Origin of the sequence: Chitinophaga niastensis, assembly GCF_003014755.1 — a bacterium.
Classification (GTDB): domain Bacteria; phylum Bacteroidota; class Bacteroidia; order Chitinophagales; family Chitinophagaceae; genus Chitinophaga; species Chitinophaga niastensis.
On the sequence record NZ_PYAW01000006.1, the window covers coordinates 230685 to 288355 of the forward strand.

59 protein-coding genes (2 of these 59 cut by a window edge) are annotated in these 57671 nt (G+C 41.9%); 38 read left to right on the top strand and 21 right to left on the bottom strand.

The window, feature by feature from the left end:
* Positions 1 to 894: the 3' portion of an alpha/beta hydrolase-fold protein gene (locus tag CLV51_RS23685; RefSeq protein ID WP_106530577.1), read on the top strand. Its footprint begins 762 nt before the window's first position; only the last 894 of its 1656 coding nucleotides appear in the window; its start codon lies off the left edge, out of view; the stop codon is at positions 892 to 894.
* Between the two features lie 99 nt (positions 895 to 993).
* Here CLV51_RS23685 and CLV51_RS29820 read toward each other — a convergent pair whose 3' ends face one another.
* Complete coding sequence (locus CLV51_RS29820; protein WP_281261536.1) at positions 994 to 1119, bottom strand: hypothetical protein; 126 nt, start codon at positions 1117 to 1119, stop codon at positions 994 to 996.
* 293 nt (positions 1120 to 1412) lie between these two features.
* Between CLV51_RS29820 and CLV51_RS23690 the strand changes: the two genes are divergently transcribed.
* The 3 genes from CLV51_RS23690 to CLV51_RS23700 all read left to right on the top strand — a co-directional run bounded on the left by CLV51_RS23690 (position 1413) and on the right by CLV51_RS23700 (position 3883).
* Positions 1413 to 2150 (top strand): DUF4386 domain-containing protein, encoded by a 738-nt coding sequence (locus tag CLV51_RS23690; RefSeq protein WP_106530578.1) that lies wholly within the window; start codon positions 1413 to 1415, stop codon positions 2148 to 2150.
* A gap of 315 nt (positions 2151 to 2465) precedes the next feature.
* Positions 2466 to 3377, top strand: a complete 912-nt coding sequence (locus CLV51_RS23695) for a helix-turn-helix transcriptional regulator (RefSeq protein ID WP_106530579.1) — start codon at positions 2466 to 2468, stop codon at positions 3375 to 3377.
* Between the two features lie 98 nt (positions 3378 to 3475).
* The gene (locus tag CLV51_RS23700) at positions 3476 to 3883 is read left to right on the top strand and encodes a DoxX family protein (protein ID WP_106530580.1); all 408 of its coding nucleotides are present in this window, start codon (positions 3476 to 3478) and stop codon (positions 3881 to 3883) included.
* Between the two features lie 150 nt (positions 3884 to 4033).
* Here CLV51_RS23700 and ppsA read toward each other — a convergent pair whose 3' ends face one another.
* Positions 4034 to 6481 (bottom strand): phosphoenolpyruvate synthase, encoded by a 2448-nt coding sequence (ppsA, locus tag CLV51_RS23705; protein ID WP_106530581.1) that lies wholly within the window; start codon positions 6479 to 6481, stop codon positions 4034 to 4036.
* Between the two features lie 48 nt (positions 6482 to 6529).
* On the opposite strand from ppsA, the gene CLV51_RS23710 reads away from it, so the two are divergent.
* The 4 genes from CLV51_RS23710 to CLV51_RS23725 all read left to right on the top strand — a co-directional run bounded on the left by CLV51_RS23710 (position 6530) and on the right by CLV51_RS23725 (position 8407).
* Positions 6530 to 6715 (top strand): hypothetical protein, encoded by a 186-nt coding sequence (locus CLV51_RS23710; RefSeq protein WP_106530582.1) that lies wholly within the window; start codon positions 6530 to 6532, stop codon positions 6713 to 6715.
* 39 nt (positions 6716 to 6754) lie between these two features.
* On the top strand, positions 6755 to 7258 hold the full coding sequence (locus CLV51_RS23715; RefSeq protein WP_106530583.1) for an Lrp/AsnC family transcriptional regulator: 504 nt from the start codon (positions 6755 to 6757) through the stop codon (positions 7256 to 7258).
* Positions 7259 to 7470: 212 nt separating this feature from the next.
* Complete coding sequence (locus CLV51_RS23720) at positions 7471 to 7989, top strand: DUF2911 domain-containing protein (RefSeq protein ID WP_106530584.1); 519 nt, start codon at positions 7471 to 7473, stop codon at positions 7987 to 7989.
* A 58-nt stretch (positions 7990 to 8047) separates the two neighbouring features.
* Positions 8048 to 8407: a hypothetical protein gene (locus CLV51_RS23725; protein WP_106530585.1), complete on the top strand. Its 360-nt coding sequence runs from the start codon at positions 8048 to 8050 to the stop codon at positions 8405 to 8407.
* Positions 8408 to 8533: 126 nt separating this feature from the next.
* Here CLV51_RS23725 and CLV51_RS23730 read toward each other — a convergent pair whose 3' ends face one another.
* Positions 8534 to 9166, bottom strand: a complete 633-nt coding sequence (locus CLV51_RS23730; RefSeq protein ID WP_106530586.1) for a hypothetical protein — start codon at positions 9164 to 9166, stop codon at positions 8534 to 8536.
* Positions 9167 to 9454: 288 nt separating this feature from the next.
* Here CLV51_RS23730 and CLV51_RS23735 point away from each other — a divergent pair, with 288 nt between their 5' ends.
* Entirely contained in the window at positions 9455 to 10930 is a 1476-nt protein-coding gene (locus CLV51_RS23735) for an RICIN domain-containing protein (protein ID WP_106530587.1), read from the top strand.
* 210 nt (positions 10931 to 11140) lie between these two features.
* On the opposite strand, the gene CLV51_RS23740 is transcribed toward CLV51_RS23735, so the two are convergent.
* Complete coding sequence (locus CLV51_RS23740) at positions 11141 to 11770, bottom strand: hypothetical protein (RefSeq protein ID WP_106530588.1); 630 nt, start codon at positions 11768 to 11770, stop codon at positions 11141 to 11143.
* A gap of 334 nt (positions 11771 to 12104) precedes the next feature.
* On the opposite strand from CLV51_RS23740, the gene CLV51_RS23745 reads away from it, so the two are divergent.
* Positions 12105 to 12713, top strand: coding sequence for a tetratricopeptide repeat protein (locus CLV51_RS23745; RefSeq protein WP_106530589.1), 609 nt, complete (start codon positions 12105 to 12107; stop codon positions 12711 to 12713).
* A gap of 57 nt (positions 12714 to 12770) precedes the next feature.
* Here CLV51_RS23745 and CLV51_RS23750 read toward each other — a convergent pair whose 3' ends face one another.
* The 3 genes from CLV51_RS23750 to CLV51_RS23760 form a co-directional block, all read right to left on the bottom strand.
* Complete coding sequence (locus CLV51_RS23750; RefSeq protein WP_106530590.1) at positions 12771 to 13100, bottom strand: hypothetical protein; 330 nt, start codon at positions 13098 to 13100, stop codon at positions 12771 to 12773.
* Between the two features lie 124 nt (positions 13101 to 13224).
* Positions 13225 to 13632, bottom strand: coding sequence for a hypothetical protein (locus CLV51_RS23755; RefSeq protein ID WP_106530591.1), 408 nt, complete (start codon positions 13630 to 13632; stop codon positions 13225 to 13227).
* A complete protein-coding gene (locus CLV51_RS23760; RefSeq protein ID WP_106530592.1) occupies positions 13629 to 14186 on the bottom strand; it encodes an RNA polymerase sigma factor in 558 nt (185 codons plus the stop codon). The genes CLV51_RS23755 and CLV51_RS23760 overlap by 4 nt, the downstream gene beginning before the upstream one ends.
* 120 nt (positions 14187 to 14306) lie before the next feature.
* On the opposite strand from CLV51_RS23760, the gene CLV51_RS23765 reads away from it, so the two are divergent.
* The 3 genes from CLV51_RS23765 to CLV51_RS23775 all read left to right on the top strand — a co-directional run bounded on the left by CLV51_RS23765 (position 14307) and on the right by CLV51_RS23775 (position 16734).
* Positions 14307 to 14636, top strand: coding sequence for a DUF6249 domain-containing protein (locus tag CLV51_RS23765; protein WP_106530593.1), 330 nt, complete (start codon positions 14307 to 14309; stop codon positions 14634 to 14636).
* Positions 14637 to 14700: 64 nt separating this feature from the next.
* Positions 14701 to 15627 carry a nuclear transport factor 2 family protein gene (locus CLV51_RS23770; RefSeq protein WP_106530594.1) on the top strand — a complete coding sequence of 309 codons (927 nt, stop codon included), beginning with the start codon at positions 14701 to 14703 and terminating at the stop codon, positions 15625 to 15627.
* Positions 15628 to 15678: 51 nt separating this feature from the next.
* Positions 15679 to 16734, top strand: coding sequence for a serine hydrolase domain-containing protein (locus tag CLV51_RS23775; protein WP_106530595.1), 1056 nt, complete (start codon positions 15679 to 15681; stop codon positions 16732 to 16734).
* Between the two features lie 93 nt (positions 16735 to 16827).
* Here CLV51_RS23775 and CLV51_RS23780 read toward each other — a convergent pair whose 3' ends face one another.
* Entirely contained in the window at positions 16828 to 17568 is a 741-nt protein-coding gene (locus tag CLV51_RS23780; RefSeq protein WP_106530596.1) for an AAA family ATPase, read from the bottom strand.
* A gap of 204 nt (positions 17569 to 17772) precedes the next feature.
* Between CLV51_RS23780 and CLV51_RS23785 the strand changes: the two genes are divergently transcribed.
* Both CLV51_RS23785 and CLV51_RS23790 read left to right on the top strand, forming a co-directional pair.
* A complete protein-coding gene (locus tag CLV51_RS23785) occupies positions 17773 to 19227 on the top strand; it encodes an aminoacyl-histidine dipeptidase (RefSeq protein WP_106530597.1) in 1455 nt (484 codons plus the stop codon).
* A gap of 267 nt (positions 19228 to 19494) precedes the next feature.
* The gene (locus tag CLV51_RS23790; RefSeq protein WP_106530598.1) at positions 19495 to 20313 is read left to right on the top strand and encodes an HAD-IIA family hydrolase; all 819 of its coding nucleotides are present in this window, start codon (positions 19495 to 19497) and stop codon (positions 20311 to 20313) included.
* 52 nt (positions 20314 to 20365) lie between these two features.
* Here CLV51_RS23790 and CLV51_RS23795 read toward each other — a convergent pair whose 3' ends face one another.
* A complete protein-coding gene (locus CLV51_RS23795; protein WP_106530679.1) occupies positions 20366 to 20908 on the bottom strand; it encodes a MepB family protein in 543 nt (180 codons plus the stop codon).
* Positions 20909 to 21032: 124 nt separating this feature from the next.
* Here CLV51_RS23795 and CLV51_RS23800 point away from each other — a divergent pair, with 124 nt between their 5' ends.
* From CLV51_RS23800 to CLV51_RS23820, 5 genes are all read left to right on the top strand, one after another.
* Positions 21033 to 21431, top strand: coding sequence for a hypothetical protein (locus tag CLV51_RS23800; protein ID WP_106530599.1), 399 nt, complete (start codon positions 21033 to 21035; stop codon positions 21429 to 21431).
* 109 nt (positions 21432 to 21540) lie between these two features.
* Positions 21541 to 23715: a TonB-dependent receptor gene (locus CLV51_RS23805; protein ID WP_106530600.1), complete on the top strand. Its 2175-nt coding sequence runs from the start codon at positions 21541 to 21543 to the stop codon at positions 23713 to 23715.
* Positions 23716 to 23801: 86 nt separating this feature from the next.
* On the top strand, positions 23802 to 25022 hold the full coding sequence (locus CLV51_RS23810) for a metallophosphoesterase family protein (protein ID WP_158267133.1): 1221 nt from the start codon (positions 23802 to 23804) through the stop codon (positions 25020 to 25022).
* 391 nt (positions 25023 to 25413) lie between these two features.
* Positions 25414 to 26640, top strand: a complete 1227-nt coding sequence (locus CLV51_RS23815) for an NAD(P)/FAD-dependent oxidoreductase (protein ID WP_106530602.1) — start codon at positions 25414 to 25416, stop codon at positions 26638 to 26640.
* 53 nt (positions 26641 to 26693) lie between these two features.
* Entirely contained in the window at positions 26694 to 27824 is a 1131-nt protein-coding gene (locus CLV51_RS23820; RefSeq protein ID WP_106530603.1) for an alkaline phosphatase family protein, read from the top strand.
* A gap of 102 nt (positions 27825 to 27926) precedes the next feature.
* Here the strand turns inward: CLV51_RS23820 and CLV51_RS23825 are convergent, their stop codons facing one another.
* Positions 27927 to 28196 carry a DUF1905 domain-containing protein gene (locus CLV51_RS23825; protein ID WP_106530604.1) on the bottom strand — a complete coding sequence of 90 codons (270 nt, stop codon included), beginning with the start codon at positions 28194 to 28196 and terminating at the stop codon, positions 27927 to 27929.
* Between the two features lie 247 nt (positions 28197 to 28443).
* Between CLV51_RS23825 and CLV51_RS23830 the strand changes: the two genes are divergently transcribed.
* Positions 28444 to 30150, top strand: a complete 1707-nt coding sequence (locus CLV51_RS23830; RefSeq protein WP_106530605.1) for an eCIS core domain-containing protein — start codon at positions 28444 to 28446, stop codon at positions 30148 to 30150.
* A gap of 24 nt (positions 30151 to 30174) precedes the next feature.
* Here the strand turns inward: CLV51_RS23830 and CLV51_RS23835 are convergent, their stop codons facing one another.
* Positions 30175 to 30651: a RidA family protein gene (locus tag CLV51_RS23835; protein ID WP_106530606.1), complete on the bottom strand. Its 477-nt coding sequence runs from the start codon at positions 30649 to 30651 to the stop codon at positions 30175 to 30177.
* A gap of 68 nt (positions 30652 to 30719) precedes the next feature.
* On the bottom strand, positions 30720 to 31133 hold the full coding sequence (locus tag CLV51_RS23840) for a winged helix-turn-helix transcriptional regulator (protein ID WP_106530607.1): 414 nt from the start codon (positions 31131 to 31133) through the stop codon (positions 30720 to 30722).
* 370 nt (positions 31134 to 31503) lie between these two features.
* On the opposite strand from CLV51_RS23840, the gene CLV51_RS23845 reads away from it, so the two are divergent.
* Entirely contained in the window at positions 31504 to 31812 is a 309-nt protein-coding gene (locus tag CLV51_RS23845) for a hypothetical protein (RefSeq protein ID WP_106530608.1), read from the top strand.
* Positions 31813 to 31891: 79 nt separating this feature from the next.
* On the opposite strand, the gene CLV51_RS23850 is transcribed toward CLV51_RS23845, so the two are convergent.
* Positions 31892 to 32467, bottom strand: a complete 576-nt coding sequence (locus CLV51_RS23850; RefSeq protein ID WP_106530609.1) for a Crp/Fnr family transcriptional regulator — start codon at positions 32465 to 32467, stop codon at positions 31892 to 31894.
* Between the two features lie 251 nt (positions 32468 to 32718).
* On the opposite strand from CLV51_RS23850, the gene CLV51_RS23855 reads away from it, so the two are divergent.
* The 6 genes from CLV51_RS23855 to CLV51_RS23880 all read left to right on the top strand — a co-directional run bounded on the left by CLV51_RS23855 (position 32719) and on the right by CLV51_RS23880 (position 36850).
* Positions 32719 to 33423, top strand: coding sequence for a type 1 glutamine amidotransferase domain-containing protein (locus CLV51_RS23855; RefSeq protein ID WP_211302098.1), 705 nt, complete (start codon positions 32719 to 32721; stop codon positions 33421 to 33423).
* Positions 33424 to 33628: 205 nt separating this feature from the next.
* The gene (locus tag CLV51_RS23860) at positions 33629 to 34111 is read left to right on the top strand and encodes a DinB family protein (RefSeq protein ID WP_106530611.1); all 483 of its coding nucleotides are present in this window, start codon (positions 33629 to 33631) and stop codon (positions 34109 to 34111) included.
* A 107-nt stretch (positions 34112 to 34218) separates the two neighbouring features.
* Entirely contained in the window at positions 34219 to 34617 is a 399-nt protein-coding gene (locus tag CLV51_RS23865; RefSeq protein WP_106530680.1) for a VOC family protein, read from the top strand.
* Between the two features lie 27 nt (positions 34618 to 34644).
* Positions 34645 to 34998: a YciI family protein gene (locus CLV51_RS23870; RefSeq protein ID WP_106530612.1), complete on the top strand. Its 354-nt coding sequence runs from the start codon at positions 34645 to 34647 to the stop codon at positions 34996 to 34998.
* A gap of 140 nt (positions 34999 to 35138) precedes the next feature.
* Positions 35139 to 35576: an SRPBCC family protein gene (locus tag CLV51_RS23875; RefSeq protein WP_106530613.1), complete on the top strand. Its 438-nt coding sequence runs from the start codon at positions 35139 to 35141 to the stop codon at positions 35574 to 35576.
* Positions 35573 to 36850, top strand: coding sequence for an RNA polymerase sigma factor (locus CLV51_RS23880; RefSeq protein WP_106530614.1), 1278 nt, complete (start codon positions 35573 to 35575; stop codon positions 36848 to 36850). Before CLV51_RS23875 ends, CLV51_RS23880 begins: the two co-directional genes overlap by 4 nt.
* Positions 36851 to 36902: 52 nt before the next feature.
* Here the strand turns inward: CLV51_RS23880 and CLV51_RS23885 are convergent, their stop codons facing one another.
* Positions 36903 to 38102: an aminotransferase class V-fold PLP-dependent enzyme gene (locus CLV51_RS23885; protein WP_106530615.1), complete on the bottom strand. Its 1200-nt coding sequence runs from the start codon at positions 38100 to 38102 to the stop codon at positions 36903 to 36905.
* Between the two features lie 372 nt (positions 38103 to 38474).
* Between CLV51_RS23885 and CLV51_RS23890 the strand changes: the two genes are divergently transcribed.
* The 8 genes from CLV51_RS23890 (at position 38475) to CLV51_RS23925 (ending at position 46399) form a co-directional block, all read left to right on the top strand.
* On the top strand, positions 38475 to 39806 hold the full coding sequence (locus CLV51_RS23890; RefSeq protein ID WP_158267134.1) for a TolC family protein: 1332 nt from the start codon (positions 38475 to 38477) through the stop codon (positions 39804 to 39806).
* Positions 39803 to 40897 carry an efflux RND transporter periplasmic adaptor subunit gene (locus tag CLV51_RS23895; RefSeq protein WP_106530617.1) on the top strand — a complete coding sequence of 365 codons (1095 nt, stop codon included), beginning with the start codon at positions 39803 to 39805 and terminating at the stop codon, positions 40895 to 40897. The genes CLV51_RS23890 and CLV51_RS23895 overlap by 4 nt, the downstream gene beginning before the upstream one ends.
* Positions 40898 to 40903: 6 nt before the next feature.
* Complete coding sequence (locus CLV51_RS23900) at positions 40904 to 42160, top strand: ABC transporter permease (protein ID WP_106530618.1); 1257 nt, start codon at positions 40904 to 40906, stop codon at positions 42158 to 42160.
* An 11-nt stretch (positions 42161 to 42171) separates the two neighbouring features.
* Complete coding sequence (locus CLV51_RS23905; RefSeq protein WP_106530619.1) at positions 42172 to 42861, top strand: ABC transporter ATP-binding protein; 690 nt, start codon at positions 42172 to 42174, stop codon at positions 42859 to 42861.
* The gene (locus tag CLV51_RS23910; protein WP_106530620.1) at positions 42833 to 43906 is read left to right on the top strand and encodes a sensor histidine kinase; all 1074 of its coding nucleotides are present in this window, start codon (positions 42833 to 42835) and stop codon (positions 43904 to 43906) included. The genes CLV51_RS23905 and CLV51_RS23910 overlap by 29 nt, the downstream gene beginning before the upstream one ends.
* Positions 43903 to 44661 (top strand): LytR/AlgR family response regulator transcription factor, encoded by a 759-nt coding sequence (locus CLV51_RS23915; protein WP_106530621.1) that lies wholly within the window; start codon positions 43903 to 43905, stop codon positions 44659 to 44661. The genes CLV51_RS23910 and CLV51_RS23915 overlap by 4 nt, the downstream gene beginning before the upstream one ends.
* Before the next feature lie 56 nt (positions 44662 to 44717).
* Positions 44718 to 45623 carry an AraC family transcriptional regulator gene (locus tag CLV51_RS23920; RefSeq protein ID WP_106530622.1) on the top strand — a complete coding sequence of 302 codons (906 nt, stop codon included), beginning with the start codon at positions 44718 to 44720 and terminating at the stop codon, positions 45621 to 45623.
* A 152-nt stretch (positions 45624 to 45775) separates the two neighbouring features.
* Positions 45776 to 46399 carry an ExbD/TolR family protein gene (locus tag CLV51_RS23925; RefSeq protein ID WP_106530623.1) on the top strand — a complete coding sequence of 208 codons (624 nt, stop codon included), beginning with the start codon at positions 45776 to 45778 and terminating at the stop codon, positions 46397 to 46399.
* A gap of 82 nt (positions 46400 to 46481) precedes the next feature.
* Here the strand turns inward: CLV51_RS23925 and CLV51_RS23930 are convergent, their stop codons facing one another.
* From CLV51_RS23930 to leuC, 5 genes are all read right to left on the bottom strand, one after another.
* Positions 46482 to 46940, bottom strand: coding sequence for a DUF1569 domain-containing protein (locus CLV51_RS23930; protein WP_106530624.1), 459 nt, complete (start codon positions 46938 to 46940; stop codon positions 46482 to 46484).
* A 201-nt stretch (positions 46941 to 47141) separates the two neighbouring features.
* Positions 47142 to 48215, bottom strand: coding sequence for a 3-isopropylmalate dehydrogenase (gene leuB, locus CLV51_RS23935; protein WP_106530625.1), 1074 nt, complete (start codon positions 48213 to 48215; stop codon positions 47142 to 47144).
* A 40-nt stretch (positions 48216 to 48255) separates the two neighbouring features.
* On the bottom strand, positions 48256 to 49779 hold the full coding sequence (locus CLV51_RS23940) for an alpha-isopropylmalate synthase regulatory domain-containing protein (RefSeq protein WP_106530626.1): 1524 nt from the start codon (positions 49777 to 49779) through the stop codon (positions 48256 to 48258).
* 20 nt (positions 49780 to 49799) lie between these two features.
* Positions 49800 to 50396, bottom strand: coding sequence for a 3-isopropylmalate dehydratase small subunit (gene leuD / locus CLV51_RS23945; protein ID WP_106530627.1), 597 nt, complete (start codon positions 50394 to 50396; stop codon positions 49800 to 49802).
* Between the two features lie 54 nt (positions 50397 to 50450).
* The gene (gene leuC, locus CLV51_RS23950; RefSeq protein ID WP_211302099.1) at positions 50451 to 51857 is read right to left on the bottom strand and encodes a 3-isopropylmalate dehydratase large subunit; all 1407 of its coding nucleotides are present in this window, start codon (positions 51855 to 51857) and stop codon (positions 50451 to 50453) included.
* A gap of 381 nt (positions 51858 to 52238) precedes the next feature.
* Between leuC and CLV51_RS23955 the strand changes: the two genes are divergently transcribed.
* Positions 52239 to 52706, top strand: coding sequence for a RagB/SusD family nutrient uptake outer membrane protein (locus CLV51_RS23955; protein ID WP_158267135.1), 468 nt, complete (start codon positions 52239 to 52241; stop codon positions 52704 to 52706).
* A 96-nt stretch (positions 52707 to 52802) separates the two neighbouring features.
* The gene (locus CLV51_RS23960; protein WP_106530629.1) at positions 52803 to 55058 is read left to right on the top strand and encodes a GH92 family glycosyl hydrolase; all 2256 of its coding nucleotides are present in this window, start codon (positions 52803 to 52805) and stop codon (positions 55056 to 55058) included.
* A gap of 73 nt (positions 55059 to 55131) precedes the next feature.
* On the opposite strand, the gene CLV51_RS23965 is transcribed toward CLV51_RS23960, so the two are convergent.
* Both CLV51_RS23965 and CLV51_RS23970 read right to left on the bottom strand, forming a co-directional pair.
* A complete protein-coding gene (locus CLV51_RS23965) occupies positions 55132 to 55470 on the bottom strand; it encodes a hypothetical protein (protein WP_146151368.1) in 339 nt (112 codons plus the stop codon).
* 2 nt (positions 55471 to 55472) lie between these two features.
* Positions 55473 to 57671, bottom strand: partial view of an RHS repeat-associated core domain-containing protein gene (locus tag CLV51_RS23970; RefSeq protein ID WP_106530631.1) — the 3' portion only. 1944 nt of this gene lie beyond the right edge of the window; 2199 of the gene's 4143 nt are visible here — the last part of the coding sequence; its start codon lies off the right edge, out of view; the stop codon is at positions 55473 to 55475.

A 57671-nucleotide genomic window follows, 5' to 3' on the forward strand; every position in this document is an offset into this window, starting at 1 on the left:
CAAAGTCAGGGTGACTGGAGAATTCCACCACATCATTATCGCATGTTTGTGACAGCTTTGGCAACAGACAATGTTCAGAAATGGCACCGGGACAATGCTGAAGAAAAGGAAACGCTACCGGCAGCCCGCTTATTCTCAGCATCTGTGCAGGATACATTCTCTGTTTTTATAAAAGTTCCGCAGAATTATGTTAAAAACAAGTTCAAGCACTATCCTATAGTTTATCTTTTAGATGCCAATGCATATTTTGATCACGTAAGTGATTTTATTAGTGATAAGGATAAGAATAAATTCCCGGTAGAACCGATCCTGGTTGGTATTGGATATGCTGATTTTATTCAGAATGATTCTTTGAGAGATAGGGATTACACTTATCCGATAGCGTTGCCAGCAGATAGTTTCAAGGTGAGTGGGGGCGCGAATAAGTTTTTAAATTTTCTTGAAAAAGAACTCATTCCATTTATCGATAGCACTTATCGGGTGGACACCAGTAATCGTACCATTATGGGACATTCATTAGGAGGATATTTTACTTTATATGCTATGGAGCGGGAGATTATCGAAAAGCACAATTTATTCAGGAACTTTGTTGCTGCAAGTCCTTCTTTATCATATCATAATGAATACCTGCTTGGAATATTGGCGGACATGCCCGAAAATAAGCAGATCGCAATGCCCCGGACATTATATGTAACTGTTGGGGGACTTGAAAATGAGGACGAGGTAAACAGCATAGAAATGCCTGAAGAATTTAATTCTTTTATCCGGCGGTTGTCAACAAAGAGACAGGGGGAGGTCAATATCAAAAGTGAGGTTTATTCCGATTTTTCTCATATGGAAACTGCTGTCAGGACGTTTGATGAGGCGATACATTGGCTCATGATGGATAAATAATGTGAAGTTGTCTTAAACATGCACATAGCAGCGTAACAATACAAAAAAAAGGATGCCCTTTTGAGGCACCCTTTCATAATTTTAATTTACACTCGTTTTTTAGCACTCGATTTTTGTAAGCCAAAATATAGAGGTGGTCGGTTCCTTAGCACCTGCCGTAGTTTTACCCATATTGGCGACAACAATTTTTCCCAGTTTTAATTTGCGTGACAGTTTCTTTTTCATAAGATGAATATTTTATTTTACGGAAATTTACCAATAATCACTGCGAATATGCTGCATTGAGTGAATCCCGCGAAACGCTGCTGTTTATCCTGGTATATGCAATGGTTTCTGATGCAATGTCCATCATGGAAAACGAATAGCATGTCTTCAGTTATTCAACACGTATACACTAAATATTTATTTTCAGTAGCTTTTTTTAAGAAAAAATCTGTGTATCATACGCATAAACTAAGATATCAGGTGGGTTGCGTTGTTCGCTCTTTGCCTCATTTTACACATATAATGGAACCCCAATGACAGGTCACAATGTTAAAATTTCGCCACAAGTTTATGCAAGAACCGGCGGCTTGCTATACCTGATTATCATCGTCACCGGTATCTTTGGTGAGGCATTCGTCAGAAATAAGCTTATTGTATTAGGTGATGCTACGGCCACGGCCAATAATATTATGGCTTCTCAGTTGCTGTGGCGCATTGGCATTGCCGGCGACCTGATAGCGCACGTGTGTGATCTTCCTTTAATGTTGATCTTTTATGTACTGCTCAGACCAGTAAACAAAAACCTTGCTTTGCTTGCGGTATTTTTCTGTTTGATACAGACCGCCGTTTTGGTGGCCGCCAAGTTAAATCTTTTTACAGTATTGTTTCTACTGGAGAGCGGAGATTACCTGAAGGCATTCGAGCCACATCAGCTACACGCGCTAATGTATCTTTCTATCAAGGCAGATGGATACGGCTTTGGCCTTGGGCTCATATTTTTTGGCTTTGAGTGCCTTATCCTGGGGTACTTGATTTTTAGATCAGGCTATTTACCAAAAGCGCTGGGCATTCTGATGCCAATTGCTGGCTTGAGCTATCTGACGAATAGTTTTGCAATGATTCTTGCCCCAAAATTCGCAGATTTGATATTCCCCACGATAATGATACCTGCCTTTATTGCAGAATCGTCTTTTTGTTTATGGCTCATTGTGAAGGGCGTGAATGTTCCTGAGTGGGAAAAGCAAGCAGGTATTGGAGCGGGGAGGGGATAAAGCTAGTAATAAAAAAATCTTGTTCAATTACAAATTGAATTGAACAAGATTTTTTTATTATTGATGAATAATCATGAGCTATCAAAGTTGGTCAATTGTTCCCAATCCGTGTTTGAAAAATTCGATTTCCACAGCTTTTTATTTGCAGGCGATTTCCATTAAAATATAGGGGTATAGGCGAATCTTTGCCTATATTTGATTATAGGGACTATCAGATATCCGAACTCTTTGTTTTATAATGTTTGCGTGCTATATAGGTGAATTTGTTATGGCATGCACCCGGGGTTACCCGAAAACCTTCACAAATAAATCTGTATGTACTTTACAAGTTTGCCTGATCACACTAGTCCGGGGTTTGATGAAGCGTTGCATTTCAGCAAATTCAAACAGCACAATATCATTTTCAATGCGGTATCGAGTAAGAGTCATTGTGACCGTCATGTAGGTTGTCTCTCTATTAAAACGATATTAAGCGGGGAAGAATGGTATGGTGTAGATAATCAACAGCTGGTGGTAAGACCGGGAAAATTCCTGATCTTAAACGATGATCAGGACTATTCCTGCAGGATTGATGCTACTGAGAAAGTAAGGGTCCTGTCTGTTTTTTTCAGAAAAGACTTCGCCACAGCTGTATTCCGGGATGCTTTATACAGTGAAGAAGCATTACTTGATAACCCCTTTGAAACAAACGGGCAGGCGCTTGAATTTTTTCAGAAGCTGAATGATACTGATCCCGGCCTGGAGCAGAAACTGATGAGCCTTCAAACAATGCTGAATAGATATGGACATGATAACATGGTGGATGAGCACCTGGTTTTTTTGCTGCATCATTTGATCCGGTTACATAAAACGGAGACAGTGTATACAGACCGGGTAAGTGCAGTTAAAGTGAATACAAGAACAGAAATTTATAAGCGTTTATGCATTGTCAAAGACATCCTGCATTCCACCTTTATGGACAAGCCGGACCTGTCTTTAATCAGTAATACTGCCTGTTTGTCCGTTCCCCAGTTAATCCGGCAGTTCAAAGCTGTTTTCAGGACAACGCCCCATCAATACCTTACCCGGATAAGGCTTGCCCATGCCGCCAGATTATTGAAACATACCGCGACACCCGTACAGGAGATCACCTGGATGTCCGGTTTTGAAAATACCAGTGCCTTTTGCCGTGTATTCAAGGCGGTATATGGTGTATCTCCCCTTTATTTCAGAATGAAAGCTGATTAAATTGAGCATTTCTGCACATATCTCTTATTATCGAAAAAGTAGATTTATGATATGATCATCATCATAAATTTTTCTTACCAGATAAATAAAAATAGTTTATGCTAAAGAAATGGTATAAGACGTCTCCCAGCCAATCTAACCGTAGCGTGGATATTATCCGCATCGTGGTAGCCCTCATTCTGATCGTGCATCCTATAGAACGGATATACACAGGACATGTCGCGCTGTTCGGGAGAGATATGGATTCCTGGGGACTCCCTTTTGGTTTAGCCTTTGCCTGGTTTATCACGCTCATGCAAATTGCCTGTAGTCTTGCCTTGATTTTCCGCCGGCTGGTTGTACCTGGCTGCATTGGTCATATCTGTATTCTCACTGCAGGAATTGTGCTCATTCATGCCGCTGATGGTTGGTTTGTAGTGGGAGGCGGAACAGACGGAATGGAATTCAGCGTTACACTGATTGCTTGTTTCTTTGCTGTGCTATGGGCATATTGGCCGCGGTCATAATAGTATATCCGGACAAGACAATCCGTATAATTATTCCGGGCTACTTTACAATTGAGGTCATTTTCATAAAAATATTTTACACGGATTTAAAAGCTACAAAAGCCTTGCATAGCATGGCTTTTGTAGCTTTTAAATGAAGGGCACTTTAAATTATGCCTCTGCGGGTAATAAACGGCTGGTTAATATTTTTTGCTCAGCCTCGTGTATTGCTTTGACAGTTTTGATGACGGCATCCGGTGTTACCGAAATACTATCAATACCCTGCTCCACCAGGAACCTGGTGAACTCAGGAAAGTCTGATGGCCCCTGCCCGCAGATGCCCACTTTTACTTTTTGTTGTTTGGCAACTTTGATCAGGTGGGCTATCATACGGAGGACTGCAGGATTACGCTCATCGTAGATGTTTGCTACCAGCGCTGAATCCCTGTCCAGGCCAAGTGTAAGCTGAGTAAGGTCATTGGAGCCAATAGAGAATCCATCTATGAATGCGGAGAATTCTTCGGCCATCATAATATTAGAAGGCAGTTCGGCCATCAGGTATACTTCCAGTCCCTCTTCACCACGCTTTAAGCCATATTCATTCATCACGGCCAGTACCAGCTGTAGTTCTTCCACCGTCCTGCAAAAAGGGATCATTACTACCACATTTTTTAATCCCATTTCCTGTCTCACTTTTTTGATGGCCTTACACTCAAGCGCAAACGCTGGTTTATACTGTTCTGAATAATACCTGGAAGCACCCCTCCAGCCTAACATTGGATTCTCTTCAGAAGGTTCAAAATATTTTCCTCCCAGCAGATTAAAATATTCATTGCTTTTAAAATCAGAAAAGCGTACAATCACTTTTTCCGGGTAAAAGGAAGCCGCAATTTTACCAATACCATAGGCTAGTTTGCTCACGAAATAATCTTCTTCATTAGCATGTCCATGAATGAGGACGGCTATCTTTGCCGAGAGAGCAGGATCATTCAGTTCCCTGTGTTTTAGTAAGGCAAGCGGGTGTACTTTGATGTAATTATTGATAATAAACTCTTCCCTGGCAAGACCTACGCCCTTGTTGGGTAAATGGGTAAACTGGAATGCCATGGAAGGGGAGCCTACGTTCAGCATCAATGGCGTGTTGATGTCGGGTAATGTTGTCAGGTCCAATTGTTCCTCCTGAAAGGGTAGTATGCCTTCATAAATAATGCCTTCACTACCTTCTGCACAGTTGACTGTAATTTCCTGACCAACATTTAATTTTTCGGTGGCATCGCCACAACCTACGATAGCGGGGATCCCCATTTCCCGTGCAACAATGGCTGCATGGCAGGTGCGCCCACCCTTATTGGTAACTATCGCCGCAGCCATTTTCATGATAGGCTCCCAGTCGGGATCAGTCATATCTGTTACCAACACGTCACCCGGTTTAAATTCATTTCCTTCTGTAAGGCGGTTATCAAGAGAGAAAAGGATGTTTACCTTCCCGGCAGCAATTTTATCGCCCACTGCTATGCCTTTTAGCAATTGTTTGGTAGCTGTAGTGGTACTCATTGTATGCGTGGTGATCAATGTATGGTTTTTTCGTGAATGGATCGTTTCCGGGCGGGCCTGTACTATAAACAGCTCATTGGTTAATCCGTCCAGAGCCCACTCCACGTCCATAGGGCACCACCGGCTTTTTTGTGCAGTGTAATATTCTTCAATACAAATGACCCATTTTGTCAATTGCATGATTTGGGTATCGCTTAAGCAAAATTGTTGTTGGTGTATTTTTTCAACAGGTATTATCCTGGTTCTTTCATCACTGCTTTCACCGTATACCATCATCTTGTCCTTTATGCCCGGTTTCTTTTCTATGATGGGTGTATAGCCTGGTTGCATGCAGGGCTTGAAAACAATAAACTCATCAGGAGAAACAGCACCTTGTACCACCATTTCCCCTAGTCCGAATGATCCATTTATAACAACCACGTCTTTGAAGCCAGATTCGGTATCGAGTGAAAAGGCCACCCCGGCAGATCCCAGATCGGAGCGCACCATCTTTTGCACACATACGGATAAGCCTATACTAAAATGATCGAAGCCAAAATTCTCGCGGTAACTAATGGCACGATCTGTAAATAAGGACGCAAAGCAATTTCTTACTGCATCTATTAATGCAGCCGGACCTCTTACATTCAGGAATGTTTCCTGCTGCCCGGCAAATGATGCATCGGGAAGGTCTTCTGCTGTAGCGGATGACCTTACAGCTACATCTGTTTGTTCCTGGCCATATTTCAGCGATAATGCATTATAAGCAGCAATGATTTCTATACTCAGGTTTTGCGGAAACCGGGTGCTGCTGACGGCCTGTCTTATTTTCTGTCCTGCACGACGTAATGTAATAAGATCATTGAAATCGATAGTGGCTATCTGTTCACGTATAAACTGTTCCAACCCGCTATCCTTTATGAAGTCGTAGTAAGCCTTTGTAGTAATGGCAAAACCTGATGGTACAGCTACTCCTGCTTTGGATAAGTTGGTAATCATCTCTCCAAGTGACGCAGATTTGCCGCCCACAAGTGCAATGTGTTTCATGCCTGCCGCTTCCAATGGAAGTACAATGCTTTCTCTCATATAAAATGAGTTTAGTAAGTAAAGAATAAAAATGAAATACCTGGTGGAATGCTTTCGCTTTCCAAACGTGGTAAAGTAGGTAAACAGCCGGCCGGCACCATTTACGTGTTAGCTTCCCAGGAAGCTGCTTTTGTGAAAGCAAAGTATTATATGAAGGAAAGGAATGTTCATCGTAAGCACAAACAGCGAAAACAAAACGGAAAAAAGATGTTATTAGCGTCTTTTTTTCAATAAATCATTGACAGTATCCCTATTTTTGATAAAAAAACGGACATGAGTTACATACCTGACCAGATTGATATGTGTATAATGGACATATTACAGGAAGATGCACGCACAACAAACAAGGAGATTGCCTCCCGGTTGGGAAAGTCTGTTACTTTAGTATTTGAAAGAGTAAAACGCCTGGAAGCAGAACAATATATCATGCGCTATATTGCCGTACTTAATAAAAATAAACTTGGCAAAAACCTGGTAGCCTATACCAGTGTAACGCTCAAAGAGCATGGACACGACAGACTGCTTGCCTTTGAGCAGAAGATCAACACCTTTCCCGAGGTGATGGAGTGTTATAAAATGAATGGTCAGTTCGACTATTTGCTGAAAGTATTGGTAGCAGATATGGAAGAGTATGAGGTATTTAATGTTCGTAAACTTTCAACGCTGGATAACATTTATAAGATCCGTAGCCTGTTTGTTTTAGCAGAAACAAAACAAGAAGTCGAATTAAACCTCAAAGCTAATTTGCAGGCAAAGTTGCAGCATAAGAACAAATAATACGAGGAACACGACAGAAATTATTATGTCTTGCGCCTTTATGATACCGGTCAGATATCATGCATTCGATCCCGGAGGGATGGTGTAAGTACTCTTTTTTTATGCCCTGAAAATACAGATTTAGTGAAAAATTGTACAGCATCAGATCTCAACAGTCACCTACCTTTGTTCCGGTTCCAACATAAAAATTTTAATATTATCATCTAAAAAGTATGAAAAATTCCTTAACTATAACGCTGCTTTTTACAGTAATTATTGCGTCTGCAACAGCATTTGCCCGGCAAGCTAAGCCCAGGGTAAGTCCGGCTGAATCTATCAGCGGAAAAAGTAAGCATGCAAACATCACCATTAATTACAGTAGTCCATCTGTAAAGGATCGTAAGATATGGGGCGCTCTTGTTTCCTATGATAAAGTATGGCGTGCCGGCGCAAATGAAGCCACCACGTTTGAAACAGATAAAGACATTAAAGTGCAGGGTAAATTATTACCAGCCGGAAAGTATAGTTTTTTTCTTATTCCTAAAGAAGGTATGGCATGGACAGCCATCTTTAATAAGGAACCTAAACAATGGGGAGCTTTCAAATACAATGAATCCATGGATCAGTTACGTGTAGATGTACAGCCAAAGACATTGAAGGATATACAGGAAAAACTGGTTTATAATATCACATCAAAAGGTTTTTCTTTAGAATGGGAAAAAGTAGCTGTGCGACTTTCGTTTGGGCGCTGATAAAGTATAACTTGTAAAACAACCTACTGCATTTTAAGATTGGCCAAACTAATTTTTCATGTATAGATTTAAGGATTTAATTTATATAACACTGACTGCAGAGGAACGAAATGAATTGATAGTACTTTCTGAAAAACTAATTAAAAACCCATATACTTTAATCGATTTCGACACCAATCAGCTGCAGGCTACTTTTTCATATGATTCCTATTGGGTATTGCATGATGTAAGTTTTATTAAGGGGAAAAAAGTAATATTCACCGGGATGTCTGTTATGGCGAAGCAGAAAGATATTATCACCTACCTGCAAAAGTGCAGAGATGAAAATGATTTTCGTACGCTAAGGATTTTACCTTTTGAGAATAAAGAGAAGTTATATTATATAGATGAGGATGGGAACGTATTGCTGTATGCGTAAGCAATATATAAACGAAGTTTTGTTATTCGAAGAAGCAGAGCAATGTTGCACCAATCTGAAGATCGGTGCAACATTGAATTATCAGATCTTAATATAACGGTGGATGCTGGTATTTATGGGGACCTTTTAATTTGTTCCCTTCTTCAGATAAGTTTTATTGCCGTTTTTGTTAATGTAATATTGCCCGCCCCGTGGACCCTGATAAATGGTTCTCCCTTTAGCATCTGTACCCACCACGTTGTCACCAGTGGTAGCCGGTTGTGTGTTGACGGTAGCCGGTTTTTTAACGGTGGTAGCAGCTGGAGTTGTAGTAGGCTTGGGTGCTACAGTTGTTGGACTCGCAGTTGCTGCAGGGGTTGTGGCAGGCGTGTTGGTGATGTCCTTGGCTTTTTTTGTTCTCGTCTTTTTTGTGGCGTCTATAATTATGGGGGGGTAAGTTCGGGGGGTAGTAGTAGTTATGGCTTTAGATGCATTTGCTTTTGCCTTTTTTGGGGCTGCTGTTGTTACAGCAGGGGGGACATCGGGTGGGGTAGTAGCTGTGACTTTAGATGCTTTTGTTTTTGTCTTTTTTTTCACGTCTGCCGTGCTTTCATCTTTGGTACTGGTAACTTTATCTTCAGCCTGTTTCTTTTTCTTCTTTCCGGCTTTGGTAGCCTTTTCTGTAGTTTGCTGTGTTGTACTGCCAGGTGTTTGTGCATAACCTTTTATAGTTCCAAACAAAAGAGTGCACGCCAGTAACAGCATGGTTATTCTTTTCATAGCAAAATGATTTGGTATAATTGAATATAAGGAATTTTCCCGAAAAGATGATCAGTAGCGTACTGATGGGCAAATGTTATTTATGATATTTTTTAATATCTGTTCTGCCACATATTCTCCCGAAGGATGATTAAGTTTAGCTGACTCCCCTTAAAATATTATTATTTTACCCCCCTTTTTTAGCGATTTACTCCCCTGGTCACCAATGCTAATAGCCCTATTTTGCAAAAGATAATTCCACGGTATACCCGGTAATTCCACTGATATTAATTCCTAAAATTATTAACGATGAGAAGATTACTATTTTATCTCCTGCTGATTACATTTTTATCTGGCTGTTCAAAAGCATTACAGGAAAAGATTTCTTCAAACACATTGCCAGGTAAGCATATGTCTGCAACAGCATTGGCGGCAACAGGTACCTCCGGTTTTAAAGGTGTCAACTGGGCGGATCCGGCCGATAATTTTAAAGATGGCTGGGTGGTGCCAAGCGGATTGAGTTCTTCCGATAATTATGTTACCACTCAAATCAAGGCAGCAAACATTATCAATGGTTTTCAGCAAAGAGGTATCAATACCATACGTATACCCATTAACCCGCCTACTGTATTGGAAGCATGGTGGGGCAGCTATACAGGAGCTATTGACACCGCCGCCAATGCAGGGATGAAAGTGATCCTGGGTTGTTGGGAAGGCAGCAGTTCCAGGAATGGGTTAGTGGATGATTATACCCTGTTCTGGAATATGTGGCAGACCGTTGTTAATAAATACGGTAATAACAGCAACGTTTATTTTGAAGTATTTAATGAGCCGCATGGTTATAGTTTATCGGATCTGAATAATCTTTATGCCGACTGGCTCACCCATTACCCTACTGTACCCAAAAACAGGGTATTGCTGGATGGCGCAGGATATGCGACAGATGTGAATGGCGTAGGCGCCGACAGCCGGTTGAGCGCATGTTTATTATCTTATCACAACTATACCTGGTTTGATAATAACAAAACAACAGTAGCCGATTGGGAAGCAGCTATAACAGCTATCAACTATCCTGAACGAACTATTGTAACTGAATTCGGCATTCCCATGACTAACGGAAAAGACTATCTTGGAGCACCTGGTCAGGATAGGGAGATTGCCTATTTCCAGGGAATAACAAACCGGGTGCTTTCCCGCAGCATAGGCAGTGTTTACTGGCCCGGATTAAGGACCGGAGATAGTTATAGCTTATTAACATTAAACGGTACTACGCTTACTACAAACAATGCTTCCGGTCTTTCCAGGTTGCAATACGCATGGGGCAATGCGACCATTACCCAGCCCTACGGAACATTTGATGGCAATGCATGGTATAAAATTATTTGCCGCCAAAGTAATAAGTCGCTGGATGTTTATGGTTCCTCCACCATTAATGGCGGTAATATTATTCAATGGGACTACTGGGGTGGCAATAATCAGCAATGGAAATTAACCAGTTTAGGTAATGGCCTTTTCAGTATCATTAATCGTAATAGCGGTAAAGCATTAGATGTAAATAACAGCTCCACTACCGGCGGTACTGGTATTATCCAATGGGATTATTGGGGAGGCGTTAATCAGCAATGGAAAATTGTGGATATGGGCTTTGGTTATTTCCAGGTAATTAACGCAAACAGTAGCCAGTCGTTGGATGTAAACGGTGCATCCGGCACTAATGGTGCCGGCATTATACAATGGCCCTGGAGCGGAAATACTAACCAGCAATGGCAGATCATAAAACTATAAGTTTACGCTAATGCAATTATTTTCAGAGATATAGTTTCGGCAGTTTGTCTGTAGTTGGTTACTGAAAAATTCAATACCACAGGGATTGTAGTGCCCCCAAGAAGTGTCTAACTTTTTTGGGGCACTACATTAGAGCGGGTTTTTCTTATTAAGCAAGGAAGGATTGAACGATACTGATTTATATGCTTCCCTACATGGAAAGCATATAAATCAGTTGGTTTTACAAGGTTCTTCCTCAACAATATTGTAGTTTTTTTGTTCCGATTCAGGCAACCAGGTTTTGAGAGTATATATTCTGCACTGATGTGCTAATCTTAAAGCTGCCAGTCTAAGGGTTTCCTGGGTAACGGTATCATAAACGCAGATATTTGCAGAACACGAATCATTGAAGCTGATAGGTCTGAAATCTTGTTGTTCAAATTTGATCAGTAATCTCTGGAATTCCACCATCTTTGCTTCTACACATTTATCTTCGAATATGCTCATTCGGCCCCAGAATAATTGAAAAAATATCTTTCGTGCCTGCGCATATTCTGTAGAATCAGCATCAACATTAGAAAGGATCGAGACTTCATTTACAGCTTCTGCATAAACACTCATCTGCGCCTGATAAAACGATTTCTGGTACTCACGTGCAGCAGCAATTTGTGCATTGTCACTGTTCAGTTTATATTGCCAGACAGTCGCGAAGATTCCGAGGGCAATAGCAATGAACTGGAAAAATTTGATGGGGCCATCAAAACGGTCAAAAAATGATTTAGGTGCTGGAATACTTTTTCTTACTTCATTCCGGTATTGTTCTTCCAGCTGGATTTTCTCTTTTTCATTTTCTTTTAGCATTGTATTTAGAAATAAGGGTGAGGAAATGCATGAATGCCTTGTGTGTTCAGTAATATAGCTTTTAAAAGTTCATCCCGATGTAATGTAATAAGTCGATGGTGTGTATCATCTTTAAAAGTAATAGTATTACGTCGGACGTATGGGGTTTAATAAAGATAAGCAAATTGTATAGCTTAAATATTGAATTGGGAATACATCTGGATAATGCAGCTAATTTTTGCCAAAAATCGTAAATTTAAAACCTCCTGGTTCTTTATTTGTTCCATCAGGAGCACTAAAAATTATAATCCCTGAGCTAATTGTACTTTCATATTAAAATCATTAGTTTGAAAAGATGATAAATTTTCTAAGTAAGGCAGAACAGAATAGACGGTTCCGGTTAGGATATTGGTATGCTTTTCAAGCGTCATCAAAAAGGAAAAATTGGAAAAATATTTTTGCGCTGTGGTATTCAGCAGCTGGCAGTGGACATAAAAGATCTCAGTTTTATCTTGGCACTTGTTATGACAATGGTTTAGGTGTTGAGAAGGATATTGAAGGCGCCTTTAAATGGTATTTGCAGGCAGCGGCTCAAGGGCATATGGAATCCCAGTATAATATTGGCTTTTTTTATCGGAAGGGGGAGCTTGTGAAACAAGATCATAAAAAAGCAGTAAAATGGTTTACATTATCTGCGGAACAGGGCGACACAGAAGCCCAGAGAGATTTGGGGGTTTGCTATTTCTATGGTGAAGGTGTTAAAGAAGACTTTAGAAAAGCTGTTTATTGGTATAAAAAAGCAGCAAGAAAGAATGATCCCAAATCATTTTACAATTTGGGACTTTGTTATAAACATGGTCACGGAGTTGGACAATCTAACCGATGGGCAAAATATTATTTTGAGAAAGCAAACAAATTAGGACATAATGACGCTAAAAAGCAACTAAAACGCCTGATAATATAGCATACTGCTGTTCTGAGGTTAGCATATTTGATACACATTTTACTGCGGTCTTCACTACTACATTCTCTCCCCATGTTTTACAATTCCTATTTTGCCAAATACCATCATTTTTGTAAAATCTTTGTTACTGAGTGTGACCTCATTTTTTTTAAGTAATTCGCTGATAGATTCGGTAGCATTTTTAGTATCAGTGAGGAAAGAGTTATGCCTATCCATTACTAAATATATTTCAGCGCTACCAAATACCCGTTCAATGAGTTCCTTTACTTTGCTTTCATTGTAGTCGTCGCCAATACCAATGTAACTCCATTCATTGCCTTGTATCATCTCCCATTTAATGCGGCCTATATATCGCCCGCATACAATGAAAATATTTTTTGCATCCATTTAATGTAAAATATTTGAAGATAAAGATAAAGCAGGATTGCAAAGATATTTGCAAAATTAAGAAGGAAACCAACTTTTATATGCAGATATAGTGTGCATGGAGCAATCATGAGATGTTACTTTATTAATTTTGACTTCCGTCTCTTAACAGCTCATTATCCACCCATTGAACAGTTAATACGCATATCAAAGCTAAGACGCAAACCCATTTATAGCCCCAAACAGCCGCTAAAAGCTCATTCGCATATCGTTGGTTCACCACCAGCATACAACCATAGGAAAGCGTAAGACCAACTATAAATATTGCAACTGTCGATATATAAAACCGGAGATTACTTTTGCGGTAAACCTTTTCCTTCAGCCTTGCGGTTAGTTTCGAAGAAAAATTGTAGGGTAGCCCTTCGGAAGGGGACTCCTTCAGTTTTTCAAATAAAAACCGGTATGATTCAATATCCTGGGAAGATACATCCCCGAATACTCCTTGTCCTCCTTTATCCAGCCATTCCTGGAGCCTTTCATCGTTTTGATTCATAGCTGTTGGTTTTTAAAGTGGTGTTCAATTTTCTGTTTTAATAGTTTACGGCCGCGGAACAGGTACGTTTTTATAGTGGTTTCCGGTATCCCTGTAATGCTTTCGATTTCCGCACAGGAGAACTCATTCAGGTGATAGAGGGTTATGGTGATCCTGTACTTCTCAGGCATTTGTGATATCAGTTCTTCCAGGTATTGCCCCAGGTCTTTGCGGGTCAGCAAGCCCTCCGGGTTTTCGCTGGTGAAATGAAACTGATCCAGATCTGCCGGATAATCGGTGTTCCGGTGTTTATTGTTTTTTTTTATATGATTGATGGCCGTCAAATAAGCGATCCTTGCGATCCAGGTAGATAGCCTGGAGGCAAAGGCAAAGCGGGGCAAGCTATGATGTACTTTGATAAACACTTCCTGGCAGATATCCTCCTGGTCTTCTTTTTCCCTGACCAGCCGGTTGATGACAAAAAAAACCAGGTGCTCATATTGTTTTACCAGCGATTCAAAAGCCCGGAAATCCCCAATGAGTATCCTGGAAACCACTTGTTTTTCATCAAACATAACCTAGTAGTCAACGTTTGTTCTCTAAAGGTTGCAAATTTTTTTAAATAAACTGCAACCAGTACCCCATTTTAACTGACTACTGGGTAAATACCAGGTTCAAAGCCATAAAAATTAAACATGAAACAAATCGCACCCTTTATCTGCATGATTGCTGTTCTGATCGTCATCGCTGTTGTTATCATCAGCATGTTTCATTACCGGCTTAGGAAAAGGCTACTGGAATCAGGACCGGTGGATGAACACACCATACAATTTTTAAATCGTTTGCCCGGCGCAAGCGGGGAAGCACTGAAATGGGGCCTGATCCTGTTTTTCGGGGGACTGGGACTGGTTGTCCTTGAATTTATTCCCTATAACGCTGAAAAATCCTCCCTGCCTTTTGGCCTGGAGATCATGTTCCTTTCAGCGGGATTTCTGCTGTATTACTTTATCATGAAACGTAAGTAACCCTGAAATTTATTCATCAGGAGATTTTAATATTTATGATTCAAACAATCTAAAATAACTGAACATGAAATCCATACGGGTGCTGATTTCCATATTGTGCTTTAATGTATTAATTAATGTGACTGTTCAGGCGCAGTCCTCTACAAAAACAATTCCATCAATTTCATTGGAAGATCAATTAAATGCTAAAGACAGTCTTTTATTCGATGTAGTGTTTCATACCTGCAAGTTGCAGGATGTTGAATCCGTATTTACACCCGACTTTGAATATTACCAGGACAAAGGAGATCAGCAATCCGTATCTCTCACCTCCCGGTCAGAATTTATAGGAAATATCAAAAGAAAATGCGAAAGAGGGAATGGCGGCATGCAAATAAAAAGAGTGGCCAGCAATGTGCAGACTTTTCCTCTGAAGGATGATGGTGCCATGCAAACCGGTATACAACGTTTTTATCTTTTGGTGCCCGGTAAGGCTGATCAACTGATGGAGGTATCCCGCTTTTCCCGGGTATGGGTATCCAAAAACGGGGATTGGAAAATACAGCGGGAGCTGGACAACGTGCTGGACATGCCACAGCATCAAAATGCAGCGATGAAGGAACAAACCGTTTATATAGAAATCGCACACATGGACAGTGTACTATTTAATGCATTCAATCAACATGATTTTAAAACACTCAAATCGGTGTTCTCAGAAGACATGGAATTTTACCAGGACAAGACAGGCTTCACCGGCTATGCCTGGAATATGGACAATTTCAAAAAACACCTGGAAGATCCTTCCCTGTACACGCGCAGAGAATTGGTGGAAGGCAGCCTGGAAGTTTATCCGATGAATGGTTACGGCGCAGTGGAAATGGGTGTACATCGCTTTTATGGGAAACAGAACGGCCAGGAAAGGCTGGAAGCTACCGCCAGATTTGTAACACTTTGGCAAAAAAAAGATGGACACTGGAAGATCACCCGCGAGATCAGCTTTGATCACCAGTAAGCTGTATCTCTTTCAAATAAAATTGTATAGCTGTACAAAAATAAAAACGATATGAAAGGGATTGTTTTACTGACCGGGTTATTTATTTTGTCGGGGAGCCTGTATGCCCAGGTAAATAAAAAACTGGACAGCCTGCTGAATATACTGAGTGCAAATAATCAATTTATGGGTAGCCTCACTATCACCCGGAACGGGCATGTAATTTACAGTAAGATCAGTGGGTACGAACAATTAAATGACCACGGGCAAACCCCCGCTACTGAACACTCTAAATATAGAATCGGTTCCATCTCCAAATTATTTACGGCCACCATCATTTTTCAACTGATTGATGAAAACAAGCTGACACTGAACACTAAGCTGGATCAATTTTTCCCCTCGGTTCCAAATGCTAAACTGATCACAATCGGGAATTTACTCAATCACCATGGCGGACTAAGTGACCTCAAATCTATTCCTGATTTTACCTCCTGGACCCAGTCTCCAAAGTCGGAAGAAGATATATTGAAAGTGATTTCCCAAAGCACCGTTGAATTTTCACCTGGCACTAAAGCAGCATATAGCAACTCGGGGTTTATTTTGCTAAGCTATATTATAGAAAGAGTATGCCATCAGCCGTATGCACAAGTATTACAGGTACGCATCTGTAAAAAAATAGGATTAAGCGAAACCTATTATTCGGAAAAAAGAAATACCCGTCCGCATGAAAGTTATAGCTATGAATTTCAGGAAGGCTGGAAGCCGGTAGCAGAAACTGATTGGAGTATCCCTACAGGTGCAGGCGGCATATTATCCACCACTGCTGATATGGCAAAATTTATTACTTGTTTGTTTTCCGGAAAACTGATCAGTCCAAAAAGTTTAGATCAGATGAAAACCATTACAGACAACTATGGTATGGACCTGGTAGAAATGCGCTTCGATGATCACCTGGCATTAGGCCATACGGGGAGGATGGATGGCTATTGGTCAACCCTGGCCTATTTCCCGGAGAATGGTGTAGCCATTGCTTACAGTGCTAACGGTCAGCGGTATGCTATGGATGATGTTTTAAACGGGGTATTAAACATTTACTTTAATAAGATCTATGCTTTGCCCTCGTTTTAAAAATGATGGCGTTAACATTAATTTATTTTTTCAGTGTACCAAACGTTCTTCCAATAACATTTGATAAGGATTTTATGTGATGTAGATCAATGATTATGCTAATAAGATCTTCACCATGTTTTGATAATTATTAATAAACTGATGAGATACTTTATAGTTCTCTGTTTCTGCATATTTGGTTTTTTGCAAACCATTTTCTGTCAGTTCGTAAATAACAGCATCGGGATAAGCCATCACAATAGGTGAATGTGTAGCTATGATAAACTGAGAATCCTGTTGGATCAGTTCATGCATTCTCGCGAGCATGGCCATTTGGCGGGTGGGAGAGAGAGCTGCCTCCGGTTCATCCAGTATGTATAAGCCATTACCTGAAAAACGATGCATAAACAAAGACCAAAATGCTTCTCCATGTGATTGTTCATGTAAAGACACACCACCATAATTACGGATCAATTTTCCGCCGGGTCCTTCATCCAATTGTTCAATATTTGTAGCCACATTAAAAAAGCTCTCACCTCTGAGAAAGAAGCCATCCTTTGGCCGGATAGGGGCTTTAGCTATTCTGATATACTCATGCAACACAGAATGGGAAGTCCGGGTGGCAAAGTTGAAATTGATGGAACCACCTTCCGGGTTAAATCCACAGGCAACGGCAATGGCTTCGATCAAGGTCGATTTGCCCATTCCATTTTCACCTGACAGATAAGTTACTTTTGGATGAAATTTCAGGGAGGAAAAATTTTTCAACGCAGGAATATTAAAAGGGTACTGCTGCGGAGCGGTTACCTTATCCTTGTTAAAAATGAGTTCCAGTAAACCTCTTTTCGTAACCATTGCTGTTCTTTTTTGTATGAAAGTAGTAAATCCATAATAAAACGATTCGGGTTTAGGGAAAACCCGCAATAGCTTTTTTGCCGGTTTGAAATGATTTGTATACTTTGGTGAAGTTAATTAGCATCTTACTGATGATAGATTTGACAGATCCTGTAAAACTATCTGTACCAGGAAGATTACTATCAGCTTTTAATAAATAATTGAATGGAACTAAAAGATTTATCTCCGCAACACCTATGGAAAAATTTTGCCGGCTTAAATGCAGTCCCCAGGGCTTCTAAAAAAGAAGAACGGGTAATAGCATTCATTTTAGATTTTGGTAAAAGTTTAGGACTTGAAACAAAAAAGGATGCTATAGGAAATGTGCGCATTAAGAAACCCGCCACACCAGGAATGGAAGACCGTCAAACAGTTATCCTGCAAGCTCACCTGGATATGGTACACCAAAAAAACGGAGATGCTGTATTTGATTTTGACACCCAGGGCATTGAAATGTATGTTGACGGCGACTGGGTAAAAGCAAAAGGCACTACACTGGGAGCTGATAACGGGATTGGCGTAGCGGCTATCATGTCGGTATTATCTGCTGAAGATGTACCGCATCCTGCCATCGAAGCGATGTTTACCATTGATGAGGAAACGGGTATGACGGGAGCTAAACAATTAGATCCCGCCAATTTTACCGGTACTATTCTTCTCAACATGGATACAGAGGAAGAAACGGAATTAACGATCGGGTGTGCCGGTGGAATTGATACCAATACAAAAGGGTCTTATAAAGAAGTTCCTGTAGGAGATGGTTTTGTTTCATTCGAAATCAAAATAAAAGGATTGCTGGGCGGGCATTCCGGTATGGATATACATCGGGGAAGGGCAAATGCAAATAAACTGATGAACCGGTTGTTGTATAAAGCACAACAATCCTTTGCCATTCAGTTGGCAAATCTGAATGGGGGAAGTCTCCGGAACGCCATTCCGCGGGAATCTCAGGCACAGGTTATCATACCGGCAACAGATAAAGAAAGGTTCTTAGCTTTTGTGAGTGAGTTTACAGCTACTATCAAGGAAGAATATAAAACCATTGAAACCAATCTCATACTGGAGATAAACCCGGTAGCAATTCCTTCCCTGGTGATGGATACTGATTATTTCACTAAGATGGTACGTGCTATTTATGCAGTTCCCAACGGCGTATTCCGGATGAGTCCTGATATTGACCGTTTGGTAGAAGCTTCCAGTAACCTGGCCAGGGTAGTGGTTAAAGACGGGAGTTTTATTACACAATCTCTTCAGCGAAGCAGTGTGGAAAGCACGAAAGAAGATGTTGCGTTTGCTGTCGGCGCAGCATTTGATAATATTGGTTGCGAAGTAATACGGGGCGGGGCTTACCCGGGATGGAAGCCAGATGCTGATTCCGCTGTACTAAGATTGCTGTTGAATTTGTATAAAGATCATTTTGAACATGATCCCCAGGTAGGCGCTTGTCATGCAGGATTGGAATGTGGTATTTTAGGCGGTCACTTTGCCGGTTTGGATATGATATCTTTTGGTCCAACCATCCATGGCGCCCATTCTCCGGATGAATGCGTGCAGATTTCTTCCGTTGGCAGGTTTTATAATTATCTACTGCATATACTCAGGGAAATCCCGGTTAAATAAACAGTGTATCCGATAAATTTTTGCAGCCTTCAAATCCAACGATTTGAAGGCTTTTTGTTTTAATGACAGGTTCAGGTGTTCATCTTAAAAAAAATAAAAATCCCGGAATTTATTATTATCTTTAGCTGAGATACCCAGTCTTCGGGATATCAATATAACATTCATAGCTGCATCTACGCAGTTTCCTGCCTTTATACATTCCGTTATTTTTCTTATTAGCGTTTTTTTATTGACCAACAAATAATGTGTAACCAACATCGAATTGCTATGAAAAAAAAGGGATTTCTTATTGACATGGATGGAGTAATCTACAAGGGCAGTGAACCTATTCCGGGAGCTGTGGAGTTTATTAATGGCCTCAGAGATAGAGGGCTACCTTTTCTGTTCCTGACAAACAATAGCCAAAGAACCAGCAGGGATGTTTGCTACAAGCTGAATAAAATGGGATTCCGGGTAAATGATACGGACATCTTTACCTGTGCGATGGCCACTGCCAGGTACCTGGCTTCTAAAAAAGAAAATGGTACTGCCTATGTTATTGGTGAAGGCGGCCTGCTTACCGAGCTTTATAATGCAGGTTATTCTATTGTGGATGATCAGCCCGATTATGTTATTATAGGTGAAGGAAGAACTATTATGCTGGAATCTGTTGATAAGGCAATCAACATGGTGATGAAAGGCGCCAAATTAATTGCCACCAACCTGGATGCTAACTGTCCGATGGGAGAAGGGAAATACAGAGTAGGATGTGGCGCGCTGGTAGCGATGCTTGAATTTGCCAGCGGCATAAAAGCGTTTAGCGTTGGTAAGCCCAGTCCTGTTATGATGCGCATGGCCAGGAAAGCATTGCAGCTTACAACAGATGAAACAGTGATGATAGGAGATACCATGGGTACAGACATACTGGGCGCCGGATCAATGGGCTTTACCACTGTACTGACGCTTTCAGGGGTAACAAAAGAAGATGATCTGGCACATTTTGGTTATTCTCCTGATTTCATCATTAAATCTATTAAGGATCTGCTGAATGAAGAATTGTTTATGAGGGTAATGGGGGAGCCATTATTAGTTGATGCTACTTATTAGTGAACGTATATAAGCGATCAAACCCTTGTAGAAGCTTATTCTACAAGGGTTTCTAGCCTTCCTGGCAATAAAGTTTTTTCAAACGGACAAGATCTGTTGGCTTATCATCAGGTATTTCTAAGAAAAAATCCAATTGCCATTGTTGCGTTTTTTGTGCCTGCCTGTTCATAGTTTTATCCCATGGCGGGTATACCCGTATTGCCCGCTTACCGCCTTTGTTATTATTGGCTACTATATCATGTTCGCATAGCACAGCTATTGGAAATATAAACTGTCCAAAATGATTGCCATTCCGTGTGCTGATAATAAATAAATCTACCGGATCAGACATGTCATATGGCTCAATGGGGCCGTTTTGATGCCGTTTCCAGATAGTAACAAATTGCCCTGTTTTTGTTGGAGTGATTTTAGCCACACGAAACAGAACAGACAAACCATTCAGCTCAAATGTACAGGCGCCATATTCAGCGCTTTCCGCTTCCATTAACGGAGGAGTGTATTCGTAGCCACATTTATCATAAACAAGCTCCCTGGCTGCAAGGAGATCGCTGTGGATGTTATTGGTATGGTCATCTGAAGCTTTTTTACTTTTCATATAGTATCCTATAACTTTTGTTTTTGACAGTGCGATAATAATAAATTTATTTAACCAGGCCTCCGGGAACAACGCAATATTTAAGGGTGTACTGCATAGTACATTTCATATCTTTGCCTTTAGCATGGTTAAAAAAATCGTTAGTTTATTTTTTGCCTGTCTGTTTTTAACAGGAAGTACATTGCTGCCGTTAAGTGATTTTTCATTAATGGAGGATATTCCCGGTATGTTCCGTAACTATTCCTATATAACCACTACAGAAGAATTTGGGGTAATTGACTTTATAGGAGATTACCTGCTTCACGGAAAGGAAATGTTTGATCATAACAAACATGATAAACCTCAAAATAACGATAACAGTGTACAGTTCCAGCACCAGGCCAATCCTTTGAATGTTGTTTTTTTATACCGTTCTTTAACTTTAACATCGATTCCGGAATATCCCAAAAAATACCCGCTTTCAAAAGAATCGTTCCATACTTCCGGTTACCGGGACAAGCTTTTCAGGCCGCCTCTTGCCTGAACCTTTTATCTCCTTTCATTATAGCCATCAACTATTACATTATTCAAAAGCGCCTGTCTTGCTATGCCTGTTAGCATAGCAGAATAACAGCGGGCTTAAAATTAAGTACGTGAAAACTATTTTCATCATTATATCGTGTGTTTTATTATCTCATGTTGTAGTGGCTCAAAATTCGTTTAAAGCCATTATCCGAAACGATAAAACCAAAGAAATATTAAAAGGTGCCACAGCCACTATCCCGGATTTAAAAATTGTTGTTGCCGCAGACACCAGCGGGTTGATTATCATCCATAATATTCCGGATGGCAAATTTGAAATTGAAATTACTTATGTCGGCTATAGCCGGCAGGAAAAAGTATATGGTTTCCCGTTAAAGAACCCTGATCAGCTGGTAGAGATAGGCCTGGAGCCTGCTGTAGGGGAATTGGCAGAAGTGACCATACAAACCACCCGAACCAATCAAAACCTTCGTGATATACCAACAAGGATAGAAGTGCTGCCCCTGGAAGAACTGGATGAAAAAAGCACCATGAGGCCTGGCGACATCAAAATGTTGCTGGGGGAAGCTACAGGTATCCATGTGCAACAAGTCTCTGCTGTGAGCGGCACAACAAACTTCCGCATTCAGGGATTAGATAGTCGCTATACACAGCTGTTGCAGGATGGTATGCCTTTGTACCAGGGCTTTTCAGGTGGCCTGAGCTTATTGCAGATTAGTCCGCTTGACTTAAAACAAGTAGAATTTATTAAAGGTGCGGCATCTACTTTGTATGGTGGCGGAGCAATTGCCGGTTTGGTAAACCTGATCAGCAAAACTCCTGCCAAGGCACCGGAGCTCACCTTTTTATTAAATGGTACCAGCACTAAGGGAGCTGATGCCAGCGGTTTTTATTCGCAAAAATGGAAGCATATCGGCACCACTATATTTGGTGCATACAATTACAATGGCGCCTACGATCCTTCCTCAACCGGCTTTACAGCTATACCGCAAACGAAACGTTTTACCGTTAAGCCGAAAGTATTTTTATATATAGATGACCGGAACGCCGGATGGTTTGGGGTAAATACCACTTATGAAGATCGTTACGGTGGCGACATGCAGGTGATTGATGGGAAGGGCGATAATACACACCAATACTTTGAGCGCAACAAAACGTTCAGGTTATCCACCCAGCTGTCCTTTACCCATAAAATCAATGAAGAAAGCCGGATCAACTTTAAAAATTCCATTGGTTACTTTGATCGTCAACTAACGGAACCCGGTTTTAATTTTAGCGGGAAACAGCTATCCTCATTCAGTGAAATAAATTATGTTAACAATGGAGAACGCGCCAATTGGGTAGCAGGGGGTAATGCCATAACTGATCATTTCACCGCCGAACCGCCATTAAACAACCTGAATTATAGCCTGACAACCCTGGGGGCTTTTGTACAAAATACCTTTAAGGCGACGGATTGGTTTTCGCTGGAAAGTGGTGTAAGATTGGACTACAACACACCCGCACCCGGCAATCATTCAAATGGACTTTTTATTTTACCCCGTATAAATGCCCTGTTCAAATTAGATGAACATTTTACCAGTCGTATAGGTGGAGGTGCAGGCTACAAAATGCCAACACTTTTTAATAATCAGGGTGAGCAGGAAGGATATCAAAACATTCAACCCCTTAGTACAGGCAGTACCAAAGCAGAACAATCCTATGGTTTTAATGGTGATCTTAACTACCGTAGTGTTATCGGTGATGCTGCTATCAGTATTAACCAATTGTTCTTTTATACTTATGTAGATAAGCCCCTTATTTTACAAAACAATACCTTCATCAATGCGCCGGGGCATATCAGTACACAAGGAACAGAAACCAATATTAAACTGACCATGGATGAACTGGTGTTTTACCTGGGATATACTTATACTGATACCAAACAGCATTTTAATGGTCAAACAACCCGGCAGCCGCTTACACCACAAAACAGGATCAGCTTTGATGCTACCTATGAAATTGAAAATAGCTTCAGGTTTGGTGTAGAGAGCTTTTACACCAGCCCGCAATTATTAAGTGATGGAACAATGGGTAAAGGGTACATCACATTTGGTTTGCTGGTGCAAAAAATGTGGAAGCACCTGGATGTATTTATTAATGCCGAAAACTTAACAGACCGCAGGCAAACCCGTTGGGAAAATATTTATACGGGTAGCATCACGCATCCCAACTTCAGGGATATTTATGCGCCGCTGGACGGAGTGGTTGTTAATGGTGGTGTGAGGATTAAGCTGCTGCATTAAATAGCAGCAGCAGTAGATTTTAAAACAAGGGCTTCCATAGAAAATTAAAGCGATCGTCGTAAATTTGAATGAATAACCTCCAACTTATGCCCCGCAAAACCATCACTCCTCCGAAAAAGAAAAAAGCTGTGCACAAAACGCTTCGTTTTGCCCACCCTTTCTTTACTGCTGTTCCTCCTGCTTCCAGGCCTGTAGTACCTGGTGTAGGCAAACAAATGACTGACTATATACAAAATAAGCTATTACCTTTTCCTGCGCCACAGCGGAATACCGCACTAACCCTGGATGAAATCATCGGTTCAGCGGGTGCTGCAGAAATTGCAGCTGCCGGCCGTATTCGTTTTCATTCGATTGGTGATACCGGCCATGAAAATGGTTTGATGCAGGAATTGGTAGCAGCAGCAATGATCACAGATTATGATATTGCGCATCCTGTTACTTCCCCTGCATTTTTACTGCACCTGGGGGATGTTATTTATTATGATAACACCGATAAGGGTTACCAGTCGCAATTTTATATTCCCTATAAAAAATACCCCGGAAAGATAATCGCCATCCCTGGCAATCATGATGGTGAACTATTCAAATTCGACGGCACGCCTACTGGTCAAAAGGTAACGCTGGCGGCTTTTCAGCGTAATTTTTGTCAGCCCAAACCCGGTGTACCACCCGATGCGGGCACCATTTACCGCGAAATGGTGAGTCAGCCGGGCGTGTACTGGTACCTGGATGCACCCCTGGTAGATATAGTAGGTCTTTATTCCAATATAGGTGAAGGCCCCGGCTTTATATCAGGTAGTGTTATCGGGCAGTCACAGAAGGACTGGTTAATTAAAACACTCACCACTATTGCGAAGAGCAGGAATACAGGCGCCCGGAAAGCCTTGGTGCTGGCAGTGCATCACCCGCTTTACAGTGAAGGAGGACATAGCGCCAGTGACATTATGCTGGCCGATATTGATGATGCCTGCAAAAAAGCGAACATCCTGCCGGATGCTGTGCTGACAGCACACGCGCATAACTATCAGCGTTTTACCCGCTATGTTAAATCGGGTACTGAAAACTGGCAGATCCCTTATTTTGTGGTGGGTACCGGTGGTCGTGGCAGCAGCCCAGTAAAAGCAGCCAATGGCAAAAAAACAGGTGATGTAAGTTATGATGCTTCGTATATGGGTTATGGTTATCTCACCATTGATGTGACCGCGAAAAACATTGTATTCAATTTTACCCAGGTAGATGCTGCCGGTAAAAAAAGTGCCTTTGATAAAACGATTACGGTGGACCTGAAAACACACCACCTGGTATAAATGTATGGCAGTTGCAGCTGCTATATTTGTTATCTGCACCTCCTTCCGGTTTCTTCTCATTATTCATCCATTCAGCTATCAGCTGTTTCGGGTTAAATTTTGCGTTTATCTGCTATAGATATTATCTCCTTTGAAAAAAAAGTTTAGTATAAATAAACAATGTCTCGATATTTTGTATAATATTACTAAACAAAAGTTTACATGAAAAAATCATCCATCGATTATTAGCCACGTTTTTTTAAAGAATTATTCGCGTTCAAAACAAGTTTTTTTTATGCAATCAACGCTATTACTTGCCCTGCCTATAGGCAGCGTAGCCCGATGCCGCTGTTTTTCTTTTCTTAAAACATGCGCATTACCCCGGTAATAATAAACCTAAAAAAATAGTAACATGAACAATGAAAAAGCCGATGTAGTAATAATAGGCGGAGGTATATTTGGCTGCGCTATAGCTTATTATTATACCCGTGACAACCCGGGGGAAAAGATCATTGTGCTGGAACGTAATGAACTTTGTAATGCCGCTACCAGTCGCGCTGCTGCCTTAATGACAAGGATCCGTTCTAAAAAAGCATTTATACCCCTCTCCCTGGAAACCTACAACGCAGTAACAGCTATGGAACAGCAGCTGGGAGAAAGTATGGATGTAAAGACAGTGGGAGTAATGCATGTGGCGGCAGAAGAAAGTAGTGTAAAAGACCTGGAAGTATTAATGTCAATCGCCACGGAGTTTGGTGAACCTGCCACTTATATTACCGCTGGTGAGGCGCATAACAAAGCACCATGGTTGAAAACAGACGAAGCTATTCGTATTGGTTATATGCCGGGAGAAGCTTATTGCGATCCTTATCTTTTAGGAACTTTTTATGCACGCTGCGCAAAGATGCAGGGGGCTGATATCCGCCAGGGAGTTGAAGTTACCTCATTGTTGATGGAAGGAAACGTTGCAGCAGGTGTACACACAAAGGATGGCGTGATAAGGGCCAACAAAGTAATTGTGGCAGCAGGCGCCTGGGCGCCGCTGTTTGCTGCCCAGGCAGGTATCGGTTTACCAATGGCTCCTGTAAGAAGCCAATACTGGATCACAGAAAAAGCACCGGAGTTCCGGGTAGATGCCCCTATTGTGTTGTTGCCCGATGCGCAGGCCTATGCAAGGCCTGAAGGAGGAAGCCTGTTATTTGGTATAAGAGAAAAAAATTCATTTAGTGCTTCTCCGAAAGAGATCCCTGCTGAGATCAACAGCTTTTCCTTCAGCCCTGACAAAGGAATGCAGGATCTGTCGGAAGTAATAGACAGGCTGACGCGTTTTTTTCCTGCTGTGTATGAAACGGGGCTAAAATATTACGTGGCTGGTTTTTCCGGATATACGCCGGATAATAATCTCACGATGGGAGCAGCGCATGGTATAGCAAATTTGTTGCTGGCTACAGGATGCGTAGGCGCCGGTATCGCGGTTTCCGGTGGAGTAGGACATGCCTTTGCAGAAATGGCTGCAGGAAGACCCAATCCTTACGACTTTAGCAGCTTTGATATTAACAGGTTTGGAGAGATAGATCCTTTTAGCCAGGAATGGCTGGATAAGTGCGCCAGGGCAAGGTCTGCAAAGAAAAGCGGTTGAGTCGCAGTCAGAAAAATTCATCTCAGATCTATCTACTTAAATTTTATTGAACAATGAAAATGAAATCATTATTACTCTTAGCTTCTTTGCTGATGTGTACAGCAACGGATGCTCAACAAAAGTACCATACACAAAACATCATTTATATCTCTATAGATGGTTACCGTTGGAAAGAACTTTTCAGGGGAGCAGAACATGCACTGCTGGTTAGTAAAAAATATAATTCAACAGACACTACTGATAACCTGAAGCATTATTGGTCGGATGATATAAAGGAAAGAAGAAAGTTGCTGATGCCTTTTACATGGGATGTTATAGAGAAACACGGACAATTATATGGCAACCGCGATCTTGATAATAACGTGAATGTGCGTAACAAAGCATGGATTTCTTACCCGGGCCGCGCTGAAAGCCTTACAGGATATGCCGATCCGGCTATTACTACCAACAGTTATCCGGATAACCCCAATGACAATGTGCTGGAATTCCTCAACAATCAGAAAGGATTCAAGGGAAAGGTGGTCACCTTTGCTTCCTGGGATGTAGTAGGAAGGATTGTAAACAGGAACCGTAATGGGATGCTGGTAAATATTCCCTTTGAGAACCTGCAGGGAAATAACCTGTCTGAAGCCGAAAAACTAGCCAATGAAACACAGCATTATGCGCCCAAAATATGGGGCGATGATGAGCGGCTCGATGCCAATACATATGCGATAGCACGGTCTTATATTTTCGCGCATCACCCCAGGGTCGTGTACCTGGACCTCGCAGATACCGATGATTATGGACATGACGGGAAATATGATGCCTACTTGCAGGCTATTCATAATATAGATAAGATGATCGGTCATCTCTGGCAGGGATTGCAGCAGGACGACTTCTATAAAAATAAAACTACTTTCATTATTGTGCCCGACCACGGCCGTGGAGATGATCATCAATGGACCAGTCATGGATCATCCATTCCTCATGCTAACGATACCTGGCTGCTTGTTTTTGGGCCGGATACACCACCACTTGGTGAAATGAAAGGACCACAGCAGCTTTACCAGGATCAATTTGCCAAAACGCTGGCGGCTTTTTTAGGATTCAATTTTACAAGCAAACAACATCCTGTTGGGCAGGAAGTAACGACCGTTTTTATGAATCCGCAGCAAGCGCAATCAACTGCTACATCAAAGTAACCGGTGATGAAAAAATATGGCAGCCTTCAAGTCGTTTGATTTGAAGGCTTTTTTGTGTTTGATATTTTTTCAAAGGGATCAGTGTATTTTTTCATTTGGTGGTTAATGCACCCGTTCTTCCAGCTTAACGGTAACAATGTCCCCAACATCTTTTTTAATTACTTTCCGTAACTCCGCCTTTACGGGCAGTTTGTGTGTACCATCGCCCAAAGCCATAAATGAACTCCGGAATGGATGCCCGTCAATCGTTCCCTGTACTTTTACAAGCCCCCTGGTGCCAAAAAACGCAACAGAATCAGGCCAGATCAAATAGGTCCAGCCGCCTTTGCTGGGGCTTTTTTGCAGTGTTGCTTTAAATTGTTTGTTCAACATACCCTATGTATTTAACCTGTTTATAAAGTAATGTACGGTATACCAAAGTTATTTTGAATAACGCAATGAGACGATGTGTTGAAGCGACTTTTATGAGGGCTGATTGCGACAAATCCGGAGGATAATCAGGATAAAGAGTGTATTTTTGCTGTTATAAAGCATTTGCCATATTTGCAGTTGCAATTCCCCGATTGGTGAATAGACGCGTAGCCATACAACAGGTTTTTATCATTCCAAATCATCCGACATGTATTATCCCCGGAAAATAACAAATCCTCTTACCCAATCCGCTGCTGTCAGGGAACCTGTGTGTACGCATACCGCTCCTGTGCAGGCCAAACTGACCGTCAATACGCCGGGCGATACTTACGAACAGGAGGCCGACAGCGTGGCCGATAAAGTGATGCGGATGCCGGAAATCGCTGCGCCAGCCATTCAGCGCAAATGTGCCACCTGTGAAGAGGAGGAAAAGGATAAACATCTACAACTTAAACCACTTGCAGCGGATATAACGTCAATGGTACAACGAAAAGAAGGAGGAGAGGGCCAGGCTGCCGGCGAATCGGTTGCCGCTGCTTTACAGCACAGCAAAGGTAGCAGCGAGGCTTTGCCGGATCGTACCCGCAGCTGGATGGAAAACCGTTTTGGTACTACTTTCGGGCATGTCAGGATACATACAGATGCCAATGCGGTGCAGCTGAGCCGCGATGTCAGCGCACAGGCGTTTACCCATGGGCACGACATCTATTTTAACGAAGGTAAATTTGCTCCGGACACTACAGAAGGGAAACACCTGCTGGCACATGAGCTGACGCATGTGGTGCAGCAGCGTGGCACAGAGCAGATACAGCGCGCGCCGGCCCAACCAGCCGCGCCGGTACAAATTTCTCCGGAAGAGAAAGAGAAAAACAGGAAGGAGATGCAGGCGGAGTTCCAGTTCTGGAAAGACCTGAAAAACTGGTTTCCGGACGACGGCCGTAAAATTGCCGGTAGCGGTTATGATGATAGCATAGATTATCTCTTCACTAACCTGGATAATAAACCAGATCCGGATGGTACAGAAAACAGTGTTCCCATGGTATATGTCGGGAAAAAATACCTGGCAGAACAGAATGCTGATAAACGAAAAGCACTCATCAAAACAGAGCTGGAGAAAATAGATAAATACCGGTATGATAATGCGCTGATCGATGACCAGGATCTAAACAACCCTGCAGTAATGAGCAAGATCAAAGCATTAACGATATCAGAAAAAACGGATTACGCTAACAAGATGGCAAAACAGCAGTTTGTAGCGAACAAGGATATACTGGAGTTCATCAGGAAGATGATGCCTAGTACGGCGCTACCAGCAGGTGCCACAGCTACCAGGGATGGTGGCTATACCGTACAGTTCAAAAATATAAAGATCGTAGTGAAACCAGATGTATTGAATTCTAAGGAGGTGAAAGAAGATGCCGCGCACACCCAAATTTTGCGTACAGATAGTGATACTTACAACTCACGTCCCAAATATAATTATAAAGGAGAGAAAATAACAGAAGTGGGAGCTACTCATGTGCCACAGTTGGTTTATACAATACAATCTCATTACGGCACTAAAAGCGGTCCCGATAACACTTCGGGTTATGGGGTAGGTACCCGCCCGGGAGATACGGGCATCAACAAAACTTTACGCGGGCATGAAGGCTCACACGGCACCGCATTCATCAATTTTATCAGTAATAATATTGCTGCACATCCATTCCCTGTATTCACCGGTAAAGTAAATGACCCCAAAACGCCGTTTGAAACAGGCTTAGCTACCTATGAAAGTAGTGTACTGGCCTTTGACCAGATGCTGAAAGATGCGCTGGAAACCAGCATACAGTCGGTGGATTGTGTTGGCACCAAAACCATTGAGCAATTTTATACAGACAAGGGAGAAGTATCTGACGTGAAGTGTAATATGTAATAAATAATATGCTTTACAGATTGTCTATCCCTGTTTCTTAGGAATGATGGCAGTTGCTTCAATTTCTATCAACACATCATTCCTGAATAGTTTATTTACTTGCACCAATGTACTGGTAGGCGGTTTTTCGGTATTGATAAATTTATCCCTTACGCTCCGGATAGTTTGAATTTGCGCCACATCAGTTACAAAATAACCCAGCTTAACAATATTGTCCATTGTGCCACCGGCTTCTTCAATAATGTTTTTAATGTTCAGGAAAGACTGTTCTGTTTGTTTTCCTGCATCATCTTTTCCTATAAGAATACCTTGCTTATCTAACGCTACCTGTCCCGAAATAATGATCATCTTACAATTGCCCAGATCAATAACAGCTGCCTGGGAATATCCATGAGGAGTAGCTACAGCAGCCGGATTGGTCATTTGTACAATGGAGGGCTTTGTTTGAGCGAAAGCCATCATTGAAATAAATAAAGCGGGTATTAATACTGTTTTTTTCATGCTGATTTTTTTCCGGATTGAAAATAACCATTCTCCGCTAATCAACGACTATAATCTTGCACGTGGATTTATTTTATGTGTTGCTTGACTAAATCTTTTCTTATTTCTTTTTGCAATTCTTTGCCGCCTTTTACTAAATCTACTGCATGTTTATGCTTTTTCAGATCCACGGGTCTATGCTTAATGCTCCATGCACCAATTTCAACCATAATCGGCAATAGGTCAATACCCTTTTCGGTAAGACTGTAAATGTATTTTTGTTTATGCCCCGGATCATCTGCTTTACTGATTATTCCTTCCCGTTCCAGCATGACGAGCCTGTCTGTTAAGATATTAGACGCTATTTTTTCCTCGGATTGAAGCAATTCTCTGAAATATCGTTTCCCCTCAAACATAATATCCCTGATAATAATTAAGCTCCATTTATCTCCAAACACTTCAAGCGTAAGGTTTACCGGGCAAAACGACCTGTGCTTTTCCATATAATTACAACTTTTACTTTAAAACCAGTTGCATTTTGCAATTTGTTTTGTACTTTGCAACCAGTTGCTTTTTGAAAGCAGTACAAATTTAATGGAAACAATCCACACTTCTTTCGCCACCAATAAATAATAGAATATGAATCCAACAGCTGTCAGCCAATACCGACAGCCCCGAAAGCTTTGAGTACAGCGAAAAGTTTGTTTTGGTAGATAACCACCGCATCATACGGGGATACTATAATGGCACTGATAGCGCGGAAGTAAACAAATTGGAAAAAGACATCAAAGTTTTACTGGATGAAATGGCAAAAGAGAAAAGGAATCTATAGCATAAAAATCACAATTAATAAAACATAAAAATAGCATCAAAATGAAAAAAGTATTAGTTCGTTACAAAGTAAAAGCAGATAAAGTAACTGAAAATGAAACCCTCGTGAAAGAGGTGTACAAACAATTAAATGAAAATAAAATTGATGGCTTTCATTATTGCACTTTTAAACTGGGAGATGGCGTAAGCTTTGTTCACATTGCATTTGCTGATACCGAAGAAGCCAATACAGCATTTAGTAATTTGCCCGCCTTCAAAAATTTTCAGGCAAATATAAAAGATCGCTGTGAGGAGCTTCCTGTGGCAAGCCCGGTTACCATCATCGGTTCCAGCGATTTCCAGGTCATATAAATTTAACAGACTTCAGTAATATACGGGTCTATTGTAGATTAAATGGATAAATCAGGATTGGTTATCTGTGAAATGTTAATCAGTCCTGATTTTTACGGGAAAAACGACTTAATGTTTCCCTGGACACGCCGAGGAAAGAAGCGATCAAAGATTTGGGTACCCGCTGAAAAAGAGCAGGATATTGTTTCAGGAGCTGCTCATAACGGGACTGTGCATCATTGTTTAAAAGAGACAAGATCCGTTTTTGCAAAGCGATATATCCTAAACCGGTTTTTATCCTGAAAAAATGTTCTATTTTATGAAACTCATCGCAAAGTTTATTTTTATCTGCAAAAGAGATACATAACAGATCTACTTCTTCCATACAATCAATATTCAGATTTGCTTTTGATTGATTGGCCACAGCCTGGTAATCTGTAATCCACCAGTTCTCCATGGCAAACTGTATAATATGCTCCTTCCCGGCTTCATTCGTGTAAGCCGCCTTCAGCAAGCCGCTGACTACGAAATATTCATTTGTTACAGCGTCGCCTTCCTGCACTAAAAACTGGTGTTTCTTTAATTTTTTAGGAGTAAAGTAAGACAGGATATAATCAAATTCGGCGTCAGTTAAAGTAATGATTTCTTCAAAATGTTGTCTTAGTGCAATACTCATAATTGTTTAATAATAGGAAGATCTTCAAAAATCGGATTTGCTGGCACAAATTAATATTTAAAGATGACTTCCTGTATACCCTGTGATCTATGTCACTAAAAAATGGTGATATGTTTCCTTGTACAAGGAGTTCTTAAGCGCCAATTTTGCATAAAATAAATGACATGAAGATTAAAATAAGTTGCTTGCTGCTATTGCTAATGGCCTTTCAGGGATACAGTCAGAGTAAAACAAATTCAATTAAACAAGTCATGAACAAACTGGCATCAAAAAAGGTATTGATCGTAGTTACTTCCTTTGATGAAGTAAAAAGTACGGGCATAAAAACCGGCACCTGGATAGAAGAATTTGCTACGCCCTATTATTTGCTCACAGATAAGGGGATCGAAGTAACCATTGCTTCTCCCAACGGAGGAAAAGCCCCCATTGATCCTAAGAGCGCAAAACCTGAGTTCAGTACTGCTGCGGTGAAAAGGTTTTACAGCGATAAGGTAGCTCAGAAAAGGCTGGACCAAACGGTTAAGTTGAATGAAGTACACGCTAAAGATTATGACGCTGTTTTTTATCCCGGTGGCCATGGCCCTATGTGGGATCTTCCGGAAAATCCATTATCTATTCACCTCATTGCCTCTTTTTACGAGGCAGGAAAGCCGGTGGCACTGGTATGCCATGCTCCGGCAGCGCTTAAAAACGTGAAGGATAAAAGCGGGGAGCCATTGATTAAAGGTAAACAGGTTGCCGGTTATAGCAACAGTGAAGAAACAGCCGGACAAACCACTGCTGAAACTCCTTTTTTGCTGGAAGATATGTTGAAGGAAAAAGGAGCAAATTATGTGAAGGGAGAAGATTGGCATCCATTTGTGGTTGCATCCGGTAACTTAATCACAGGGCAGAACCCGGCTTCCGCTGAGGCAGTGGCTGAAAAAATTATAGCAGCCCTGGCAGACAAGCGTTAATGGATAAAATGAAGTAGTTGATTATTAGAAAGACTGAAAACCTGCGCCCGGCGCAGGTTTTTTGTTTTGGGGGTAATTGGTCCCCTTTTAAGTTACTTGTCGGGCCTTCACCTATGACCAGGGTCGTTAAAAATATTTTTCCCCGTAGTGTCCAAATGATAACAATTCGTTCGTCTTGTCTGTATTCAATCATAAAACCAAGAAAATGAAAAAATCAATTTATCAGTCACAGTTGATGTTCAACATGAACGAACGCTTATTCCTCAATGCGCTGGAAGGTCTTACTGATGATCAGACCCGGGAACGCCTCAGCGACCACAACAATCCCCTTATCTGGATTGCTACCCATACGGTATGGGCCAGATATAATGCGCTGACATTCCTGGGCCAGCCAGCTAAAAATCCGTTTGAAGGCATGTTCGAAAAATTTAAAGCCTATGATCCTGCCGATAAGTATCCTACATTGGACGTGGTAAAAGAAGAATGGAAAAAAGCCAGCACCCTGTTAAAAAGTGCCCTGGAAGCAGTAACAGAAGAACAGCTGGCAGCAGACTCGCCCCTGAAAAGCCCGATCGGCGACTTTACCAATGGCGGTACTATTGCCTTCCTGGCCCAGCACGAAAGTTATGACATCGGCCAGATAGGCTTCCTGAAAAAATATTATACCAGTAAAGCGATGGCTTATTAATCATTTTTTAAGAAAATGTGTTATCAAAGATAGCTTTCATTGTTGAACGGATGTTGACCAGTATTGATGGTGTTTTTTATTTTATAACAATCTTAAAAAATAATCAAATGGAAAAGATCAGCGCAAACACAAATGCATTAAACTGGTTTGAAATACCGGTTACAGACACTGCAAGGGCAAAGAAATTTTATGAAACTATCCTGGATGTGCAAATGGAATCCCAGGAAATGATGGGTATGGAAATGACTATGTTTCCATACGACATGCAATCTAATTCCGGTAAGGTTTCCGGCGCCCTGGTAAAAGGAGAAATGCACAAGCCGGGCGCAGACGGACCTGTTATTTACCTCAATGCTAATCCTGCTATTCAAACGGTAGTAGATAAAATTGAAGCTGCAGGAGGTAAGGTAATTATGCCAAGAACATTGATCAACGAACAGATCGGCTATATGGCCTTTTTTATTGATACGGAGGGTAACCGCCTGGCATTACATGCAGCTAATTAATTAACTTTAGGAATAATAAATAAAATAATGGCAGAATACCTTTTAATATTTCGTGGTGGAGATGCAGCCCGGGAGGAAGAGCAACAATCACCGGAGAGATGGCAGGCACACATGGAAAAATGGATGCAATGGATGGGTGCTTTAACCGAACAGGGAAAATTTGTAGGAGCGCAGCCGCTGAAAGTAGCCGGCAGAGTTGTAACAGGAACCGGAAAAGTGGTTACTGACGGACCTTTTGTAGAAGGAAAAGAAATGGTAGGCGGCTACCTGATATGCAAAGCAGAAAGCCTTGAAGAAGCGGTGGAGATATCCAAAGGATGTCCGGTACTGGAACATGATGGCATTGTGGAAGTAAGGGAAATTAATAGCCTGGCTCATTAAATGTAATCGATGTTACAGGCATTACCGATATTAAAATTGCATAGTACCCTACTATGCAATTTTAATATCAGGTACCTGCATTTAATATAACGATGATCCAAAGCAAGCACAAATAATGATGGCAAAAGATTAAAATACAAATGGTTGATATCTCAACAATAATAGTCATCAACAAGCCGTTGGCCATGGTAGCAGCTTATGCTGCCAATCCTGATAACGCCCCCGAATGGTATCAGAACATAAAATCTGTTGAATGGAAAACAGTAAAACCGATGAAAGTTGGTTCGCAAATGGCTTTTGTGGCACATTTCCTGGGTAAAAAACTGGAATATGTGTATGAAGTAGTGGCTTATCTGCCCAATGAAACACTGGTGATGCAGACTGCCCAGGGGCCTTTTCCTATGCAAACGAGGTATTCCTGGACCGCTGTTGACGACTACACCACCAAAATGGTTTTACGAAACACGGGAAGCCCTTCCGGGTTCTCAAAATTGTTTGCACCGTTTATGTCAATGGCGATGAGAGCTGCCAATAAAAAAGATTTGAAAAAGATTAAATCAATCCTGGAGAGCCATTGAACGCATCGTTTACCATCAGCAAACTGACAGATCAACTTTTCAGGCATGAAGCCGGAAAGATGGTTGCTTTATTGACAAAAATTTTCGGGACAGAGAATTTAGATATATCAGAAGATGTGGTACAGGACACCTTTATTAACGCCATGCAGGTATGGCCATTAAAAGGAGTGCCAGATAATCCTTCCGGCTGGTTATTCAGGGTCGCAAAAAACAAGGCCATTGATGTATTGCGCAGGAATAAGTTTTCGAGGCAGATCGATTTTAATGATCCTGAAAGGACCTTGCTGCAATCGGAATATACACTGACCGCAGCAGTAGAAAAACTATGGCGCGATGATGAAATACAAGATGATCTGTTAAGGATGATGTTTGCCTGTTGCCATCCTGATATTGCGGAAGAAAACCAGATCACATTAATATTAAAAACACTTTGCGGATTTTCTACCAGCGAAATTGCCAAAGCTTTTCTTACCTCAGAAGATACTGTTTCCAAAAGATTATACCGCACAAAAAACTTTTTCAGGGAAAAGAAAATCAAACCGGAATTTCCTGCGCCTGCACAATTGAAATATAGCATAGAAGCAGTTTTGAAGGCCATTTACTTGATATTTAATGAGGGATATAATGCTACCCATGCCAATGATCTGATCCGGAAAGATCTGCTGGATCAGGCGATGTACCTGTGTAAATTACTGGCAGAAAATGCCAACACCCGGTTGCCGGAAGTATTTGCAGCTATGGCTTTGATGTGTTTTCATTCCTCCCGGATCAACGGTCGTATTAACGAACAGGGGGAGATCGTTTTGCTTGCACAGCAGGATCGCAGTAAATGGAATCGTCAGCTGATTGAAGAAGGGAATGCCTTTATGAACAAAGCTGCATATGGCGATGTCATCAGCAGTTACCATATAGAAGCTGCCATTGCGTACGAGCATTGTATTGCCGAAACCTTTGAGCAAACCAACTGGCAAAATATCCTGGCTTATTACGACATGCTCGTTGCTGTTCATCCGAATGCTGTTGTTATGCTGCATCGTCTTACGGTTATCTATAAAGTTTTTGGCGCCGCCAAAACGCTGGAAGAGATGGACGCTGCGGTGTATAAAAAAGACTGGGAGAAAAACTATCTGTATTATGCTTTATTGGGAGATATTTATGCAAAAACGGCTCCCGAAAGATCGAAGGAATATTATCAGATCGCTTTTAACATGACACAATCATCTGCAGAAAAAAATCTGCTGCAGAAAAAAATGAATGACAGGGGCGGGATATAGGTGAAAATATAACAGCAGATCAAAACATCATTATGCTTTGATCTGCTGCTGATTACTTTGATAGTTCTCTCACTGCCTGAATCAATAGATCTGCCTCCATAATAGTATTATAATAATGTGGTGATACCCGGATAGCCCAATCCACCTGCTTTTCATCAAAATCTAAAACGGCAAAATTCCGGTAGCTGGTTACCACATTTATTTTCTTTTCTAAAAGATATTTTTTAATCTGTTCAGGTGCCGCTCCTTTTAAATGGAAGGTTACCAGTCCGCCTAAATCCGGGCCTTTATCGCAGATGGTAATGCCATCAATTTTTTGCAGTGCTGTTCTGAGATAGCCGGCTAAATATTTCACCTGTTTTTCTATTTTGATAGCATCAATTTGCAGATAATAATCAATGGCAGCAGCTGTTCCCAATAAAAGGGCATAAGCAAACTCCCAATCTTCAAAGCGGGTGGCATCTTTTCTTGGGATATATTTATTATCCGCTACCCAATCTGCTCCCCGCATATCAATAAACAACGGTTCATATCCCTCTTCCAGCATTTTATCAGATACATAAAGGAAACCTGCACCTCTCGGGCCTCTCAGAAATTTCCTGGAAGTAATGCTCATAAAATCACATTTCAGTTGCTGTACATCCAGCGGCAACTGGCCGGCAGATTGGCAGGCGTCAATGAGGTAAATTGTTTTATACTTTTCGCATAAGGTCCCGATTTCCGCCACCGGCTGAATAAGTCCGGAGTTAGTAGGGATGTGGGTGACAGCTACCAGTTTGGGCTTGTATTGAATGAGGCATCTTTCAAGGTCCGCAAGATCAACACCACCGCTGCTATGACTGGCTGCCCGCACTAGTTTTACGCCAAATCTTTTTTCAAAAACCAGGTAAGTGATCTGGTTAGAAATATAATCTTCATTGGTAGTGAGAATGACATCACCCGCTTTAAAAAGGATAGACGAAATAGCCCGGTCAAACGCATCCGTTGCATTGGCTGTAAAAGCAATATTTGTTGGTTTGCAGTTCAACATTTTTGCGGCAGCGTGATAAAAGGCTTTTATTTCAGGCGCCCTGAGGTTCGAAGCTTCGTAGCCACCAATTTCAGCTTCCAGTGTAAGATGGTTGATGATAGCTGCTGTCACCGGCTTAGGCATTAAACCCGCGCCTGCATTATTCAGATGAGTAACATGCGCACACCCGGTTGTATCATTTCTAAAAAAATCGATCTCATTGTCAGAGAAAACATGTTCCATATTTATTATTTTTTCTTATTAAAGATTGAATTATTTCTCTACACAAAACTAAATTATCTTTGCATGGGTAGAAATGTGCAGCATTAAACAATTTGAAGGAGCCTAAACTTTTCAAGCTCCGGATTGAACCGCTATCAAAGAAAAACCCTTTGATAGTTCATACAGAAAAACAACTACTTAATCAGCGATAGGTATCACCTTTACTGGTCATAAATAATGAAAGCCGCTTTTATAACGGTTTTTTTATGCACTTACTTCAACCCTGAAAACTTACACTTCGCATTTCATTTTCTACGCTTCCCCCGGATTTATTTTTTTTAGCGATGCACAATTTCCAGTTTTACAGTCAAATGTTAAACTATGCGGGGCATTATGCTATTCATATTGATTTGTACCGTATCCACATCAAAAGCCCAGGTTGTTTTTACGTCGCTGGATGCCTGTATCAGGTACGCCTGGCAGCATAATCCGGATGTGGCTATTGCCCGGCAGCAGGTAGCTATACAGGAAAATAATTTACAACGGGCCTGGTACCAGATATTACCGCAGCTCAACGCGTATAGCACACTGGAATATAATTTTACATTGCAAACCCAGTTATTACCGGGCGAAATATTTAACCAACCAAAGGGAACGCTGATCCCTGTACAATTTGGTACCCGATATAACCTGGCTGCCATTGGAGAAGCCAGCATGCCGCTGGTAAGTCCGGGAAAATGGAAGGAGGTAAATGTAGCCCGTGTTAAAGAACAATATGCCGGCATGGAACTACAACATCAGCAACAGCAAATGGAACAGCAGCTCACGGTGGCGTATTACCAGTCGTTGCTGGCATATAAAAGCTATACTATTGCACAGGAGCAACAATCGCTGGCCGACAGCCTTCATGCTGTTGTTAGCAGGCGTTACAACCAGGGATTGGTATCGCCGGTAGAACAGCAAGAGGTGAAACAGCTGGCCATCAATGCACTGATTACACAACAGGAGCAATGGTCAGTATGGCAACAGCGCCTGAATGATCTCCGCCTCATCTTACAGGTATCACCTGCTGACAGCCTTGTGATACAGGATACTTTATCCACCACCGGGTTGCCTGTTTCAAGAGAAGATTGGAAAGCAGGCAATGTAGCCGCTATTAAAGTGCAGCAATTAAACCAGGCGGTGAACTATGCTCAATGGCAACAAAGACGTGCCCGCAATTTACCGGAGCTGAGTGCTTACGCCAGGTATGGCAAAATTGCCCAAAGAAATTCGTTTGATTTTACGGCAAAAGATGCTACCTGGTTTGGATTGGGAGTAGTGGGGCTCCGGCTGGATATTCCCATTTTTGCGCCGGCCCGCCAAAAATCTGATGTGAAAGAAGCACAGCTGCAGTATGAAATGAGCCTTGTAGCAGGATCGCAAACTGCATTAAAAGAAGAAATACAATGGAATAACTGGTATGAACAATATATCCGCTGCCTGCAAAGTTTGCCTCATGCGCGGGAATCAATGGCATTGGCCACCGACAACTACCACAAAACATTATTGCAGTTTGATAGCGGTATCATAGGCGTTGAAAAAGCCATTGAGCGCTACAAAGATGCACTACAGGCGCAGTGGCAGGCCCAGCAAATATTAATTCAGTTATACCAGACAGCCATTTTACTTAAAAGTGAAACAGCTGATCATTCCCTTTCACTTATAACGAATGCTAACCAATGAAAAAAACATTTGGTATACTCCCCGGTATCATCTTATTATGCTTTGCCTGCAAACCGGCCGCTGAGCATCATCCTTACAGGAAAGATATTATTGACGCCGTATATGCGTCAGGGTATTTAATTCCCGAAAATGAATACCGGGTATATGCACAAACGAACGGGGTGATTGTAGCAAAAATGGTACAGGAAGGAGATACGGTGAATGCCGGTCAGTTGCTGTACCGCATCCAATCGGCTGTGGCGGCAGCGCGGCAGGCAGCCACCACGGCTGCTTACAATAACGCAACGCTGAATGCCGGTCCGCAAAGTGCTGTGCTGAAAGAACTGGAGCAGGCCGTTAAAACAGCCACCATGCAGCGCTACAACGATTCGGTAAACTTTGTCCGGTACGAAAACCTCTTAAATCAAAAAGCCATTGCAAAGATTGATTATGACCATGTACGGCTGCAGTACCTGTCTTCACAAAACGACTATGAAGCCAAACAGCAAAGGCTCATCCAGCAACAACAACAAACCCGGCTACTGGTAAAAGATGCACAAAGCAAACAGGCAGATGCTGTTGAGCAGCTGCAACAGACTGCTGTTCGCAGCTCCATCCAGGGGCGCGTGTTTGAACTATTGAAACAACCCGGCGAAGTGGTTATGCAAAATGAATGGATCGCTACCATGGGGAAAGCAGGCGCACTATACGCGCAATTATGGCTGGATGAAAATGATTTTTCCAGGGTCCGTACAGGGCAGTTGTTATGGATGAAAATAGATGCTTTCCCTGGTAAAACATACAAGGCACAGGTAAGCCGTATTTATCTGGTTATTCAGCGCGATAAACAATCTTTCCGTGTAGATGCCCGCATACTGGACACAATGCCGGAGCAGGTAGCCTATGGCGCACTGGAAGCAAATATTGTTATTCAAAAACGGGAGCGGGGAATGGTTATTCCTAAAGCCTGGTTATCCGGACCAGATTCGGTGTTCGTAAAAACAAATGGTAAGAAAACAAAGATCGCGGTGGTAAAAGGTATTGAAACAATGGATGAAGTAGAAATACGCAGCGGCTTAAATGATAACTCGGTAATCCTTCCCGGCAGCTAATTTCATATGCTACAGTCAGTAAATATACTCATTGCTAAAAGACACCTGCTTTCTAAAAAGAAGCAAACGATGATCGCTATACTGGGAGTTACTTTTGGTATTTCCATGTTCATTATCATGAGTGGGGTAATGGATGGCACCAACCAGCTGCTGGAAGATACCCAGTTTAAAACCACCCCGCACATTCGCCTGTATAATGAGTCAAAAGCTATCCGCCCACCGGTGTTGTCGGTGGTATATGATTCGTTGCACACCTTGTTGTCAGTAGCGCATCAGCGCCCCCGCGCGGCACAGGAAAAGATCCGGCAGGCTGCTGCTATCATGGAATCGCTCAGGCAACTGCCGGAGGTAAAAGGCATCACTGCACATGTCACTTCGTCTGTTGTTTTTAATTATGGGGCAACAAAAATAAGCGGTACCCTGAGTGGTGTGAACATCCGGGATGAAGATCATCTCTTTGGTATCCATACAAAAATGAAAAGCGGTAATATGGACGACCTGCTGCGTACATCCAATGGAGTGATCATGGGGAAAGGACTGGCAGAAAAGATGAACCTGCATACCGGTGACCACATCACGGTAACTTCGCCCGACGGGGCATTCCTGAACCTTAAAGTCACCGGCATTTTCAGTTTGGGCATGGGGAATATTGACAATGTAAAAAGTTATGTCAACTTTAACTCCGCTCAGCAAATGCTGAGAAAAGATGCTGCATACATTACGGAAATAGTAGTGCAGTTATATGAACCTGATAAAGCCAGCATATTGGCGCCGGTAATGCAGCAACGATATGGCTGTATAGTAGAAGACTGGGAAACCGCTAACCAAACCCTGATGGCGGGCAATAAGATCCGGAGTATGATGAAATATGTTGTTTCCTTTACCTTATTGACGGTAGCAGGATTCGGTATTTACAATATCATGAACATGACTATCCTGAATAAAATGAAGGATATCGCTATCATGAAAGCCACCGGTTTTTCCGGTAAGGATGTAAAACGCATCTTCCTGTTCCAGTCGCTTGCAGTAGGTATTATAGGCGCCATCCTGGGACTGTCGCTGGGTTGGCTCATCTGTAGCTGGATGGTGCGTATGCCCTTTAATGGCGGCGAATACATGGATATCACACACCTCCCGGTAGCATTTAAACCATCTGCCTATATCACAGGCCTGGTATTCGGGGTGATCACTACTTTCCTGGCAGCCTGGTTCCCGTCAAAGCGCGCATCAAAAATAGACCCGGTAGAAATATTAAGGGGATAAACTTTATTTGCATGAACAACAACATTATCCTGGAAGCCAGGCATATCAATAAATATTTCGAACAACCGGCAAAGTTCCAGGTACTCCACAATATTGGGTTTGAGGTAAAGCAGGGTGAATTCCTGAGCATTGTTGGAAAGTCGGGCTCCGGTAAATCAACACTGCTCTATATCTTGTCTACTATGGACACCGCTTATGAAGGAGAGCTATGGATACAGGGAGAAAAACTCAGTGGGAAAAAGAAGGACCAGCTGGCAAAGTTTCGCAACGAGCACCTGGGCTTTGTATTTCAGTTTCACTACCTGCTGCCTGAGTTTACCGCACTGGAAAATGTAATGCTGCCGGCATTGAAGCTTAAAAAATGGTCCCAGGAAGTAATTGAACAAAAAGCACATGAAAAATTAAAACTGCTGGATATGGATAACTATGCAGGTCAGCTGTCTTCCCGGCTTTCGGGCGGGCAGCAGCAACGGGTGGCCATTGCCCGCGCACTCATTAATGAGCCGGCCATAATTGTGGCAGACGAACCTACCGGTAATCTCGATACCGGCAATACCTCCGTAGTATTTGGTATATTTAAAGCATTAAGCCGGGATTTTCATCAAACTATCATTACAGTAACACATGATGAAACATTTGCCGGAAATTCAGACCGAATAATAGAAATGTCAGATGGGACCATTATTCACACGCAGAAATAACCTTCTCCTTACATTGGCTTTTATCTGGGTACTTGCCACTATTGCTTTCGTTATACGATGGTATTTCTTTCCTGAGTTTGGTCGCCAGTTATTCCTGATATCCTATATTTTCTCTCTTATATATCTTCCGCTCTTTTTCTATGCCCTGCAATGGATCAACCACCTCATGAACAAGGTGATGCCTTATGAAACGTGGGGAATGAAACGTTTTATCATACAAAACCTGCTGTTCATAGGTTTTGGAATAGTTATGATGAAATTCCTGAACCTCCAGTTAAAACTCCCTGTATATAATCATCTTGTAAATGATAATACGCAAATGCTGATGTCTGACAAGATTTACAAAGCGTTTACGTATTATTCTTATGGTGCCCTGGTATCTATCCTGAATCTTGCTTTTTATGCACGTTACCTGTTCCGGAACTGGCAGTCCACCCTTATAGAAAAAACCAGGCTTCAGGTGCAGGCTGCCCGGCTGGAGCAGGAGAAAACAACCGTACAATATGAAAATCTGAAGAACCAGTTAAATCCACATTTTCTTTTTAACAGCTTCACTTCTCTCAATAGTCTGATCACTAAAGACCCTTTTCTGGCCCAGCGTTTTTTACAACAGCTGTCAAAAGTATACCGGCATATATTACAAAGCGGGAGCAATGCCCTGGTATCATTACAGGAAGAAATTACTTTCGTCAACAATTATATTGCGTTACAAACTACCAGGTTTCAGCAAGGACTTGAAGTGATGATCATCATACCGGAACAATACCTGCAACGCAGCATTGTACCTGTAACTTTGCAGGTGCTGGTAGAAAACGCTATCAAGCATAATATTATTGATGCAGAACAACCGTTGATCATAAAAATAAACGTGGAAGAAAGTATTTACCTGGTCATAGAGAATAATATACAAATGAAGACCAATGTAGAATACAGCAATAAACAGGGATTAAACAATCTGAAAAATTTATACGCATATTATAGTCACCAGCCCGTAGTAATAAATACGGCAGATAATATTTTTTCAGTAAAAATTCCATTGTTATGAAAGTAGTGATCATTGAAGATGAAGTGCTGATAGCAGAGGAATTAGCACAATTACTGCATCGCCATACACCTGATGTGGAAGTGCTGGCTGTATTATCCAGCTTAAAGCAAAGCAGTCGCTGGTTACAGCAGCAGCCCATGCCCGACTTGTTTTTCATGGATATCCAGTTGTCTGATGGCGTCATCTTTGAACTGTTTGATAAATTTGAAATTAATTGCCCGGTTATTTTTACGACTGCCTACAGCGAATACGCCATCCGCGCCTTTAAAGTAAATAGTATTGATTATCTCCTGAAGCCGGTAGACAAAGAAGCCCTGGAACATGCCATCACAAAGTTCAGAAAAAACAGGGGACTGCATTATCGGGCATCTATGCAGGAAGTGCAAAAAGTCCTGGCCACACCCGGAACGCCTTATTACAAGGAAAAATTCCTGGTAGCTTACCGGCACCAGCTGATACCTGTAAATACAGTGGATATAGCTTACTTCCGTAAAGAAATACTGATCTACGCACACACATTTAACGGAGAAGAATATATACTGGACCACGACAGCCTGGAAGAGCTAGAGTCATTACTGCACCCCGCACAGTTTTTCAGAACCAACCGTCAGTATATTATCAATATAAATGCAGTACACCATGTTGTACCATATAGTACCGGCAAAATGTCTGTAGCACTGCTACCCGGACAACACCAACAGATAGATGTAAGCCGGGAAAAATCAGCGTTGTTCAAAAAATGGTTGGGAGCCTAAACCTTTATGGATTATAATGGATAATACATCTTAGTTAGTACAATAAATGATTTGCTATGCCGGCAGACAGACACACCAAAAGAACTATCAGCAGCCCTATACATTACATGCAACTACTGGATGAAAATATTCCCGGCATCCGGATTGCAACCATGCAAAGTTTAATGGAAGAGAACAGGGCATTATTGGATAACCCCATACGTACCAACGCCTTTCACATTTTTTGGTTTAAAACCGGTGGTCACCGCCTGCAAATTAACTTCAGCGCTGTAGATATTGTTGCCGATACCATTTTATTTGTGCGAAAAGATAGCATTCACCTGCTCGGCAGCGATAATAACTATGAGGGACTGTCCATTAGTTTTACAGAAAATTTCTTTTGCCAGACCATCACAGACCAGTATTTTTTGCAGGACAATGCGCTGTTCAGCAACCATGCTGCCCTTACCGGCATTCAGCCCGGAGAAAGACTGGATACTTTTATTGGGATACTGACTACTATGCAGGAAGAGATAGATGGCCCGCCAGATAAGTTTACAACCGATATTCTCCGTAACCTGCTCCGCTACTTCCTGATGTTGGCCACACGCGAAAAAGGAACCGTACATCTTTATCGTGATTCATTAAACAGGGACGCCGTTTATACACAACAATATATCAGCATGCTGCAAAATGAATTCAGTCACCAGAAAAAAGTAGCTGCTTATGCCTCCATGCTGCACATCTCAGAAAAAAGGCTACACCTGGCTACTACAAGCATATTGGGCAAAGCACCCAAACAACTGATTGATGAAAAAGTAATACAGGAAGCCAAACGACAGATTGCCCATAGTAGCCAGTTAATAAAAGAAATTGGTTATGAACTGGGCTTTCAGCAACCCTCTAACTTCATTAAATATTTTATTAAACACACCGGCCTGTCTCCAACAGATTTTCGAAAGAAAGTCACAACTGATTTCTGAAAAGTATAATAGAAGAACGCAAATGCACCTTTCTATTATCAGCGCAGAAAAGGAAATTTGTATCAGGTAAAAGACAATCATCTCCCCGTAATATTAACATAGACATATGTTGACAGGGAATACATGCACCACCTGAATTTTAAAACAACGATATGCCCAGAATTAAAATGGCCCGCAAAAGCACGTTGGTAGACATGACCGCTATGACTGATGTTGCTTTCCTGTTACTGACTTTTTTCATGCTCGCTACCAAATTCAAACCCAGTGAACCAGTTGCTGTAGTAACTCCTTCCTCCATCAATACAACGACCCTGCCTGATGCGAATGTGATCCTGCTGACGATAGATAAAAAAGGCAGGGTTTTCTTTGACATGCCCGGGCAATCATACCGGCAGGAGCTGATACAGGATGTGAACAAAAATTTTAAACTGAAATTGAGCGGAACAGAAATGAAAAGCTTTGCGTTGGGCGCCAGCGTGGGAACTGACATGAAAAATCTGAAAAGCTATCTCGCCATGAAGCCGGACGCCAGAAAAGATGCATCTATAGAAACAGGTATCCCTACTGACTCTGCCAGCAATGAACTGGGCATATGGTTGAAATATGCATATGCTGTTGTGGACCAACATAAAAGCACCAAAAAATTGAAGTTTTGTATCAAGGCGGATAATGCAACTCCTTACCCGAAAATAAAAGCCGTGCTGGAAATTTTTAAGAAAGAAAATATATTCCACCTGAACCTGGTAACAAACCTGGAAGCCGCACCGGAAGTGTAGTTGTTTGAATAACGTAAAATACTTTAGCAGCGTACAGTAATAGTCTTACTGTACGCTGTTTTAAACAGGGACCTTTCAAAATTTACACACCAAACTGCGTTAAATGGTGGTCTAAATGTTTGTAAAACATATTATTCCATTCATGCTTATTCAGTGGTCCGAAGGAATGGGAGGATTTGTTTTCGAAGTATGTTTCGCCCAGATCTTTCGTTTTGTTGATATAATTAATCAGGCGATTTTTTTCTTTTTCAAAATCTCTGTCATCCTTAATCAGAAATGCGGGTGCTGTTTGTGAACTATGTTTGTATGGTTGCTCAGATACCACAACTTTTTTTATGAATGATTTCAAAATGAATTTCATGAAAAAATTAGGCTGGGGATGTTTATCTTCATAGATTAATTCGTACGTTACATTGCAATGCGCCAGCATTTGAGCTACATTCATTTTTCCCCAGTTTGGTTTTGTACCTGGTGTAAGTTGATTAATTCTGGAGATGATATTCTCAGCAACAGTTTGGGTAAAGATGTTTGGCAATGACATTTTTTTGGTTTAATTGTTATTGTTGAGTATTCAAAATATCCCTTTTTCTATTAAAATTTGTATTCAACTTATCCACAGGCCCGTTTGAAGATGAAAATTTCCCGGACACAGGTAAGCAGCGCTCATAAAAGATTAATAAAAAAGCGATCAAACCCTTTATTATAAAGGATTTGATCGCTTTTTTTATTAAGAAGGACCTGTTTACACTAATTTCAGCACTTCTTCGCCCATGGCGGTTGTGCCCAGTATTTTATCTGCCGGTGTATGTTGATCGGCGATATCCCTGGTACGGAAACCAGCTTTTAATACTTTGTCTACCGCATTAATCACCGCTTCGGATTCTGCTTTCATACCAAAAGAAATATCTAATAATAAAGCAGCGGATAAAATGGATGCTAATGGATTAGCGATCCCTTTGCCGGTAATGTCATGTGCTGAACCATGAATAGGCTCATAAACGCCTGTACCGTCGCCGATGGAGGCAGATGCCAGCATGCCCATAGAACCTGCTATCTGCGATGCTTCATCCGTAAGAATATCACCAAAGAGATTGGCGGTAACCACTACATCAAAACGACGCGGATCTTTTATCAGCAACATAGCAGTGGCATCCACAAACTGATGTTCTACTTCTACATCAGGATATTCCAGGGCTACTTTCTGCACTACTTCTCTCCACAACCTGGATGTTTCAATAACATTTGCCTTATCTACAGAACATAATTTTTTCCGCCTGGTCCTGGCGGCATCAAATGCTTTTCGGGCAATACGTTCTACTTCATAGCGACTGTATTCAGCCACATCATAGGCGGTATCCCCATTATTTTTTCTCCCTTTTTCGCCAAAATAAATATCACCGGTCAGTTCACGGAAAAATAAGATATCAGCGCCTTTTAATATTTCCGGCTTGATGCTGGAAGCATTCAGTAATTCATCAAATAGTTTGATAGGACGGAGATTGGCATACAATCCCAGTTCTTTGCGCATCCTCAGTAAACCTTGTTCTGGTCTTACTTTGGCAGAAGGGTCGTTATCGTATTTAGGATGGCCTACCGCACCAAATAATACAGCATCCGATTTCCGCATTTTCTCCAGCGACTCATCCGGTAAAGGATTTCCTGTTGCTTCAATAGCCACATGTCCGATCAATGCCTCATCATAGGTAAATGTATGCCCGAATTTTGCGGCTATCTTATCCAGCACTTTTTTACCAACTGCTGTTACTTCTTGTCCTATTCCATCGCCAGGAACAATTAATATATGTTTGGTGGCCATTCGTTTTTTATTAAGATGAAAAATATGCTGTACCAGGTAGTTATATTAAGTTCAACATTTTTTGTGTTGCCTTTATAGCTGATACAGTCTGATCGCTGTCGAGTCCTCTTGTTTTGAACTCTTTGTTATTAAAGCTCCAGGTAATGATTGTTTCGCACAAGGCATCACTTTTACCACCGGGAGGGATGTGAACGTGATAATCGGCCAGGGCGGGCAATTCCCGCTTCAGCTTTTTATACACGATCTTCAGTGCATTCATGAAGGCATCGTATTGCCCGTCGCCCTGAGAGTGTTCTTCAAAGAGTTCGCCATTAATAGAAATGCTCAGTGTAACAGACGGATTGAGATTTTTTGAATGGGTAAGCACATAGTTCTCTATTTTCACCTTCTCTTCAATCCTGTTACTGTCCAATACATCAGAAATGATATAAGGTAAATCAGCCTGTGTAACCACTTCTTTCCGGTCGCCCAGTTCAATCACACGCTGCGTTACCTTTTTCAGATCGGGCTCAGACAGTTGTATGCCAAGTTGCTGTAAATTATTTTCAATATTGGCTTTGCCACTTGTTTTACCCAAAGCGTATATCCGCTGCCGACCAAACCGTTCGGGCATCAGGTCACTGAAGTACAGCTTATTCTTTTTATCACCATCTGCATGAATGCCGGCTGTTTGTGTAAACACATTTTCTCCGACAATCGGTTTATTAGCCGGAATACGGAAACCGGAAAATGTTTCCACCAGTTTACTCACTGTGTACAATGATTCCTCTACGACAGCTGTTTTTACTGCCGGTATAAAATCATGTAATACAGCCACCGCACTGGCTAAGGAGGCATTACCGGCTCTTTCACCCATACCGTTAATAGTAAGATGAATGCCCTGTGCACCAGCTTTTACACCTTCCAATACATTGGCAGTACCCAGGTCATAATCATTGTGTGCATGAAAATCGAAATGAATAGCTGGATAGCGTTGAACAATCTCTCCTACATATTCAGATACTTCAGCAGGAGTGAGAACACCCAGGGTATCCGGTAGCATGATCCTTTTTACAGGTTGATGCTGCAGGAAATCCAGGTATTGAAAAACATAGGCTTTTGAATGGCGCATACCATTGCTCCAGTCTTCCAGGTACACGTTGCATGCCAGTCCTTTTTCCGTTGCGAGGGCAATAACGGCTGCCACTTCTGCAAAGTGCTCTTCCGGTTTTTTCTTTAGCTGATGCGTTAAATGATTAAGGGAACCTTTGGTAAGCAGGTTCATTACTTTGGCACCTGCTTCCTGCATCCACCGTACAGAAACATCGCCATCAACAAAGGTTAATACTTCCACCCTGTTTAAAAAACCATTTGCCTTAGCCCATTCGGTAATTGACTTTACTGCAGCAAATTCGCCTTCCGACACGCGGGCGGAGGCAATTTCGATCCTGTCAACTTTTACTTCGGTAAGTAAAAGCTGTGCAATGGTTAATTTTTCAGATGGCGAAAAAGAGACACCGCTGGTTTGCTCACCATCACGGAGTGTGGTGTCCATTATCTCTACGTGGCGCTGGGTAACTGGCATAATAGTAATGGGCTGTTTTTTTAATACATGCTCTTGGAAGCGAACAATTTAATTTCGTCTTTCATGGTTTGCAGGTAATCGATATCATCAAAACCATTTATCATGTTGTGCTTTTTATAGCTGTTGATGGCAAATGATTCGCTTTCCTTTGTTGCTGAGATGGTAATCGTCTGACCCGGAAGATCTATTACAAGTTCCGCATGAGGATCAGCTTCAATAGCAGTAAATATTTTATCTAAAAATTCAGCGCTTACCTGTACGGGTAAGATGCCAATATTTAAAGCATTGTTTTTGAAGATATCGGCAAAAAAACTGGATACTACACAGCGGAAGCCGTAGTCGTATATTGCCCATGCCGCATGTTCGCGGCTGCTGCCACTGCCAAAGTTTCTACCACCTACCAGGATTTTTCCTGAGTAAATAGGGTTATTTAAAACGAAGTCTTTTTTAGGCGTGCCATCTGTATCATAGCGCCAATCACGAAACAGATTATCACCAAACCCCTTACGCTCGGTTGCCTTTAAGAAACGGGCAGGAATGATCTGGTCGGTGTCCACATTCTCAATTGGCATTGGCACCGCTGAACTGCTCAATAAGGTGAATTTATCGTAAGCCATTTTTAATAGTATCGTTTAAAGTTTTTTGTTGCTGGTTTCAAAGAGAAGTTGTCATTACGCGATCAGCTCTCTCGGGTCTGTTACAACGCCTGTTACTGCCGCTGCTGCTGCCACCAAAGGACTGGCCAGCATCGTTCTGGAGCCTGGGCCCTGTCTGCCTTCAAAGTTGCGGTTACTGGTGCTCACCGCATATTTACCTGCAGGAATTTTATCATCATTCATGGCCAGGCAGGCGGAACATCCGGGCTGACGCAGCTGAAACCCTGCTTCTGTTAATATATCCAGTATACCTTCTTCTTTAATCTGTTGTTCTACTATATGTGAACCAGGAACGATCCATGCCGTAACATGTGCTGCTTTTTTCCGGCCTTTTACAATAGAGGCAAATGCGCGGAAATCTTCAATACGTCCGTTGGTGCAGCTGCCGATAAATACATAATCCACTTGTTTGCCCAGCATGGCTTCTTCTTCATGAAAGCCCATGTAGTTAAGCGACTTTTCATAACTGGCTTTGCTGCCACCGGCATCCTGTGCAGCAGGAATATGGCTGGTGATGCTCATGCCCATACCCGGATTAGTACCGTAAGTAATCATAGGTGCTATATCTGCTGCATCATAATTATATTCCAGGTCAAAACTGGCGCCTTCTTCTGTTTTCAATGTTTTCCAGTAAGCCAGCGCTTTATCCCAGGCTTCGCCTTTAGGAGCTTTTTCACGGCCTTTGATATACGCAAAGGTGGTTTCATCCGGTGCGATGATACCGCCACGGGCACCCATTTCAATGCTCATATTACAAACCGTCATGCGGCCTTCCATGCTCATGTTCTCAAACACATCACCGGCGTATTCCACGAAATAACCGGTAGCACCGGCTGCTGTTAATTTGGAAATGATATAGAGCGTAACATCTTTTGGTGTGATGCCTTTGCCCAGTTTACCATTTACCCTGATGCGCATTTTCTTTGGCTTGGGTTGCATGATACACTGTGAAGTAAGTACCATTTCCACTTCAGAGGTGCCAATACCAAATGCAATGGCACCAAATGCACCATGTGTGGAAGTATGTGAATCACCACAAACAATGGTCATACCTGGTTGTGTAATCCCGTTTTCAGGACCTACCACATGCACAATCCCATTCTTTGGATTACCTAAACCCCAATGAGAGATACCATACTTAGCCGAGTTGGTTTCCAGTGCTTTAAGTTGATTAGCTGAAAGTGGATCTGCAACTGGCAAATGCTGATTAATGGTAGGTGTATTATGATCCGCTGTGGCAAATGTTTTTTCGGGAAAGATGACACTAAGGTGTCTGCCTTCCAATCCAAGAAAGGCAACAGGGCTGGTTACTTCATGAATAAAATGCCGGTCGATAAAAAATACATCCGGACCATCCTCAATTTTCCTGACAACATGCGAATCCCATACTTTGTCAAATAATGTAGCGGGTATATTGCTCATTTTGTATAATTTTAAAAGTAGTTGCTAAATTGTTAAAAAATATCCACATAATCTGTTTTTTCTCGATATTTCTTCTAATAATGTTGCTGAAAACGTAGAAATAAATAGGGAGATGTGGAAGGAGGGGGTTATTTATTAATTTCTATTTGATTGATAATCAATTATTAGAATGAGTGTTGGCTTCCCGTAGCGTCTTGCTGTCAGCCTCAATTAATCCACGGTAACCACGAACAGTTTCCGGACTAACACGGCCTGTTGCCGCAATATTTGTCATTAACTGACTTTTATATTCTTTCCAATCGGGCATCATAAGCGTGTATTTTTTCGGTTAATAATTGTACTAAGTTACAGTGATCCTATGCAACCATTGTAAGGTGCTTTTTGCAGTTGATACCATCTGTTGATGAAGAAAAATGCAGCTACAGCTCCATTCATCCCAGTACCAATAAAACAACAGATATCATCCGCTTTGCTGAAACACTGCTCACCTTTGCAGAAGCAGCTGCTATGGCTACCGGTACGCCTTCTGCTGACGCATATAACGCAGTAAACCTCGTAAGACAACGTGCAGGGTTATCTAACCTGACTCCTGGCTTATCTGCTGCTGCATTCCGTGACTCCGTTGTAAATGAGCGTGCCTACGAATTTGCCGGTGAATTTGGTATGCGCTGGTTTGATATTGTGCGGATGCAGTTATTACCAAAAGTATTGGCAGCACGTAGCCAAACGATGGAACAAAATAAAATTGACGCTGGTGATGCAAGTAATCCGGCTCCTAAATATCTTGCTCCGATTCCATTCAGTGATCTGAGCCTGAGCCCGGGATGGTCACAGAATCCAACGTACTAAGCATTTTTTGTTTGGCCTATAAATAGTTTAATCATGCCTTGTGCATGATTAAACTATTTTTGAAAAGAATTTTTCCCTGAGTATAAACTATAGTGAATGAAAAAAATAATATGGAAACTGTGTAGCCTTTGTTTGCTGACACCTGTAGTATTCTTATGTAGCACCAACAAACTATTGGCCAACGATAGTATTCCACGCAACAGGCAAGCCATTGACCTGATTGATCCTACCATTGGTAACGTGGGACAATTACTGGAACCTACCCGGCCTACCGTACAGTTACCTAATCAGCTGATCCGTTTTACACCGCAGCGAAAGGATTATATGGATGATCAGATATCCAGTTTTCCGCTCACTATTGTGTCGCACAGGCTGGGGCAGGTGTTTGCGCTGAAACCTTCTGTGGCAGCACCTGGAAAGAGTGCCTGGGCATCAAAAAAGGCGTATGATCATGATCTCGAAATCAACAAGCCATGGTACTATTCTACCTGGTTAATTGAGGATGAAATCAATGTTGAATTTACGGCCGGGAAAAAAACAGGCTATTATCGTTTTCGTTTTCCGGAGGGGGAAAATAAATCAGTGTTGTTTGATGTATACAACGATGGCCCCGCAGCATATCATTTTTTATCGGGCAATGAAATAACTGGTATAGAAACATATAACGGTGATATCAAAGTATATATGTATGGTGTTTTTAATCAAAAGGGAACACCTGGTGTATGGGAAAATAATCAGTTGAGCAATAGTAAGATCATTGCTGGTAAAGGAATTAAAGCCTATATCAGTTTTCCTGCTGCTACTAAAGAAGTAACATTTAAGTATGCGATCAGCTATGTTAGTGCGGCACAGGCAAAGAAAAATTATGAAGAAGAGATCAGCAAAAAAGATTTTGCAGCAGTAGCCGGCAACGGGAAAAAAGTATGGTCAGACGTCATATCGCAGATTGAAGTAAAAGGAGGTACCATTGCTCAGCAACGTTCCTTTTACACAGCATTATATCGTTGTTATGAAAGAGCAGTAGATATCACAGAAGATTCTCTTTATTACAGTGGATTTGATAAACAGATACATAGAGATGCCCGGCCTTTTTATGTAGATGACTGGTCGTGGGATACGTATCTGGCACTGCATCCGCTGAGAATGATCCTCAATCCTGCGAAGGAAGAAGACATGTTACAATCTTATGTACACATGTATGAGCAAAGTGGCTGGCTGCCTACTTTTCCGGTGCTCTTCGGAGATCATGCCTGTATGAATGGTTTTCATTCTTCTGTAGTGATGCTGGACGCCTGGAGAAAAGGATTGAAAAATTTTGATATTGAGAAAGCGTATGAAGGCATGCGCAAAAATGCAACTGATGCTACTATACTGCCATGGCGGAACGGTAACAAAACAAAGCTGGATGATTATTATCAGGAAAAGGGATATTTCCCTGCCTTGCACATAGGTGAAAAAGAAACCGTTGCGGAAGTGGATCCCTTCGAAAAAAGACAGGCAGTAGCTGTTACATTGGGTGGCAGTTATGACGACTGGGCATTGTCTCAGTTAGCCGGCGATCTTAATAAAAAAGATGATCAGCAGTTGTTTGCTCCGCGGGGACAGCATTATAAAAATCTCTGGAATGCAGATAAAAAATTCTTTATGCCCAAAGATGATAAGGGCAACTGGATTGATATTGATGTTAAATATGATGGCGGTCCGGGTGGACGCGATTATTATGATGAAAACAATGGCTGGACTTACTTATGGCAGGTGCAGCAGGATATACCGGGGCTGATCAGTTTAATGGGAGGGAAGCCGGCTTTTGAAGCAAAACTGGATCAGTTGTTTCGTGAGTCGTTGGATATGCCGCGCAATACTTTCTGGAATAAATTTCCGGATGCTACCGGCCTCGTAGGTCAGTATTCTATGGGTAATGAGCCGAGCTTCCACATTCCTTATTTATATAACTTTACCGGAGCGCCCTGGAAAACGCAAAAGCATATACGTTTTCTGCTGGATACCTGGTTTAAAGACAACATCTTCGGTATCCCCGGTGATGAAGATGGTGGCGGTATGTCTGCTTTTGTTGTGTTTTCTTCCATGGGTTTTTATCCTGTTACACCGGGTATTCCGGTGTATACAATTGGTAGCCCTGTATTTGAAAAGGTTACCATTGCATTGCCCGGTAAAAAGAAATTTACGGTGCTGGCACACAACAGTTCAGTGGTAAACAAATATATTCAGCAGGCAAAATTCAACGGGCAACCACTCAATAAGCCAACGTTTACACATCAGCAACTTGTAGCTGGCGGAACCCTGGAATTGTTTATGGGGCCTAAGCCTAATAAGCGCTGGGGAGTAGAGTAAATAGAAATATTAGATACAGTACATAAGAAAGGCCGCATCGCTGTGGCCTTTCTTATGTTGTGGAGCAACATTATTATTCCTTCATAAATAATTCTCCTGAAAAGAATATTTTTTGAAGTGCCAGCAACTCTAAACGTCTTGCCTCAACAAGATCCTGGTATGTTTTAGAAGTATTTAAAAAGAAATCAGGATTGGAAATAGTGCCCACCAACTGATCCAGTCCGGATGTGAAAAATAATACAATGGGTATCGGCACTACATCTGTTTCTTTGTAATCATTAATAACATCCATTATCAGGGCAATAAATGCAAGGTATGCGGGATCATCCCACGCTCTTTCCATTCTTACCCGGTAAGTAAATTCATCTTCTGATTCTGCGTATTCCAGGTATTTTTTCAGTGATTCTTTCATATTTATAAACATGGTGGATTATAACGATGTACCACAGCTTCATTTGCCATGGTGCCTTCTACTAACAATTCTTTTGCTCCTTTCGCATATTTATTGGCCTTATGGAGATCGGAACCTACCGGGGCCCTTGATACGTCTCCCAGGTGTTCTAATCTGCCTTCTGTAGTGCTCAGATCCAATTTAGTGTTATTTAATTTATCCAGATCTATTTCTCCTACTTCTGTACCAGCTTTTCTGGCCCATCTTTCTGCGAAGCTCCTGTCTTTTGTAAGTGATACATACTGATCTCCATAACCAGGGGTAGATCCGTTCAGTACATGGCTCATGGGTGTTTCTGTTGCCCCGGGGGCTTTAGGAATAATACCGTTGCCGGCATCAAGACTGGTCATATCATTAGGATGCAGCGCGCGGAACCAGATATCTTCCCATCCCCAGATATCTATATAACAATTGGTATCTTTTACATAGGCGTAATTATTCCAGCCGCCTGCAACCCCTATTGGATCCTGACTTATATACATGCCTTCCTGCGGAGAATAATATCTGAAACGGTTGTAGTGCAATCCTGTTTCTACATCTTCATACTGCCCCTGGTAGCGGAATGGTACAAAGTCTTTGCTGCCTTCCAGCTTGCGCACATTTCCATCAATGTCCAGTTCTGCGCTCCACAATTTTTGTCCGGTTGTATCGTAAGCTTCACAGGGAGTGCCCAGGTGATCGGTGATAACAGAATATTGCTGCTGATCAGTGATCTTTGCTGCAAGCTTAAAAGTTTTCTCCTCAAATACCCATGTGGTCAGTGTTTCGGCAGGTACCGGCTCCCGGTGACTACTACTTATTTCTCCATATTCGTCAATGATGGTTTGTGGTTGCTCTTTTTCAGGATAGGTCCATTCATGCAACGGTTTATGACCGTCCCATACAAAGCGTGTTACTTGCCCGCTGAAAGTTTTTTGGGTTCTTCGTCCAAGACCATCGTACTGAAAGGTGATCGTTTTCTGATCGGGGCGCCGTACCTGTTTCAACAGGCCGTTGCCATACCACTCATATTCCCAGGTTACCGGGAGCGCAGCGTTGGTAATAATTTTTTTAATAAGATTACCTTCCTCATCATAGATGAAACGTGCCTGGTCTGATTCCAGTAAACGGCCTCCTGCAGCGTATTTCCGGTCCGTGCGGGTTTGTGTTTTATAGAGATTGCCTGCTTTATCAGGTAAGCGGTAATCATATTGTCCGTTTTCATACTGCGCCCAGGCAAGGTTGCCAATATCATCGTGCCCGAATTTTACAATGCCTTCACTCAGCCCTTTAACGATCTGTTTGAGCCGCATATTGGCATCCCAATGATATTGGTGGCTGCGTGTTATTTTACTGCCACTGGTAACGGTATGTGCATCCGGCGTATTGCTGGCAGAAGAGCCGGGGTGATACGTCCAACTGCTTTTTACGCCACCGGGTAAGGTACGTTCTATCTCCAGCCCCAGCAGGTTACGCTGTATCTCTGCAGTCCATGGATCGATAGTACCATTGGCCATGGCGCTTATACCGGTAAGGTCATCCATGGCATTCCACCGGGTTTGGATATTGGCACCCAGACTGCTTTGTACAGTTGTGCGTCTGCCTTCATTATCATACCGGCTGGTTACGATATGCCCGTTCTGTGATTCACTGATCATCCTGCCCATAGCATCCCGCACAAATTTCACGGTATTGTCGGGTGTGGCAACTTCCAGCAGTTTGCCGTTACGATTATAACTGAAGGCCTCCCAGGTACCGTCACTATGTTCTGTACGTGCGAGCAAACCATTGTAGTTGTATTCGTAGTTTGTCCACTTATTACCCGGGCGGTGCACTTTAATTACTTTGCCTGCTGAATCGCGGTCATAGCGCCTGGTAATGCCATCAAACCCTGTTTCACTGATGATATCACCATTGGCATTGCGCATCAAGCGATACATCTCTCCATGCTCATTTACAAGTCCGGTCAGTTCTTCTTCATTATTATACAGGAAATGTGTTTTAATACCTTTTTCCTCTCTCAGTTTTATATTTCCCATGGGTGTGTAGGCGAATTGCACCACATGCTGTTTATCCTGTGCTGCTACAATTTCTTTATAGGCATTGTAGCGTAGTTTGATATGGTTGTCAGGCAATCTTATATCGGTCACGCGTCCCAGGGTATCATACTGGAAGGTTTGCTC

Coding starts and splice junctions, on each gene's coding strand:
- CLV51_RS23790 (WP_106530598.1), top strand. CDS start 19,495: ATGAAAAAAAAGGGATTTCTTATTGACATGGATGGAGTAATCTACAAG.
- ppsA (WP_106530581.1), bottom strand. CDS start 6,481: ATGAGAGAAAGCATTGTACTTCCATTGGAAGCGGCAGGCATGAAACAC.
- CLV51_RS23725 (WP_106530585.1), top strand. CDS start 8,048: ATGTATAGATTTAAGGATTTAATTTATATAACACTGACTGCAGAGGAA.
- CLV51_RS23905 (WP_106530619.1), top strand. CDS start 42,172: ATGAACAACAACATTATCCTGGAAGCCAGGCATATCAATAAATATTTC.
- CLV51_RS23850 (WP_106530609.1), bottom strand. CDS start 32,467: ATGAGTATTGCACTAAGACAACATTTTGAAGAAATCATTACTTTAACT.
- CLV51_RS23715 (WP_106530583.1), top strand. CDS start 6,755: ATGAGTTACATACCTGACCAGATTGATATGTGTATAATGGACATATTA.
- CLV51_RS23855 (WP_211302098.1), top strand. CDS start 32,719: ATGAACAAACTGGCATCAAAAAAGGTATTGATCGTAGTTACTTCCTTT.
- CLV51_RS23825 (WP_106530604.1), bottom strand. CDS start 28,196: ATGTTGAACAAACAATTTAAAGCAACACTGCAAAAAAGCCCCAGCAAA.
- CLV51_RS23865 (WP_106530680.1), top strand. CDS start 34,219: ATGGAAAAGATCAGCGCAAACACAAATGCATTAAACTGGTTTGAAATA.
- CLV51_RS23730 (WP_106530586.1), bottom strand. CDS start 9,166: ATGAAAAGAATAACCATGCTGTTACTGGCGTGCACTCTTTTGTTTGGA.
- CLV51_RS23770 (WP_106530594.1), top strand. CDS start 14,701: ATGAAATCCATACGGGTGCTGATTTCCATATTGTGCTTTAATGTATTA.
- CLV51_RS23815 (WP_106530602.1), top strand. CDS start 25,414: ATGAACAATGAAAAAGCCGATGTAGTAATAATAGGCGGAGGTATATTT.
- CLV51_RS23960 (WP_106530629.1), top strand. CDS start 52,803: ATGAAAAAAATAATATGGAAACTGTGTAGCCTTTGTTTGCTGACACCT.
- CLV51_RS23875 (WP_106530613.1), top strand. CDS start 35,139: ATGGTTGATATCTCAACAATAATAGTCATCAACAAGCCGTTGGCCATG.
- CLV51_RS23890 (WP_158267134.1), top strand. CDS start 38,475: ATGCTATTCATATTGATTTGTACCGTATCCACATCAAAAGCCCAGGTT.
- CLV51_RS23755 (WP_106530591.1), bottom strand. CDS start 13,632: ATGAATCAAAACGATGAAAGGCTCCAGGAATGGCTGGATAAAGGAGGA.
- CLV51_RS23720 (WP_106530584.1), top strand. CDS start 7,471: ATGAAAAATTCCTTAACTATAACGCTGCTTTTTACAGTAATTATTGCG.
- CLV51_RS23885 (WP_106530615.1), bottom strand. CDS start 38,102: ATGGAACATGTTTTCTCTGACAATGAGATCGATTTTTTTAGAAATGAT.
- CLV51_RS23795 (WP_106530679.1), bottom strand. CDS start 20,908: ATGAAAAGTAAAAAAGCTTCAGATGACCATACCAATAACATCCACAGC.
- leuC (WP_211302099.1), bottom strand. CDS start 51,857: ATGAGCAATATACCCGCTACATTATTTGACAAAGTATGGGATTCGCAT.
- CLV51_RS23775 (WP_106530595.1), top strand. CDS start 15,679: ATGAAAGGGATTGTTTTACTGACCGGGTTATTTATTTTGTCGGGGAGC.
- CLV51_RS23695 (WP_106530579.1), top strand. CDS start 2,466: ATGTACTTTACAAGTTTGCCTGATCACACTAGTCCGGGGTTTGATGAA.
- CLV51_RS29820 (WP_281261536.1), bottom strand. CDS start 1,119: ATGAAAAAGAAACTGTCACGCAAATTAAAACTGGGAAAAATTGTTGTC.
- CLV51_RS23765 (WP_106530593.1), top strand. CDS start 14,307: ATGAAACAAATCGCACCCTTTATCTGCATGATTGCTGTTCTGATCGTC.
- CLV51_RS23745 (WP_106530589.1), top strand. CDS start 12,105: ATGATAAATTTTCTAAGTAAGGCAGAACAGAATAGACGGTTCCGGTTA.
- CLV51_RS23740 (WP_106530588.1), bottom strand. CDS start 11,770: ATGCTAAAAGAAAATGAAAAAGAGAAAATCCAGCTGGAAGAACAATAC.
- CLV51_RS23895 (WP_106530617.1), top strand. CDS start 39,803: ATGAAAAAAACATTTGGTATACTCCCCGGTATCATCTTATTATGCTTT.
- CLV51_RS23700 (WP_106530580.1), top strand. CDS start 3,476: ATGCTAAAGAAATGGTATAAGACGTCTCCCAGCCAATCTAACCGTAGC.
- CLV51_RS23915 (WP_106530621.1), top strand. CDS start 43,903: ATGAAAGTAGTGATCATTGAAGATGAAGTGCTGATAGCAGAGGAATTA.
- CLV51_RS23845 (WP_106530608.1), top strand. CDS start 31,504: ATGAAAAAAGTATTAGTTCGTTACAAAGTAAAAGCAGATAAAGTAACT.
- CLV51_RS23900 (WP_106530618.1), top strand. CDS start 40,904: ATGCTACAGTCAGTAAATATACTCATTGCTAAAAGACACCTGCTTTCT.
- CLV51_RS23690 (WP_106530578.1), top strand. CDS start 1,413: ATGACAGGTCACAATGTTAAAATTTCGCCACAAGTTTATGCAAGAACC.
- CLV51_RS23940 (WP_106530626.1), bottom strand. CDS start 49,779: ATGCCAGTTACCCAGCGCCACGTAGAGATAATGGACACCACACTCCGT.
- CLV51_RS23965 (WP_146151368.1), bottom strand. CDS start 55,470: ATGAAAGAATCACTGAAAAAATACCTGGAATACGCAGAATCAGAAGAT.
- CLV51_RS23820 (WP_106530603.1), top strand. CDS start 26,694: ATGAAAATGAAATCATTATTACTCTTAGCTTCTTTGCTGATGTGTACA.
- CLV51_RS23760 (WP_106530592.1), bottom strand. CDS start 14,186: ATGTTTGATGAAAAACAAGTGGTTTCCAGGATACTCATTGGGGATTTC.
- leuD (WP_106530627.1), bottom strand. CDS start 50,396: ATGGCTTACGATAAATTCACCTTATTGAGCAGTTCAGCGGTGCCAATG.
- CLV51_RS23810 (WP_158267133.1), top strand. CDS start 23,802: ATGCCCCGCAAAACCATCACTCCTCCGAAAAAGAAAAAAGCTGTGCAC.
- CLV51_RS23870 (WP_106530612.1), top strand. CDS start 34,645: ATGGCAGAATACCTTTTAATATTTCGTGGTGGAGATGCAGCCCGGGAG.
- CLV51_RS23800 (WP_106530599.1), top strand. CDS start 21,033: ATGGTTAAAAAAATCGTTAGTTTATTTTTTGCCTGTCTGTTTTTAACA.
- CLV51_RS23785 (WP_106530597.1), top strand. CDS start 17,773: ATGGAACTAAAAGATTTATCTCCGCAACACCTATGGAAAAATTTTGCC.
- CLV51_RS23710 (WP_106530582.1), top strand. CDS start 6,530: ATGCTTTCGCTTTCCAAACGTGGTAAAGTAGGTAAACAGCCGGCCGGC.
- CLV51_RS23930 (WP_106530624.1), bottom strand. CDS start 46,940: ATGTCATTGCCAAACATCTTTACCCAAACTGTTGCTGAGAATATCATC.
- CLV51_RS23830 (WP_106530605.1), top strand. CDS start 28,444: ATGTATTATCCCCGGAAAATAACAAATCCTCTTACCCAATCCGCTGCT.
- CLV51_RS23840 (WP_106530607.1), bottom strand. CDS start 31,133: ATGGAAAAGCACAGGTCGTTTTGCCCGGTAAACCTTACGCTTGAAGTG.
- CLV51_RS23860 (WP_106530611.1), top strand. CDS start 33,629: ATGAAAAAATCAATTTATCAGTCACAGTTGATGTTCAACATGAACGAA.
- leuB (WP_106530625.1), bottom strand. CDS start 48,215: ATGGCCACCAAACATATATTAATTGTTCCTGGCGATGGAATAGGACAA.
- CLV51_RS23780 (WP_106530596.1), bottom strand. CDS start 17,568: ATGGTTACGAAAAGAGGTTTACTGGAACTCATTTTTAACAAGGATAAG.
- CLV51_RS23910 (WP_106530620.1), top strand. CDS start 42,833: ATGGGACCATTATTCACACGCAGAAATAACCTTCTCCTTACATTGGCT.
- CLV51_RS23925 (WP_106530623.1), top strand. CDS start 45,776: ATGCCCAGAATTAAAATGGCCCGCAAAAGCACGTTGGTAGACATGACC.
- CLV51_RS23750 (WP_106530590.1), bottom strand. CDS start 13,100: ATGGATGCAAAAAATATTTTCATTGTATGCGGGCGATATATAGGCCGC.
- CLV51_RS23835 (WP_106530606.1), bottom strand. CDS start 30,651: ATGAAAAAAACAGTATTAATACCCGCTTTATTTATTTCAATGATGGCT.
- CLV51_RS23735 (WP_106530587.1), top strand. CDS start 9,455: ATGAGAAGATTACTATTTTATCTCCTGCTGATTACATTTTTATCTGGC.
- CLV51_RS23920 (WP_106530622.1), top strand. CDS start 44,718: ATGCCGGCAGACAGACACACCAAAAGAACTATCAGCAGCCCTATACAT.